At 69.7% G+C, this 40,592-nt stretch carries 43 protein-coding genes, 1 tRNA gene, 1 rRNA gene and 1 pseudogene; 21 read left to right on the top strand and 25 right to left on the bottom strand.

Annotation, left to right across the window (positions count from 1 at the left end; translation table 11 throughout):
- The 18 genes from rrf to der all read left to right on the top strand — a co-directional run.
- Positions 1 to 102: ribosomal RNA gene (gene rrf, locus WFI52_RS13805) — 5S ribosomal RNA — on the top strand; the annotation flags it as partial.
- Positions 103 to 174: 72 nt separating this feature from the next.
- The gene (locus WFI52_RS13800; RefSeq protein WP_336627535.1) at positions 175 to 1,314 is read left to right on the top strand and encodes a hypothetical protein; all 1,140 of its coding nucleotides are present in this window, start codon (positions 175 to 177) and stop codon (positions 1,312 to 1,314) included.
- A complete protein-coding gene (locus WFI52_RS13795) occupies positions 1,314 to 2,354 on the top strand; it encodes an HAD-IIA family hydrolase (RefSeq protein WP_336627534.1) in 1,041 nt (346 codons plus the stop codon). Before WFI52_RS13800 ends, WFI52_RS13795 begins: the two co-directional genes overlap by 1 nt.
- A gap of 16 nt (positions 2,355 to 2,370) precedes the next feature.
- Positions 2,371 to 2,544: a hypothetical protein gene (locus WFI52_RS13790; protein ID WP_336627533.1), complete on the top strand. Its 174-nt coding sequence runs from the start codon at positions 2,371 to 2,373 to the stop codon at positions 2,542 to 2,544.
- Entirely contained in the window at positions 2,541 to 3,380 is an 840-nt protein-coding gene (locus tag WFI52_RS13785) for a TlyA family RNA methyltransferase (RefSeq protein ID WP_336627532.1), read from the top strand. The genes WFI52_RS13790 and WFI52_RS13785 overlap by 4 nt, the downstream gene beginning before the upstream one ends.
- On the top strand, positions 3,377 to 4,339 hold the full coding sequence (locus WFI52_RS13780) for an NAD kinase (protein ID WP_336627531.1): 963 nt from the start codon (positions 3,377 to 3,379) through the stop codon (positions 4,337 to 4,339). The genes WFI52_RS13785 and WFI52_RS13780 overlap by 4 nt, the downstream gene beginning before the upstream one ends.
- Entirely contained in the window at positions 4,336 to 6,039 is a 1,704-nt protein-coding gene (gene recN, locus WFI52_RS13775) for a DNA repair protein RecN (protein ID WP_336627530.1), read from the top strand. Before WFI52_RS13780 ends, recN begins: the two co-directional genes overlap by 4 nt.
- A 6-nt stretch (positions 6,040 to 6,045) precedes the next feature.
- Entirely contained in the window at positions 6,046 to 7,752 is a 1,707-nt protein-coding gene (locus tag WFI52_RS13770) for a CTP synthase (protein WP_336627529.1), read from the top strand.
- A complete protein-coding gene (locus WFI52_RS13765; RefSeq protein ID WP_336627528.1) occupies positions 7,745 to 8,329 on the top strand; it encodes an NUDIX hydrolase in 585 nt (194 codons plus the stop codon). The genes WFI52_RS13770 and WFI52_RS13765 overlap by 8 nt, the downstream gene beginning before the upstream one ends.
- Positions 8,330 to 8,339: 10 nt before the next feature.
- Positions 8,340 to 9,302, top strand: coding sequence for a site-specific tyrosine recombinase XerD (locus tag WFI52_RS13760; RefSeq protein WP_336627527.1), 963 nt, complete (start codon positions 8,340 to 8,342; stop codon positions 9,300 to 9,302).
- 63 nt (positions 9,303 to 9,365) lie between these two features.
- Positions 9,366 to 9,986: a vitamin K epoxide reductase family protein gene (locus WFI52_RS13755; protein ID WP_336627526.1), complete on the top strand. Its 621-nt coding sequence runs from the start codon at positions 9,366 to 9,368 to the stop codon at positions 9,984 to 9,986.
- A gap of 175 nt (positions 9,987 to 10,161) precedes the next feature.
- Positions 10,162 to 10,995 (top strand): ParA family protein, encoded by an 834-nt coding sequence (locus WFI52_RS13750; protein WP_336627538.1) that lies wholly within the window; start codon positions 10,162 to 10,164, stop codon positions 10,993 to 10,995.
- The gene (locus WFI52_RS13745) at positions 10,979 to 11,800 is read left to right on the top strand and encodes a segregation and condensation protein A (RefSeq protein WP_336627525.1); all 822 of its coding nucleotides are present in this window, start codon (positions 10,979 to 10,981) and stop codon (positions 11,798 to 11,800) included. The genes WFI52_RS13750 and WFI52_RS13745 overlap by 17 nt, the downstream gene beginning before the upstream one ends.
- On the top strand, positions 11,790 to 12,431 hold the full coding sequence (gene scpB / locus WFI52_RS13740; protein ID WP_336627524.1) for an SMC-Scp complex subunit ScpB: 642 nt from the start codon (positions 11,790 to 11,792) through the stop codon (positions 12,429 to 12,431). Before WFI52_RS13745 ends, scpB begins: the two co-directional genes overlap by 11 nt.
- Positions 12,428 to 13,222, top strand: a complete 795-nt coding sequence (locus tag WFI52_RS13735) for a pseudouridine synthase (protein WP_336627523.1) — start codon at positions 12,428 to 12,430, stop codon at positions 13,220 to 13,222. The genes scpB and WFI52_RS13735 overlap by 4 nt, the downstream gene beginning before the upstream one ends.
- 9 nt (positions 13,223 to 13,231) lie before the next feature.
- Positions 13,232 to 14,362 carry a prephenate dehydrogenase gene (locus tag WFI52_RS13730; protein ID WP_336627522.1) on the top strand — a complete coding sequence of 377 codons (1,131 nt, stop codon included), beginning with the start codon at positions 13,232 to 13,234 and terminating at the stop codon, positions 14,360 to 14,362.
- The gene (gene cmk / locus WFI52_RS13725; protein ID WP_336627521.1) at positions 14,359 to 15,069 is read left to right on the top strand and encodes a (d)CMP kinase; all 711 of its coding nucleotides are present in this window, start codon (positions 14,359 to 14,361) and stop codon (positions 15,067 to 15,069) included. The genes WFI52_RS13730 and cmk overlap by 4 nt, the downstream gene beginning before the upstream one ends.
- Positions 15,059 to 16,582 carry a ribosome biogenesis GTPase Der gene (gene der / locus WFI52_RS13720; protein WP_336627520.1) on the top strand — a complete coding sequence of 508 codons (1,524 nt, stop codon included), beginning with the start codon at positions 15,059 to 15,061 and terminating at the stop codon, positions 16,580 to 16,582. Before cmk ends, der begins: the two co-directional genes overlap by 11 nt.
- Before the next feature lie 6 nt (positions 16,583 to 16,588).
- Here the strand turns inward: der and WFI52_RS13715 are convergent, their stop codons facing one another.
- Positions 16,589 to 17,323, bottom strand: coding sequence for an anaerobic ribonucleoside-triphosphate reductase activating protein (locus tag WFI52_RS13715; RefSeq protein ID WP_336627519.1), 735 nt, complete (start codon positions 17,321 to 17,323; stop codon positions 16,589 to 16,591).
- Positions 17,293 to 19,131: a ribonucleoside triphosphate reductase gene (locus WFI52_RS13710; protein WP_336627518.1), complete on the bottom strand. Its 1,839-nt coding sequence runs from the start codon at positions 19,129 to 19,131 to the stop codon at positions 17,293 to 17,295. Before WFI52_RS13710 ends, WFI52_RS13715 begins: the two co-directional genes overlap by 31 nt.
- 148 nt (positions 19,132 to 19,279) lie before the next feature.
- On the opposite strand from WFI52_RS13710, the gene WFI52_RS13705 reads away from it, so the two are divergent.
- Positions 19,280 to 20,176 carry an NUDIX hydrolase gene (locus WFI52_RS13705; RefSeq protein WP_336627517.1) on the top strand — a complete coding sequence of 299 codons (897 nt, stop codon included), beginning with the start codon at positions 19,280 to 19,282 and terminating at the stop codon, positions 20,174 to 20,176.
- Positions 20,177 to 20,189: 13 nt separating this feature from the next.
- On the opposite strand, the gene WFI52_RS13700 is transcribed toward WFI52_RS13705, so the two are convergent.
- From WFI52_RS13700 to WFI52_RS13690, 3 genes are all read right to left on the bottom strand, one after another.
- Positions 20,190 to 20,558, bottom strand: coding sequence for an RNA-binding S4 domain-containing protein (locus WFI52_RS13700; RefSeq protein ID WP_336627516.1), 369 nt, complete (start codon positions 20,556 to 20,558; stop codon positions 20,190 to 20,192).
- Positions 20,555 to 21,265 (bottom strand): lysoplasmalogenase family protein, encoded by a 711-nt coding sequence (locus WFI52_RS13695; RefSeq protein ID WP_336627515.1) that lies wholly within the window; start codon positions 21,263 to 21,265, stop codon positions 20,555 to 20,557. Before WFI52_RS13695 ends, WFI52_RS13700 begins: the two co-directional genes overlap by 4 nt.
- 68 nt (positions 21,266 to 21,333) lie before the next feature.
- A complete protein-coding gene (locus WFI52_RS13690; protein WP_336627514.1) occupies positions 21,334 to 21,912 on the bottom strand; it encodes a GNAT family N-acetyltransferase in 579 nt (192 codons plus the stop codon).
- Between the two features lie 287 nt (positions 21,913 to 22,199).
- Here WFI52_RS13690 and WFI52_RS13685 point away from each other — a divergent pair.
- Positions 22,200 to 22,273 (top strand) — tRNA-Pro (locus tag WFI52_RS13685).
- 208 nt (positions 22,274 to 22,481) lie between these two features.
- Here WFI52_RS13685 and WFI52_RS13680 read toward each other — a convergent pair.
- From WFI52_RS13680 to WFI52_RS13645, 8 genes are all read right to left on the bottom strand, one after another.
- Positions 22,482 to 23,711, bottom strand: coding sequence for a tyrosine-type recombinase/integrase (locus WFI52_RS13680; RefSeq protein ID WP_336627513.1), 1,230 nt, complete (start codon positions 23,709 to 23,711; stop codon positions 22,482 to 22,484).
- Positions 23,695 to 23,910, bottom strand: a complete 216-nt coding sequence (locus WFI52_RS13675; protein WP_336627512.1) for a helix-turn-helix transcriptional regulator — start codon at positions 23,908 to 23,910, stop codon at positions 23,695 to 23,697. The genes WFI52_RS13680 and WFI52_RS13675 overlap by 17 nt, the downstream gene beginning before the upstream one ends.
- Complete coding sequence (locus WFI52_RS13670) at positions 23,907 to 24,473, bottom strand: hypothetical protein (protein WP_442927775.1); 567 nt, start codon at positions 24,471 to 24,473, stop codon at positions 23,907 to 23,909. The genes WFI52_RS13675 and WFI52_RS13670 overlap by 4 nt, the downstream gene beginning before the upstream one ends.
- A gap of 8 nt (positions 24,474 to 24,481) precedes the next feature.
- Positions 24,482 to 24,940: a single-stranded DNA-binding protein gene (locus tag WFI52_RS13665; protein ID WP_336627511.1), complete on the bottom strand. Its 459-nt coding sequence runs from the start codon at positions 24,938 to 24,940 to the stop codon at positions 24,482 to 24,484.
- A 72-nt stretch (positions 24,941 to 25,012) separates the two neighbouring features.
- Positions 25,013 to 26,734, bottom strand: a complete 1,722-nt coding sequence (locus WFI52_RS13660) for a TraM recognition domain-containing protein (protein WP_336627536.1) — start codon at positions 26,732 to 26,734, stop codon at positions 25,013 to 25,015.
- 53 nt (positions 26,735 to 26,787) lie between these two features.
- Positions 26,788 to 27,309: a hypothetical protein gene (locus WFI52_RS13655; RefSeq protein ID WP_336627510.1), complete on the bottom strand. Its 522-nt coding sequence runs from the start codon at positions 27,307 to 27,309 to the stop codon at positions 26,788 to 26,790.
- Positions 27,310 to 27,340: 31 nt separating this feature from the next.
- Positions 27,341 to 28,813 carry a VirB4 family type IV secretion system protein gene (locus WFI52_RS13650; protein WP_336627509.1) on the bottom strand — a complete coding sequence of 491 codons (1,473 nt, stop codon included), beginning with the start codon at positions 28,811 to 28,813 and terminating at the stop codon, positions 27,341 to 27,343.
- Positions 28,810 to 29,688 carry a hypothetical protein gene (locus WFI52_RS13645; protein WP_336627508.1) on the bottom strand — a complete coding sequence of 293 codons (879 nt, stop codon included), beginning with the start codon at positions 29,686 to 29,688 and terminating at the stop codon, positions 28,810 to 28,812. The genes WFI52_RS13650 and WFI52_RS13645 overlap by 4 nt, the downstream gene beginning before the upstream one ends.
- Before the next feature lie 19 nt (positions 29,689 to 29,707).
- On the opposite strand from WFI52_RS13645, the gene WFI52_RS13640 reads away from it, so the two are divergent.
- Positions 29,708 to 30,568, top strand: a complete 861-nt coding sequence (locus WFI52_RS13640; RefSeq protein WP_336627507.1) for a DUF4062 domain-containing protein — start codon at positions 29,708 to 29,710, stop codon at positions 30,566 to 30,568.
- Positions 30,569 to 30,578: 10 nt separating this feature from the next.
- Here WFI52_RS13640 and WFI52_RS13635 read toward each other — a convergent pair whose 3' ends face one another.
- The 12 genes and pseudogenes from WFI52_RS13635 to WFI52_RS13580 form a co-directional block, all read right to left on the bottom strand.
- The gene (locus WFI52_RS13635) at positions 30,579 to 32,045 is read right to left on the bottom strand and encodes an SCO6880 family protein (RefSeq protein WP_336627506.1); all 1,467 of its coding nucleotides are present in this window, start codon (positions 32,043 to 32,045) and stop codon (positions 30,579 to 30,581) included.
- 3 nt (positions 32,046 to 32,048) lie between these two features.
- Complete coding sequence (locus WFI52_RS13630) at positions 32,049 to 33,398, bottom strand: conjugal transfer protein TrbL (protein ID WP_336627505.1); 1,350 nt, start codon at positions 33,396 to 33,398, stop codon at positions 32,049 to 32,051.
- Positions 33,399 to 33,428: 30 nt separating this feature from the next.
- A complete protein-coding gene (locus tag WFI52_RS13625; RefSeq protein ID WP_336627504.1) occupies positions 33,429 to 33,698 on the bottom strand; it encodes a DUF6112 family protein in 270 nt (89 codons plus the stop codon).
- 117 nt (positions 33,699 to 33,815) lie between these two features.
- Entirely contained in the window at positions 33,816 to 34,082 is a 267-nt protein-coding gene (locus WFI52_RS13620; protein ID WP_336627503.1) for a DUF6112 family protein, read from the bottom strand.
- A gap of 41 nt (positions 34,083 to 34,123) precedes the next feature.
- Positions 34,124 to 35,329, bottom strand: a pseudogene (locus tag WFI52_RS13615) (M23 family metallopeptidase); the annotation flags it as partial.
- 13 nt (positions 35,330 to 35,342) lie between these two features.
- The gene (locus WFI52_RS13610; protein WP_336627502.1) at positions 35,343 to 36,023 is read right to left on the bottom strand and encodes a hypothetical protein; all 681 of its coding nucleotides are present in this window, start codon (positions 36,021 to 36,023) and stop codon (positions 35,343 to 35,345) included.
- Between the two features lie 38 nt (positions 36,024 to 36,061).
- Entirely contained in the window at positions 36,062 to 37,060 is a 999-nt protein-coding gene (locus WFI52_RS13605; RefSeq protein WP_336627501.1) for a ParB N-terminal domain-containing protein, read from the bottom strand.
- A complete protein-coding gene (locus tag WFI52_RS13600; RefSeq protein ID WP_336627500.1) occupies positions 37,060 to 37,920 on the bottom strand; it encodes a hypothetical protein in 861 nt (286 codons plus the stop codon). Before WFI52_RS13600 ends, WFI52_RS13605 begins: the two co-directional genes overlap by 1 nt.
- A gap of 94 nt (positions 37,921 to 38,014) precedes the next feature.
- The gene (locus WFI52_RS13595; protein WP_336627499.1) at positions 38,015 to 38,410 is read right to left on the bottom strand and encodes a hypothetical protein; all 396 of its coding nucleotides are present in this window, start codon (positions 38,408 to 38,410) and stop codon (positions 38,015 to 38,017) included.
- Positions 38,407 to 39,105, bottom strand: a complete 699-nt coding sequence (locus tag WFI52_RS13590; RefSeq protein ID WP_336627498.1) for a helix-turn-helix domain-containing protein — start codon at positions 39,103 to 39,105, stop codon at positions 38,407 to 38,409. Before WFI52_RS13590 ends, WFI52_RS13595 begins: the two co-directional genes overlap by 4 nt.
- A complete protein-coding gene (locus tag WFI52_RS13585; protein WP_336633518.1) occupies positions 39,102 to 39,953 on the bottom strand; it encodes a bifunctional DNA primase/polymerase in 852 nt (283 codons plus the stop codon). Before WFI52_RS13585 ends, WFI52_RS13590 begins: the two co-directional genes overlap by 4 nt.
- A gap of 68 nt (positions 39,954 to 40,021) precedes the next feature.
- Positions 40,022 to 40,592, bottom strand: a 571-nt coding sequence (locus WFI52_RS13580; protein ID WP_336627496.1) for an ImmA/IrrE family metallo-endopeptidase, incomplete at its 5' end; no start/stop codon positions are given.

Below are 40,592 nucleotides of genomic sequence, written 5' to 3'. Positions count from 1 at the left end.
GTGAGGGAAACGCCCGGTCACATTCCGAACCCGGAAGCTAAGCCTCACAGCGCCGATGGTACTGCAGGGGGGACCCTGTGGGAGAGTAGGACACCGCCGGACTCCTTTTCACGGAAAGGCCACCCATACCCTGGGTGGCCTTTCCGCATTTACAGGACATGAGAGGATGCAGCCATGGCTGACGAGCGACGACCGCATGATGAGAGCGAGCGCCAATCAGCCGAGGGTCGCATTCCCGCTCGACGCGGCGAGAAGAAGCCGTACGGTGCGCGCGACGCTGAGCGCAAGCCGTATGTGAAGCGTGACGGTGACAAGAAGCCGTATGTGAAGCGTGACGGTGACAAGAAGCCGTATGTGAAGCGTGACGGTGACAAGAAGCCGTATGTGAAGCGTGACGGTGACAAGAAGCCATATGCGAGGCGCGACGGTGACAAGCCGTACGCGAAGCGTGACGGTGACAAGAAGCCGTATGTGAAGCGCGACGGTGAGCGCACGCCGTACGCGAAGCGGGAAGGTGATCGACGCACCTCGCGGCCCCCGCAGGGATCGGAGCGCCGCACGTCGGCGCCGGCCGGCCCGGCACTTCCCGACGACATCACGCCCCGAGACCTCAACGGAGCGGCACGCAATGAGCTGAAGACGCTCAGCAAGGAGAATGCCGAGCAGGTTGCGCGTCATCTGGCGATGGCGGCGCGGCTGATCGACGTGGACCCGGAGCTCGCACACGCTCACGCTCTCGCGGCCTCGCGCAGCGCCGGCCGCATCGCGATCGTTCGCGAAACAGTCGCGATCACGGCCTACGCGACCGGAGACTTCGCTTTGGCGGTGCGTGAGGTGCGCACTTTCCGGCGCATCTCCGGTCGTGACGACCAGATCGCGCTCCTCGTCGACAGCGAGCGCGGGCTCGGCCGGCCCGACCGCGCCCTCGAAGCGGGACGCGCCGTCGACCGCGCGTCGCTGCCTGTCGAGGTGCGCGTCGAGTTGGCGATCGCAATGTCCGGCGCCCGCTTGGATCTCGGTGAGAACGAGCGCGCGCTGCAGGAGCTCGACATCCCCGAGCTCGACCCGGATCGCGCATTCAGCTGGAGTCCCGGACTGTTCGCCGCTCGCGCCGCCGTTCTCGAGGAGCTCGGTCGCTCCGACGAGGCCGCCGAGTGGCAGCGCCGTGCGGTCATCGCGGAAGATGTGCTGGATGCCGCAGATGCCGACCTCGAGACGGTGGAGATCGACGAGATCGAAGAGCTCGACATCGAGCTGGACGACGACGGTTCTGCACCGGTGGAGCCGGACGCGAGGGCGGGAGCCGACGACTGATGGCGCTGTTCTCGCGGCGCCGCGTCGCCTCGACGCCGCTTGACGGGGTGGATGTCGTGCTCGCCGACCTCGATGGTGTCGTGTATGCCGGTCCGAAGGCGCGCCCTCACGCCGTCGAGAGCTTGAACCGCGCGGGCGAGACGCGTCGGCTCGGCTACATCACCAACAACGCCTCACGCCGCGACGCGTCGGTCGCCGCACACTTGCGCGAACTCGGGCTCGCCGCGACGCGCTCCGAGGACGTCGTCACGAGCCCGCAAGCGGCGATGCGCCTGCTGCGCGAACGAGTTCCTGCGGGTGCGACCGTCCTCGTCGTCGGGGGAGACGGCCTCGTCTTCGAGCTGGAGAAGGCGGGCTACATCGTCACGCGCAGCGCCGACGAGGGTCCGGCTGCCGTCGTGCAGGGGTTCGCGCCCGAGGTCGGCTGGGGTCAACTCGCCGAGGCCGCCTACGCACTTGCGCTGCCGGAGGACGAGGGCGGGATCCCGTGGATCGCGACCAACACCGACTGGACGATCCCGCAGGCGAGGGGCATCGCGCCGGGCAACGGCACACTCGTCTCCGCTGTGCACACCGCCGTAGGCAGGCTCGCGGTCGTCGCCGGCAAACCAGAGCGTCCGATCTTCGACGAGGCCGTCGACAGGTTCGGTGCGCGCCACCCGCTCTTCATCGGTGACCGCCTCGACACCGACATCGCCGGTGCCCAAGCGGCCGGGATCGACTCCGTGCTGGTCCTGACCGGGGTGGATCGCCCGAAGCACGTGCTCGCCGCGCCCATGACATCGCGGCCCACCTTCATCGTGGGCGATCTGCGCGAACTCCATGAGCCGTACCCGGAGACGATCGTCGACGGCGACGTCACCACTGTCGGCGACGCGTCGGTGCGCATCGACGGTCCCGATGTGCGCATCCTCAGCACGGGCGAGCGCCCCGTCGATCTCGTCCGCGCCGGCGCCGCCGCGATCTGGGCGACCGGGCGCGCCATCTACGGCTTCCGAGTGCCTGAACGGCTGTACGCGGACCCGTTCCACCGGCCCTGACGCGTATCGTGGACACATGTCCTTCGATACCGCCGACGCCGCCGGCGCGGATGCCCTCCGCGAGGATCTCCTCTCCACGCTCGAGGTGATCGAGCAGCAGCCGCTCGCTGAGCGCGCCTCCGCCTACGCGGCGTTGCACGACGAACTCGCCCGGCGGCTCGAGTCCGGTCCGCGGGACGGATCCGCGTGACGAAGCGCCTCGACGCCGTCGTCGCCGAACGCGGGCTCGCACGCTCCCGCACCCACGCCGCCCAACTGATCGATGCCGGTCTCGTCTCGGTCGACGGCCGTCCCGTCGTCAAGGCCGCGACGCGTGTCGGAGACGAGCAGGACGTGGTCGTCGCGGCATCCGACCATTACGTCAGCCGCGCGGCGCACAAGCTGATCGCCGCGCTCGACGCCTTCCGGATCGATGTCTCCGGTCGGCTGTGCCTCGACATGGGCGCATCGACAGGAGGATTCACCCAGGTGCTGCGAGAGCGCGGCGCGGCGCGGGTGCTGGCGGTCGATGTGGGGCACGGCCAGCTGGCGCCGCAGATCGCCGCTGACTCGGGGGTCTCCGTCGTGGAGGGCTTCAATGTGCGGTACATGACGCCCGAATCCCTGGCGAAGGCGATCGGCGGCGGCGTCGACGCGCCGAGCGTCGACGCGCCGAGCGTCGTCACCGGTGACCTCTCCTTCATCTCCCTGACGCAGGTGCTGCCCGCCGTCGCCGCGGTCGCCCGGGCAGACGCGGACGTCGTGCTCCTCGTGAAGCCGCAGTTCGAAGTAGGGCGTGCCGGCGTCCGCGAAGGACTCGTCACGGATGCCGCAGCGCGCGCCGATGCCGTCACAGGCGTGCTGTGGGCGGCGTGGGATGCCGGCTTCGGCACCCATGGAGCGATCGCATCGCCGATCGCGGGCACGCACGGAAACCGGGAGTTCCTCGTATATCTGCGCCGCACCGCTGCCTCCGGCGTGCCGGGCGCCGACGGAAATCCGACAGAATACCTGGAAGTCGTGAACGAACTGGCGGGAGCGAAATGACCACCGAAGGGGCAACCTCTGCGCCGCAGCCGGAGCAGCGCGAGATCCTCGTCGTGGCGCACGCCCGCCGAGACGACACCGTCGCTGCGGCGCGTCGAGTGATCTCCGCCGTCGCGGCGGCAGGCGCTCGGCCCGTGCTGCCCGACGGTGACGACGAGCTGCGAGCGGCGCTCGGCGATGTGGGGTCGATCGCGACGCTCGGCGTCGACGTGACGGTGGCGGCGATCGACCTCGCCATCGTCCTCGGCGGCGACGGCACGATCCTGCGTGCGGCGGAGCTCGTCCGCGAGGGGACCGCGCCGATCCTCGGGATCAACATGGGTCACGTCGGCTTCCTCGCCGAGATCGAGGCCGACGTCATCGACGACGCGATGCGGCGCGTCATCGCGCGCGCCTACGAGGTCGAGGAGCGCATGACGCTCGCGGTCGAGGTCATCGACGCCGCGGGCGCCGTGATCTACGACACCTGGGCGCTGAACGAGGCCACCGTCGAGAAAGCCTCGCGCGAGCGCATGATGGAGGTCGTGATCGAGATCGACGGGCGACCGCTGTCGAGCTTCGGCTGCGACGGCGTCGTCATCTCGACGCCCACCGGATCGACGGCGTACAACTTCTCCGCGGGGGGGCCGGTCATCTGGCCCACCGTGGAAGCGATCGCCGTCGTGCCGTTGTCGGCGCATGCGCTGTTCGCCCGGCCGCTCGTCGTGGGACCGGAGGCAGCGGTCGCGATCGAAGTGCTCGCACGGACCGACGGAATCGGCATCCTGTGGTGCGACGGCCGTCGTTCGCACGACCTCCCACCCGGCGCGCGCGTCGTCGCGCGTCGCTCGACGACGCCTGTGCGGCTCGCGCGACTCCACCCGGCGCCGTTCACCGACCGGCTGGTGCGCAAGTTCCAGCTTCCGGTCGCCGGCTGGCGGGGGCCGGACACGCACGGTCTCGGCGAAGGCGCCGCATGATCGAGCAGATCACGCTGCGCGATCTCGGGGTCATCGCGCGCGCGACACTGCCGATGGGGCCGGGATTCACGGCGATCACCGGCGAGACCGGCGCCGGCAAGACGATGGTCGTCACGGGGCTCGGTCTGCTCATGGGCGCGCGGTCCGATGCGGGTGCCGTTCGCGCCGGCGCCGATCAGGCGGCCGTCGAGGGCGTCTGGATCGTGCCGGAGCCCGGCGCCGTCGCGGAGCGGGTCGCGGATGCCGGGGGCGAGGTCGAGCCGATCGGCGGCGGCCGCGGCGAGCTGTACCTCGGGCGGACGGTGACCAGCGAAGGGCGCAGCCGCGCGAGCGTCGGCGGCCGCACCGCGCCGGCCGGCGTGCTGGCGGATCTCGCGGAGCAGCTCGTCGTCGTCCACGGTCAGTCGGATCAGCTGCGGCTGCGTTCGTCCGCCGCGCAGCGCGACGCTCTCGACCGCTTCGGGGGCGACGAGATCGCGGCGCCGCTCGCCGCGTACCGCGCGGCGTACGAGCACGAGCGGGCGGTGTCCGCGGAACTCTCCGACCTCACGGCGCGCCGCGAAGAGCGCGCCCGCGAGGCCGCGCAGCTGCGGTCGGATCTCGACGAACTCGAACAGCTCGACCCGCAGCCGGGTGAGGACGTCGACCTCGCCGCGCGCGCGGAGCGTCTCGCCCATGCGGAAGACCTGAGGCTCGCCGCGACGCAGGCGCACGCTGCTCTGTCGCAGGACGATGACACGCCGGATGTGGTGGGCCTCCTGGCCGACGCGCGGCGCGCCCTCGAACGGGCGGCGGCCAACGATCCGACCTTGCAGGCGCACGCCGCGACCCTCGAAGACCTCGGTTACCGTGCCGCGGACCTCGCGACCGAGCTCAGCGGCTACCTCGCGGATCTCGACGAGTCGGGGCCGCACGAGCTCGCCGCCGTCGAGGAGCGCCGCGCGGCTCTCGGTGCGCTCGTGCGCGCGCACGGCACGCTCGACGCGGCGCTCGCCCTCCGCACCGAGGGTGCGCTGCGCCTCGCCGACCTCGACGACGACGGCGATCGGGTGGAGCGCCTGCGCGCGGAGAGCGACGACGCGCAGAAGCGGCTGGATGCCGCGGCATCCGCCCTCTCCGACGTGCGCCGCCGTGCGGCAGACCGACTCTCGGCCGCAGTGACCGAGGAGCTCCGAGCCCTCGCGCTGCCGGACGCACGTGTCGTCGTCGCCGTCGAGCCCGCGGCGCCGAGCGCCGCAGGCCGGGACGACGTCACGATCCTGCTGGCGCCGCATCCCGGCGCCGAGCCTCGCCCCGTCGCCAAGACCGCCTCGGGTGGCGAACTCAGTCGCGTCATGCTCGCGATCGAGGTCGTCATCGCCGGGGCTGACGCCGTCCCCACGTTCGTCTTCGACGAGATCGACGCGGGGATCGGCGGCGCGGCGGCCATCGAGGTCGGTCGCCGGCTGGCCGCGCTCGCGCAGTCGAGCCAGGTGATCGTCGTCACTCATCTCGCCCAGGTCGCCGCCTTCGCGAACAACCACTTGAGCGTCGTCAAGTCGAGCGACGGGTCGGTCACGGCATCCAGCGTCCGCGCCCTCGACGGAGAAGAGCGCGAGGCGGAGATGGCGCGACTGCTCTCCGGGCTCGCCGATTCTCCCGCTGCCCTCGAACACGCTCGGGAGCTCCTGACCCTCGGCCGTTCCAGCCTGATAGGATGAAAGCCCGTGACGGACACTTTTTCAGACGCGGGCAAGACTTCAGACGACACCACCAAGCACATCTTCGTGACGGGCGGTGTCGTCTCGTCGTTGGGGAAGGGCTTGACGGCCGCGTCGCTCGGTAATCTCCTCACCGCGCGGGGTCTGCGGGTCGTCATGCAGAAACTCGACCCGTACCTGAACGTCGACCCGGGCACGATGAATCCGTTCCAGCACGGTGAGGTCTTCGTCACGGACGACGGTGCCGAGACCGATCTCGACATCGGCCACTACGAGCGCTTCCTCGACATCGAGCTGAGCCAGGCCGCCAACGTCACGACCGGGCAGATCTACTCGCAGGTGATCGCGAAGGAGCGTCGTGGCGAGTATCTCGGTGACACCGTGCAGGTCATTCCGCACATCACCGACGAGATCAAGCGCCGCATGCGGCTCCAGGCCGACGAGAGCCCGAAGCCCGACGTCATCATCACCGAGATCGGCGGCACGGTCGGAGACATCGAGTCGCAGCCGTTCATCGAGTCGGCACGGCAGATCCGCCACGAGCTCGGACGGAAGAACGTCTTCTTCGTGCACGTCTCGCTCGTGCCGTTCATGGGTGCCTCGGGCGAGCAGAAGACCAAGCCGACTCAGCACTCCGTCGCGGCCCTGCGCTCCATCGGCATCCAGCCCGATGCGCTGGTGCTGCGCAGCGACCGCCCCGTCACCGAGTCGAACAAGCGCAAGATCGCGCTGATGTGCGACGTCGACGAGGATGCCGTCGTCAACGCGGTCGACGTGCCATCGATCTACGACATCCCCTCGATGCTCAACGAGCAGGGTCTGGACGCGTACATCGTCGACGCCCTGGGCCTCGGCCGTAAGGCGGACGAGGTCGACTGGACGCGCTGGAGCACGGTGCTCGGCGCCGTGCACAACCCGAAGCACGAGGTCACCATCGGCCTCGTGGGCAAGTACATCGACCTGCCCGACGCCTACCTCTCGGTCACCGAGGCGCTGAAGGCCGGCGGTTTCGCGCAGGAGACGAAGGTCAAGATCACCTGGATTCCCTCGGACCTCTGCGAGACGCCCGAGGGCGCGGAGAAGGCGCTCGGCGCCGTCGACGGGATCGTCGTGCCCGGCGGCTTCGGCATCCGCGGCATCGAAGGCAAGCTCGGGGCGCTGCGGTTCGCGCGCGAGCAGGGCATCCCGACGCTCGGTATCTGCCTCGGACTGCAGTGCATGGTGATCGAATACGCGCGCAACGTCGCCGGCATCGCGGATGCCTCGTCGAGCGAGTTCGACCCCGACACCGCGCACCCGGTCATCGCGACGATGGCCGAGCAGGTCGACATCATCGACCACGGCGACATGGGCGGCACGATGCGTCTCGGTCTGTACGAGGCGGAGCTCGCCGAGGGCTCGCTCGCGGCCGAGGTGTACGGCGCGACCCGGGCGAGCGAGCGCCACCGTCATCGCTACGAAGTCAACAACCGCTACCGCGATCAGATCGCGGAGGCGGGTCTCTGGTTCTCGGGGCTGTCGCCCGACCACGGCCTCGTCGAGTACGTCGAGCTGCCGCGCGACGTGCACCCGTATTACATCGCCACGCAGGCCCACCCCGAACTCCGCTCCCGGCCGACGCAGGCGAACCCGCTGTTCCGCGGGCTCATCGCTGCGGCGCTCGAGCGTCACCGCGCGAGCGAACTCTTCAAGGACGAGGTCGAGCGTGTCTGAGGCCAAGGGCCTCCGCGACGAGCCGTTCGAGGCCGACGTCACCGCGAGCGAACTCGTCTACGCGGGGCGCGTGTGGGACGTGCGCAGCGACACCGTCCGCTATGGCGACGGCGAGATCGTGCGGCAGTACGTCGACCACCCTGGAGCGGCCGCAGTCGTCGCGGTCGACGACGAGGAGCGCGTCCTGCTGATCCAGCAGTACCGCCACCCGATCCGCCACCGCGACTGGGAGATCCCCGCAGGCCTCCTCGACGTCGCAGGGGAACCTCCCATCGAGACGGCACGGCGCGAGCTGGCCGAGGAGGCCGATCTCGTCGCGGCATCCATCGAACCGCTCGTCTCCGTCTTCACGACGCCCGGAGGGAACGACGAGGTCGTACACGTCTTTCTCGCGCGAGAGCTCACCTCGGCGTCGGCGACGTTCGCGCGCACGGACGAAGAGGCGGACATCCGCCTCGAATGGGTCGCGCTCGCCGATGTCGTCGACGCGATCCTCGCGGGTCGCATGCGCAATGGCATCCTCGTGGCGGGCGTGCTGGCTGCCGCCGAGAAGCTGTCGCGCCTGCGTCGAGGCTGACGGGCGAGCGGTGGAACTCGGTCGCGCGATCGACGTCTACCTGCGGCACATCGCTCTGGAGCGGGGGCTGTCGGAGCACACCGTCGCCGCCTACCGCCGCGATCTGGGCGGCTATCGAGAATGGCTCGTCGCGCACGATGTCAGCGATACGGACGGGGTGACAGCGGCCCTCGTCGAGTCCTTCGCCGCGGAGCGTGCGTCGTCGCAACCGCCGCCGGCGGCGACGTCTCTTGCGCGATTGCAATCGTCGGTGCGCGGCCTGCACCGCTTCCTCGTGCGAGAAGGCACCTCGACGGTCGATCCGACCGAACGGCTGCGTCCACCCAAGGCTCCGCAACGGCTGCCCAAGGCGCTGCCGATCGCGCAGATCGAGGCGCTGCTGGATGCCGCGGGACCGGCTCCGGTCGTCGACGACGGCTCCGCCGGGGTCGGCGCGCCGGCGCCGATGTCGGGCGAGGAAGCCATTATTCCGCTCCGTGATCGCGCGCTGCTCGAGCTGCTCTACGCCACCGGCGCCCGCGTCTCCGAGGTCATGCAGCTCGACGTCGACGACCTTGCCCACGGCGAGGTGGTGCGCGTGCGCGGTAAGGGCGCGAAGGAACGGATCGTGCCCGTCGGCTCCTACGCGCGCGCCGCGGTGGACGCGTACCTCGCCCGCGCCCGACCCGAGCTCTCCCGCCGCGGCCGATCGAGTCCGCGCTTGTTCCTCGGGGCTCGCGGTGCGCCGCTGTCGCGTCAGGGGGCGTGGCTCGTCATCCAGACCGCCGCCGACCGTGCGGGTCTCACGGCGCACGTCTCGCCGCACACCTTCCGACACTCCTTCGCGACGCACCTGCTCCAGGGCGGCGCCGACGTTCGTGTCGTGCAGGAGCTCCTCGGTCACGCGTCTGTCGCGACGACGCAGATCTACACGCACGTCACCGCAGACGCTCTCCGCGACGTGTACCTGACGTCGCATCCGCGCGCCCGCTGACTCGCCGGGTTTTGCACGGCTCGCCGCCGCACCGACGCGTCGCGGCGGCGGAAGGATGACCGCATGACGGTCGATCCGAACCCTCCTTCCGCTGCGGCGCTCCGCCCGCCCCGCGCGATGGCGGTGTGGTGGATCTGCGCGGGGACGGCGGGCTGGATCGTCTCGTTCCTGCTCTACCACGAGTACATCGGACAGCTCACGGGAGGCGACCCGCTCATCTCGTGCAGCATCAGCCCCGTCGTCACGTGCGGTCCGAATCTGCTCTCGCCGGGGGGAAACCTGCTGGGCTTCAGCAACTCGATCATCGGGATGGTCCTCTTCCTCGGCCCGATCTTCGCCGGGGTCACGGCGCTCGCCGCGCGCGAAGGCGTGCGCGGGTGGTACTGGCGCGTGTTCGCGCTGTGCGTGACCGGGGCATTCCTCCTCGTGCACTTCTTCGCGTATCGCAGTGTCTTCGAGTACTCGTCTCTGTGTCCGTGGTGCATGATCATCTGGCTCGTGACGATTCCGCTCTTCGGCACCGTCATCGGCTGGACACTTCGCGCGGGCGTGTGGGGGACGGGCGCGGTGGTCGTGCGTGTCGGCGGCGTGATCCTGTCCTGGCTGCCGCTTCTCGTCCTCGCGGACTATCTCGTGATCGCGATCGCGGCGCAGGTACGTCTCGACGTGCTCGGCAGCCTCTGATCCGGCGGCCGCGGCAGGCGCCCGGCGTCGGCGCCGACCGGCGGTGCGACACGCCGCGAGGGTGCTCCTGTGCGAGAATCGCAGGGGCCAGTCCTGGGAAGGGCGGCAGAAAGCGGGAGTGTCGGTGACGGAGAAGACGCGGGGGACGAAGAAGGCCTCGGCCGAGGACATCCCCATGGGTCCGACGGGGCGCCCGTACCACGGCTTTCCGACCCCGGCCCCCCTCGACGCGCACGGCCCCGCCCGGATCATCTCGCTGTGCAACCAGAAGGGCGGCGTCGGCAAGACGACGACGACCATCAACCTCGCGGCGTCCCTGGCCGAGTACGGACGCCGTGTGCTCGCGGTCGACTTCGACCCGCAGGGCGCGCTGTCAGCGGGTCTCGGAATTGCCACGCACGACGTGCCGACGATCTACGACCTGCTGCTGGACACCAAGCGCGACCCGCACGAGGCCATCGTGCATACCTCGACGCCGGGGCTCGACATCATCCCGGCGAACATCGATCTCTCCGCCGCCGAGGTGCACCTCGTCAACGAGGTCGCGCGCGAGACGATCCTCTCGCGCGTGCTGCGGAAGGTCGCCGGCGAGTACGACGTGATCCTCGTCGACTGCCAACCCTCGCTCGGCCTCCTCACCGTGAACGCTCTCACGGCGAGCCACGGTGTGCTGATTCCGCTCGAATGCGAGTTCTTCGCACTGCGCGGTGTCGCGCTGCTCATCGAGACGATCGACAAGGTCCGCGACCGCCTCAATCCCGCGATCGAGCTCGACGGAGTGCTCGCGACGATGTACGACCCGCGCACACTGCATTCGCGCGAGGTACTGGAGCGGGTCGTCGAGGCCTTCGGCGACGACGTGCTCGAGACCGTCATCGGACGGACCGTGAAGTTCCCGGATGCCTCGGTGTCGGGCGTGCCCATCACCCAGTTCGCCCCCGAGCACGCGGCGGCCCAGGCCTACCTGCGCCTCGCGCGGGAGCTGGTCGCCCGTGGCGCCGTCGCCTGAGCCCGCACCGGCCCCCGAACCCGTCGCAGGGTTCCGCGTCTCGCTGTCCGGCTTCGACGGGCCGTTCGATCTTCTGCTGTCCCTCCTCGGCAAACACGAGCTGGACATCACCGAGATCTCGCTGTCGAAGGTCACGGACGAGTTCATCTCGTACCTGAAAGGGCTCGACGACGCGGAGGAGCTGGAGCAGGCATCCGAATTCCTCGTCGTCGCGGCGACGCTGCTCGACATGAAGGTCGCGGGGCTCCTGCCGCAGGGGGAGCTGGTGGATGCCGAGTCGGTCGCCCTGCTCGAGGCGCGCGATCTGCTGTTCGCGCGTCTGCTCCAGTACCGCGCGTTCAAAGAGGTGTCGGCCTGGTTCGAGCGGTCGCTGCGCCGCGAAGACCGACGGCACGTGCGCGCCGTCCGCCTCGACGAGAAGTACCGTCGCGCCGTACCGGAGCTCGTCTGGACGTTGACGACGGCCGACTTCGCCGCCCTCGCCATGCTCGCGTTCGCGCCGAAGGAGATTCCGCACGTCGGACTCGATCACCTGCACGCGCCGCTCGTGTCGATTCGCGAGCAGGCGGCGATCGTCGTGACCCTCCTCCGCGACGCCGGCACGCTGAACTTCCGCGAGCTCGTGGCGGGCACGGACCAGCCGGGCGTCGTCGTGGCGCGATTCCTCGCGGTGCTCGAGCTGTACCGTCACGCCGCTCTCTCATTCGAACAGCTTGAGCCGCTCGGGGAGCTGACTCTGCGTTGGACGGCCGAGCGGTGGTCCGAAGAAAACCTCGCCACTCTGGGAGCCGATTATGACCGATGACCGCACTCCGCACTCCGCCGCCCTGGACTCCGCCGCCCTGGACTCCGCCGACCCACCCGCACGCTCGCAGGAGCCCGCCGACGTCGCCCGCCGACTCGAAGCGATCCTCCTGGTCGTCGATGAGCCGCAGAGCCTCGTCGCACTCGCCGCCGCGGTCGCGGCTCCCGTGCCGGCCGTGCGTCAGGCGATCGAGGGTCTCGTCGCCGACTACGACGGCGAGGCCGGCGGCCCTCGTCGCGGGTTCGAATTGCGCGAGGTCGGCGGCGGGTGGCGGCTGTACGTGCGGGAGGAGCTCGACGACCTCGTCAGCGAGTTCGTCAGCGGCCAGGCGCCGAGCAGGCTCTCGCAGGCGGCGCTGGAGACGCTCGCCGTCATCGCCTACAAGCAGCCGGTGACGCGCAGCCAGGTCGCCGCCATCCGCGCCGTCAACGTCGACTCGGTCGTCCGCACGCTCGTCGCGCGCGGACTCATCACCGAGCTCTTCCACGACCCCGAGACGGGCGCCATCAACTACGGGACGACGGACGCGCTGCTCGTGAACCTCGGGATCAACTCGCTCGACGAACTGCCGCATATCTCGCCACTTCTCGACGACGGCGCCGCGGGCTTCGACAGCGAGGTCGTGCGATGACCGCCGCGGCCGGATCCGAGGGGGAGGGCGTCCGCCTGCAGAAGGTGCTCGCGAACGCCGGCGTGGCCTCGCGACGCGTGTCCGAGCAGTACATCGTCGAAGGGCGCGTCCGGGTCAACGGACAGGTCGTGACGGAACTGGGTTCGCGCATCGACCCGGCATCCGACCTCGTGGACGTCGACGGCACGGCGATCCAGCTCGACCCGACCAAGCGCTACGTCATGCTCAACAAGCCGACCGGCGTCGTCTCATCGATGAAGGACGAGAACGGACGGCCGGACCTCCGGCGTTTCACGAAGGAATGGGACGAGCGGCTCTACAACGTGGGGCGGCTGGATGCGGAGACGAGCGGGCTGCTCGTCCTCACGAACGACGGCGACCTCGCTCACGTGCTCGCACACCCCTCGTTCGGCGTCACGAAGGTCTACATCGCGAAGGTGGAGGGGCGCGTCGCCCCGCAGACGATCGCGCGACTGTCGAAGGGCATCGAGCTGGAGGACGGACCGATCGTCGTCGACAAGGCGCGGCTGCTGGATGCCTCCGCGGGAAGCTCGCTCGTCGAGCTCACCCTGCACTCCGGTCGCAATCGGATCGTCCGGCGCATGATGGCCGCGGTCGGGCACCCCGTCACGGAGCTCGTCCGGCGCCAGTTCGGCCCGCTCCACCTGGGCACCCTCCCAGCGGGGCGGGCACGGGAGTTGACTACAGTGGAACGCGGCGCGCTTCTCACCGTGGCGCGCCAGGCGGATGCCCCCTCGCGGCCGTCCGCCGATGACGAGGCTGACTCCTAGGCGGAAACCGTGACCGACTCCACCGTCGTTGCCGCGCGTGCGCGCGCCGTGCGCTCGCCGCGCACCTCGGGCTGCGTGCGCATCGTCGGCGCGGGTCTCCTCGGCTCGAGCGTCGGGCATGCGCTGCGCGGTCTCGGCGTCGACGTCGTCCTCGCCGACGCCTCGCCCGCGCAATTGCGCCTCGCGATCGACTACGGAGCCGGCCGTGCCGAGGCGACCGGAGACGACCCGGATCTCATCGTCGTGGCGACGCCGCCCGACGTCGTCGCCGACGTCATCGAGCGCGAGCTGCGCGCATACCCGCGCGCCGTGGTCACCGACGTCGCGAGCGTCAAGCTCGAGCCGCTGCAGCAGCTGCAGGCGCGCGGAGTCGACCTCACGCACTACATCGGCTCGCACCCGCTCGCAGGACGAGAGCGCGGCGGAGCGATAGCCGCCCGCGCCGACATCTTCGTGGGGCGGCCGTGGGTCGTGTGCCGCGACGGCGAGACCCCGGCATCCGATCTGGCGCTCGTCGAGGGTCTCGCACTCGACCTCGGCGCGACCCCGATCGAGATGACGCCGGAGGAGCACGACCGGTCGGTCGCGCTCGTCTCGCACGTGCCGCAGCTCGTGGCATCCCTCCTCGCGGGCCGCTTCATCGATGCGCCCGACGATGCACTCGGCCTCGCCGGACAGGGGGTGCGGGACACGACCCGCATCGCCGCCTCGGCGCCCGAGCTGTGGGTGCAGATCCTCGGGGCGAACGCGGCGCCCGTCGTCGACGTCCTCGACGCCCTCGCCGCAGACCTCCGCGCCGTCGCGGACGCGTTGCGCGCGCCCGAGCGCCCCGGCGCGCGTCGCGCCGTCGCCGACACGATCCGACGCGGAAACGACGGCGTCGCGCGGCTGCCCGGCAAGCACGGCCAACGTCGTCAGTTCGAAAGCCTCGTCGTCATGGTCGATGACACGCCCGGTCAGCTGGGTCGCCTCTTCGGCGAACTCGGCGAGCTCGACGTGAACGTCGAGGACCTGCGGCTCGAACATTCGCCCGGCGCCCAGTTCGGGCTCGCGGAGATCAGCGTCGTGCCCACCGTGCTGCACCGCGCCGTGCAGGGCCTCGAAGAGCGCGGCTGGAAGATTGCGAGCCTGCCCTCATGACCGATTCGTCGCCCACTCCCGTCACGATCGCGATCGACGGACCGGCCGGATCCGGCAAGTCGAGCGTCTCGAAGGAGGCCGCGCGCCGCCTCGGATATGGCTACCTCGACACGGGCGCCGCGTACCGTGCGCTCGCGTGGCACGTGCTCGAGCGCGGTGGCGACACCGCCGACGAGCGGGCCGTGCAGGAGGCCGCGGCCGCCTTCCCGTATGCCATCTCCCTCGACGCCGACGCGTACTGGGTGCGCGTCGGCGACGCCGACGTCACCGACGCGATCCGCGAGCCTCGCGTCTCCGCCGCCGTGAGCGGCGTGGCCCGCGTCGGTGCCGTGCGAAAGAGCGTGAACGCGCTCTTCCGCGCCTTGGTGCGCGATTCGGGCCGCCCCGGCGTCGTCGTGGAGGGCCGCGACATCACGACGGTGGTCGCGCCCGACGCGCCGGTGCGCATCCTTCTCACCGCGGCCCCCGAGGTGCGCGCCGCTCGCCGCAGCGCTGAGCTCGACGGCGAGGACGCCGCCGCCGTCGCGAGCGCGCTGCACCGTCGCGATGCCGCCGACAGCCAGGTCGTCGACTTCCTGAGCGCCGCGGACGGCGTCACGGTGGTCGACTCGACCGATCTCGATTTCGCACAGACCGTGGCCGCCGTCCTGGACGTCGTCGCCGCGGAGATGAACACGCCGACACAGGAGACGAACGATGGCCGCTGAGGACGAGTACGAGGGCGGTCCCGACCAGCTCGAAGAGAAGATGGCGGCGCTCGATGAGGGTCTCGCCGACCAGCGCGCAGCGACGCTGCGCGCATCGCTGAGCGACTACGACCTCGACGAGGACGACACCGAGCTCCTCGCCGGCTTCACCGCCGGAGGCGAGGTCGTCGAGGCCCTCCCCGCCCTTCCCGTCGTCGCGATCGTCGGGCGGCCGAACGTCGGCAAGTCCGCGCTCGTCAACCGGATCCTCGGGCGGCGCGAAGCCGTCGTCGAGGACACGCCCGGCGTGACGCGCGACCGCGTCACCTACAAGGCCGAGTGGATGGACCGTCGCTTCTCGCTCGTCGACACCGGCGGCTGGGAGCCCGATGCGCGCGGCATCGACCGCTCGGTCGCCGCCCAGGCCGAGGTCGCGATCGACCTTTCGGACGTCGTGCTCTTCGTCGTGGATGCCATGGTCGGCGCGACCGCGACCGATGAGGCGGTCGTGCGGCTCCTGCGCAAGACGTCGAAGCCCGTCTTCCTCGTCGCGAACAAGATCGACGATGCCCGGCAGGAGCCGGAGGCCGCGGCTCTGTGGAACCTGGGCCTCGGCGAGCCGCACCCCGTCTCGGCGATCCACGGGCGCGGCGTCGCCGACCTGCTCGACGAGGTCATGAAGGTGCTGCCGGACGTCTCCGCCGTCGCCAAGGCCGAGCTGGGAGGTCCGCGCCGCGTCGCGATCCTCGGGCGACCGAACGTCGGCAAGTCCTCGCTGCTCAACAAGGCGGCGGGCGAGGAGCGCGTCGTCGTCAACGAGCTCGCGGGCACGACGCGCGACCCCGTCGACGAGATCGTCGAGCTCGGCGGCAAGCTCTGGCGCTTCGTCGACACCGCCGGCATCCGTCGCCGCGTGCACCTGCAGCAGGGCGCCGACTTCTACGCGTCGCTGCGCACGTCAGCGGCGCTCGAGAAAGCCGAGGTCGCCGTCGTCGTGCTCGATGTGTCGCAGTCGATCAGCGTGCAGGACCTCAACATCATCGACCTCGTCCTCGAATCGGGGCGCGCCCTCGTGCTGGCGTTCAACAAGTGGGACCGCCTCAACGACGACGACATGGAGAACGCCGATCGCCGCCGGTACCTCGAGCGCGAGATCGAGCAGGACCTCGCGCACGTCGCATGGGCACCGCGCGTCAACATCTCGGCGCGCACGGGACGCCACCTCGACAAGCTCGTACCCGCTCTCGAGACGGCTCTCGCCTCGTGGGACCAGCGCATCTCGACGGGCAAGTTCAACGCGTTCCTCACCGAACTCGTCGCCGAGCATCCGCACCCGCTGCGCGGGGGCAAGCAGCCGCGCATCCTGTTCGGCACGCAGGCTGCGACCCGTCCGCCGACATTCGTGCTCTTCACGACCGGGTTCCTCGACCCGGGCTACCGCCGGTTCATCCAGCGGCGCCTGCGCGAGATCTTCGGCTTCGAAGGCACCCCGATCGTCACGAACATGCGCGTCCGCGAGCGCCGCCAGCGCTGAGTCCCCTCAGCGCACGACGAGGCTCGCGAACCGCTCGCTCGGAAGGTCGCGGAGAGTGAGGGATGCCGCGGCATCCCCCTCCACCCGCGGCAGCGGGCTGCGCGTGCCCGCCGTGCGGAAACGCTGCACGGCCCAGTGGTCGACGCCGGCTTCGGCCAGGCGGCAGCCGAGGGCGTGCAGGCGCGCGTCGTCGAACGCGGCGGGATGCACCGTCGTCCGCACCTCCACGTCCAGCGGACGGTCAGTGCTGGCGCGCAGCTCGCGGTTGCCGAGGACGAGCTCGAGCGAGCGCCAGGCCATCGACGCGCTGTTCGGCCTCCCCGTGACGAGGTCGTAGTCGTCGGGACACGCCTTGATGTCGAGCCCCACCCAATCGACCTCCGGCAGTGCCTGCGCGAGGAGGCCCGGGTAGGCGCCGCCGGTGTGGAGACCGACGGCGAACCCGAGCGTGCGCGCGGTCCGCATGGCGGGCACGAGCGCTCGCTGGAGTGTGGGCTCCCCGCCGGAGAACACCACGGCATCCAGGAGCCCGATGCGCTCGCACAGCAGGTCGAGGACGTCGCTCCATGAGAACCCGCCCTCGGCCCGCGGGTCGATCAGCGCAGGATTGTGGCAGTAGAAGCAGTTCCAGGGGCACCCCTGGAGAAAGACCGTCGCGACGAGGTGATCGGGCCAGTCGACCGTCGAGAATGCCGTGACACCGGCGATGTTCAGTTCACAGGCTGCAGGGGTGCGGACCATGGCCTCTCCTCCGAGGGGAGCGCGGGTGCGACGAAGTACGTCCTCTCCGAAGCTTCGCCCTTCTTGCCGATGTTGAACCCCGAGATGGGCCGGAAATACCCCATGACGCGCGTCCACACCTCGCATTCCGCGTCACAGGTCGGGCAGACCTCGTGGTGGCCGGAGACGTAGCCGTGGCGGGGGCAGATGGAGAAGGTGGGCGTGATCGTCAGGTACGGCAGTCGGAAGCGTTCGAGCGATCGGCGGACGAGGTCGCGGCACGCGCGCGCGGACTCCATCGCCTCGCCGAGGTAGAGATGCAGCACCGTGCCTCCGGTGTACTTCTGCTGCAGCGGCTCCTGCAGCGCCATCGCCAGGAACGGGTCGGCGGTGAACCCGACGGGGAGCTGGGACGAGTTCGTGTAGTAGGGGTTGTCCCGGGTGCCGGCGTGTCGGATGTCCGCGTCGCCGAAGCGGGCGACATCCTCCTTCGCGAACCGATACGTCGTGCCCTCGGCGGGCGTGGCCTCGAGGTTGTACATGCGACCGGTCTCCTCCTGGAATCGCGTGATGCGCGCGCGCACGCGGTCGAGGAGGCGGAGCGCGGCTGCCGAACCCTCCTCGTCGGTGATGTCATGGTCATCGCGGGTGAGGTTCCGCACGTACTCGTTGATGCCGTTGACGCCCACCGTCGAGAAGTGGTTGTCGAAGGTGCCGAGGTAGTGCTTCGTGAAGGGGAACAGTCCGTTCTCGAGGTGTCGCGTTATGACGGCGCGCTTGGCTTCGAGGCTGTCGCGCGCGATGTCGAGCAGGTCGTCCAGGCGCCGGAGCGCACCGTCCTCATCGCCGGAGTGGAGGAAGCCCAGGCGCGCGCAGTTGATCGTGACGACGCCGATCGAGCCGGTCTGCTCGGCCGAGCCGAACAGGCCGTTGCCACGCTTGAGGAGCTCGGTGAGGTCGAGCTGCAGTCGGCAGCACATCGAGCGGATCATGCCGGGATCGAGGTCGGAGTTCACGAAGTTCTGGAAGTACGGCAGTCCGTACTTCGCGGTCATGTCGAAGAGGCTGTCGACGTTCTCGCCCTCCCAGTCGAAGTCCTTCGTGATGTTGTACGTCGGGATCGGGAACGTGAAGGCGCGCCCCTGGGCATCGCCCTCGGTCATCACCTCGATGAAGGCGCGGTTGATGAGCGCCATCTCGGCGGCGAGGTCGCCGTAAGCGAAGTCCTGCACCCCTCCGGCGATCATCGGGCGCTGCGCGCGCAGATCGTCGGGGCAGACCCAGTCGAAGGTGAGGTTCGTGAACGGGGTCTGCGTGCCCCAGCGGCTCGGCACATTGAGGTTAAAGACGAACTCCTGCATCGCCTGGCGTACCTGCGGGTACGTCAGTGCGTCGCGGCGGACGTACGGGGCGAGGTAGGTGTCGAAGGAGGAGAAGGCCTGTGCCCCCGCCCACTCGTTCTGGAGGGTGCCGAGGAAGTTCACGAGCTGGCCGAGTGCGCTCGAGAAGTGCCGCGGAGGTGCGCTCGACACGCGGCCCGGCACGCCGCCCATGCCCTGTTCGAGGACCATTCGCAGCGACCAGCCGGCGCAATAGCCGGCCAGGACGTCGAGGTCGTGGAGGTGGAGGTCGCCCGCGCGGTGGGCGTCGGCCGCGGCGGGGGAGTAGACCTCGTCGAGCCAGTAGTTGGCGATGAGCTTGCCCGACGCGTTGAGGATGAGCCCGCCCAGGGAATAGCCCTGGTTCGCGTTTGCGTTGACGCGCCAGTCGGCGCGGGCGAGATACTCCTCGATCGTGTCCTTCACGGTGATCGTGCGGATGGATGCCATGGGGGTCTTCTTCCGGAGGTGAAGTGAGGACTGTGGTCTGACCACCATATGTTGTGGTCAGACCTCGTGATGGACGCAGATGTGGCGTGTCGCTCCGGATTGTGACGCGCACGCCTCGGGTGGAGTCTTCGTGTGACAGGCTGGACGCGTGACGATCGTGCCCCCCGCTCCCGGTGAGCCGCGTCGCCCGGACGGGCCCCGCGATCCCGGTGACGCCTGGGTCGTCGCCGAGGACGGCACTCGGTACTGGGGAAGGTTCGGCGCGGCCGGGCTCCTCGCGTTCGACCCGGATCGCGGCATCCTGCTGCAGCATCGCGTCTCGTGGAGTCACCATGGCGACACGTGGGCGCTGCCCGGTGGAGCGCGGCACGAGCACGAGTCCGCCTGCGAGGCGGCGCTGCGCGAATCGGCGGAGGAAGCGGGTGTTCCGGCGTCCGCCGTACGCCCGCGCCTCATCAGCGTCTACGACGCCGAGATCTGGACCTACTCGACACTCGTCGCCGACGTCGAGACGCCGTTCGAGCCCGTCATCAGCGACCCGGAGAGCAGGGAGCTCGCCTGGGTTCCTCTCGACGGTGTCGAATCGCGCCCGCTCCACCCCGGATTCGCCGCCGCCTGGCCGTTGCTGCGCGCTCTGCTGACCGTGAAGCCCGCGATCGTGGTGGATGCCGCGAACGTCATCGGCTCGGTCCCCGACGGCTGGTGGCGCGACCGTGCGGGGGCGGCGGCGCGTCTGCTCGACCGCCTCGAGCCTCTCAGCGCCGACGGCATGGACGCCGCGCGACTGGGCCTGCCGGGCAGCCTGTGGTTCCCCGAGGTCGTCGCGGTCGTCGAGGGTGAGGCGCGCGACGTCGCGGATGCCGCGGCGGATGGCGTGCGCATTGTGCGCGCTCCCGATGCAGGCGACGACGCGATCGTTGCCGAGGCCGGCGCACCGATCGATGCCGGGAAGTCGGTCACGGTGGTCACGAGTGACCGCGCATTGCGTGGCCGGGTCGAGGAGCTCGGGGCGACCGTCCACGGCCCGCGGTGGCTGGAAGTCTGATCCGCGGCCCCGACTACTCGCCGTCGTCGCGGCCGCGCAGCCGGTCGATCTCTCGGCGTTCCCGTTTGGTGGGGCGCCCGGCGCCGCGATCGCGTACGGCGACGAGGGCCACGGGCTCCCGCGCCGGGGTTCGGTCTTCCGCCGCGAGGGCGGCCACGGGCGCACTGACGCGCTTGGTCAGCAGCTGCCGAACGACGAGGATGCGATCGAACCCGGCGATCCGTATACGCAGCTCGTCGCCGACGCGCACGGGCTGCGCCGCCTTGGCCTTCTCGCCGCCGACGCGTACATGCCCTGCGCGGCATGCGGTGGTGGCGGCCGATCGGGTCTTGTAGACGCGCACGGCCCACAGCCAGGCATCCACGCGCACCGACCCCGTCATCGGTTCCTCTCCTGTGCGGGCGCGAGCAGGCGAACCGCGCCGAGGACGAGCAGACCCTGACCGATCGTGTACGTCAGCATGACCCACGGGCCGGTCAGCGCGGCGGACATGCCCGGGAGGAAGAGCAGCAGCGCGAGGAGGGTATCGGACGCCAGGAAGAAGGCGCCGCCCGTCGCGGTGATACGGGAGCCGCGCGCGGCCGACGCCGCCGTCCCGCCGAGGACGAGGCCGTACGCTGCGACGGCGATCGCGAGAGCGCCGAGATGCGGCCACAGCAGCACGATCATTCCCACCCACCACACGGAGTACGCGAGTGTCCACCGCGGTATCGGCCGACGCGCGAGGTCGCGCTGGAAGAGGACGATGTAGGCGAGGTGCGCGAGACCGAAGCACAGGAGCATCGCGGGCAGCTCGTCGGCGAGGAACGGGAAGAAGAATCCTGCGCCGTCGCCGAGCCACGAGAGAGCGGTCGCGAGAAGGAGCAGCGCGCCTGCGCGCGAGTTCGCGGCCGTGCCGAGCGCGACGAGTGCGGCGAGCGCGAGCGCCGGCATGAGAAGCAGCTTCGTCGGGTAGACGAACGAGTCGGCGCGTGCGATCAGAGCGAGGACGTGGGCCGCAGATACAGCGGCGTAGACGCCGAATCCCCACCATCTGGTGCGCGCGGGTGCGCGGTCGACGCTGGCCGGGGTCGAGGACGGTGCGGCCACAGGGCTCCTTCGCGCGGGCGGGCTCAGGGCACGTCGCGGGCCCCGGTCCATCGTAAGCGCCCCTGGCGTCAGTCGACGGTGAGGGTCACGATCGGCCGCGCGGGCTTCGGTCGCGCGACCTCCGAGAAGCCGGCGTCGAGGAACGTGGACAGCGCGCCGTGGAAAAGCTCGTTCGACGACGTCTTCGTGGCCCCGGCATCCACCGGATAGCACTCGACGACACGGGCGCCGTGACGGCGCGCGTGATCGACCGCCGCAGCGAGAAGGCGCGAGCTGAGCCCCGCGCCGCGGTGCTCGCGCCGCACGACGAAGCACGTGACCGCCCACACCGAGCCGTCCTCGAACGGCTCGGGCGACTCTTGGAACGCGCGCGTGCGCGCGAGGCGCGGTTGGTCGGGGCGAGGGGAGACCTTGACCCATCCAGCCGCCTCGCCGTCGACGTAGGCGATCAGGGCGGACGCCCGCTCGTGCGTGAGATCCGAGCGCAGGAGCTCGCGCTTCTCTTCGCGGGTTGCGGCGCTGAACTCCTTGTTCGTCAGCATCCACCACTGGCACCAGCAGGACGCCCCGTCGCCGCCGCCCGTGAGTGCGTGCTCGGCGTCGGCGAAGCGGTCGGCGGACGCCGGGCGGATCTCGATCTCGCTCATGCCGACACCGTACGCGCGCGCTCCGACATCGCGCAGGATCACGCGCCGCGCCCGGCGCCCCATTCGGTTCGCGACGCCCGCGCGGACCCGTTAGGATAGGGGAGTTGTCCGCGTGCGGATGACGGACCGGGATGTGGCGCAGCTTGGTAGCGCACTTGACTGGGGGTTAAGTGGTTTCAACCTCCAGTAGCCCGAAAAAGTGAACAACGGGATGTGGCGCAGCTTGGTAGCGCACCTGACTGGGGGTTAAGTGGTTTCAACCTCCAGTAGCCCGAAAAAGTGAACAACGGGATGTGGCGCAGCTTGGTAGCGCACCTGACTGGGGGTCAGGGGGTCGCAGGTTCAAATCCTGTCATCCCGACAGAAAAGCCCAGGTGAGAGTAGGTTTCTCACCTGGGCTTCGTCATGTTCGGAGCGGTTTTCGTTTGGTCCCCCTCTGGTCCCCCTGGCCGGTCGAGGCGGCGCGCCGACTGCCTTCGCGATGGTTGTTCGGCCGCGGCCTGTGGATAAGGGGACCAAAAGGGGACCAGAACGGTTTCGGCGACTATCGCCCCGGCGTAGGGACCGCATCACAGGCCCCTGGACGGGGTGCTGCCGCGCCGGGCGTGCTTGCGCTGTCCGGCGGCCGAGAGGAAGGCGTTGGCCTGCTCGGCGGCGGACGCCAGGTGGCGATCGTCGGGGTGGAGGTAGCCCCGCGTGGTCTCCATCGAGGCGTGCCCGAGGATGTCTTGGAGGACGTGCAGCGGGATACCGGCATCCGCCATCCAGGTCGCCCCGGTGTGCCGGAGCCCGTGCCGGGTGAGGTTGGGCAGTCCGAGCTTGGCGACGATGCTGTCCCAGTTGGTGGCGTCGCGCACGGTCGCAGTCGTGAGGATGCCGCCCTTCGGCCCCACGAGGAGCTGGTCTTCGGGTTGCTTGTCCTTGACTAGTCGTTCCAAGACGGGGCGGAGCGGTTCGAGGATCGGCACCCGCCGTTCCTTGCGGCTCTTGGTCGGCTTGGTGACCAGGCCGCCTTTCCCGGGGAAGATCTGCCGGCGGATCACGACGAGGTTCTTCCCGAAGTCCACGTCCCCGACCTGGAGCCCGGACACCTCGGAGGAGCGTGCGGCGAGCAGGGCGGCGAGCATCACGAAGTCGCTGTAGGACTGGTGCACCGTCCCGCAGGCCCGGGCGAGCCTGTTGAGGGTCTTCATGTCCGGGATCGCGTGGGCGCGCGGTGAGGACTGCGTGGCCGACTGCCCACGGAAGGCGTTGCGGTTCAGACTCCGCTTTGCCCGGTTCTTCGCGGGGTTGATCTGGATCAGCCCGTCCCGGACCGCTTCATCGAGCACCCGCACGAGCGGCGCGATGGAGTTCTTGATAGTCGACGCCCCGTAGTGCTGTTCCCAGCCGTCGATGGTGCGGTCGATGATCCCGGCGGTGATCTGCGAGACGGGCAGATGCCCGAGGGCGGGCAGCACACGCAGCTTCAACCCGTACCAGTAGGTCTCTCCCGTGGATGTCGGGTCCAGACCTCGCGCCCACCTGTCCCCGATGGAGGTGACGTACTCCAATATGGTCATGGACACGTCCATGCCTTTCACGGAGGAGTTGCGGAGCTGGTCGAAGAAGGCGTGCGCCGCAGCCTCGTCCCGCACGATCTCGGTGCGGATCACGCGGCGCTTGGTGGTCGGGTCCGTCCAGCGGGCGCGGGCGCGGATGCCGTAGGAACGGCGCTCCATGTCGGTGGACAGCTTCACCCCGATCGGCGGTACCGGCTTGGGCTCGGCGGTCGGTAGCGGCTCAGCCCTCCGGGGCATGGTCGTGCTCCAAGCCGTCCAGCCAGCGGTCGACGGCGTCGAGCCGATACCGGGCGATCCCGCCCAGCCGCAAGAACGGCGGCCCGCTTCCTGCGGACCGCCACCGCGACAGCGTGGACTCCGACACCTTCAAGTACGCGGCTACCTCGCGGCTGTACATCAGCGGCGACACGAGCAGGCTCCCCGCGCTCTCGCTCACGGGAGTTCTCCGGTGTCCGGGTCGAGGCCGGCGTAGAACGCGTCCTCGGCGTCGCGGCGGCGCTGCACGTCGGCCAAGACGAACTCCACGAACTCAGCGTCGCGATCGACGATCGGTGTGTCCTCGATGGGATCGCCGGGCTTCTCGCCGGGCCAGACGGTCCGCCGTGTGGGGCGGTCGCGGTCGAGTCGGGTGCCGCACGCGGCGACCCAGTCGCGGAGCCGCATGCGGGCGTCGGCGAAGTCGCGATGCCAGCCCAAAGGCGCGGACCCATTCTGGTCGGGGTCGTAGGCGCAGAGCCAGTGCATATGCAGCGCTGACAGTTCCCAGACGAGTTCGGGGTGGAGATGCCAGGCCGGTGGGATCACCGAGGCCGGGAGTCCATAGGAGTGTCGGAGCCAGTCGACCCAACGGTTGAGCTCCAGCCATTCGACTTCGGCCTCCTCGGCTGTGAGCAGGTTCCAGTTGATCGGATGTGGCGGCTCCGGGATCATGGGATCGTTGAGGTCATCGTCCGGTGCATCCATCTCCGGTACCGGCGCCGACTCGCGCTCGTCGTCCATGACCGGCCTTACAGTCCCATCGCCGGGGCGGCGCTGCGCTGTGAGCTGCGGGCGGACGTGAAAGCCGAGACTTCCCGTTTCGGTGCCTCGCGTTCCGCACTGGCGCGTCGCGGCGTGCGGTCGACGTCGTAGCGGGTACGGGCGAGGTCGTGACCGATCTTCTTGGCGACGAACTCCTCGTCGTCGACGGTCTGGCCGTCTCGTTCGTAGTTGACGGGGCGGGTGTAGCCCTCGGCGACGAAGTTGTCGCCCTTCGCGAAGCGGGCGTCAGCGTGCTCGGCGGAGCGGTCGAACATGACGAGGTTGTGGAAGGTGGTCTCCAGTTGGGTGAAGGTGCCGTCTTCTTCGCGGCGGTAGTGCTCCTGTCCGAACCGGAGATACAGCCGCGGGTCGCCCTTTGCGGTCTGGGTGAGTTGCGGGTCGGACGCGACGAACCCGGAGACGGATTCCTGCGTGTGAATAGTCATGATCGTGCTTCCCTTCTGCCGCGCCGCCAGGTGCAGCCGGTGTGGCGGGAAGGTGCGCGATCGCCTCCCTGGTCAGTTCTCGGCGTGGTGCAGCTGCGCTTCGATTTCGGCGCGGTCGCTCTTGAGCCGAGCGGCGTCGGGACGGCCGGGCCAGGGGTGCAGGTCGGTGACGATGGGTGGTGCGGAACGCAGCAGGACGACGCCGGTTCCGAAAGGCAGTCGGCGGATGCGGTCGGGCGGGAAGGTCGGGACGCGGCGCACGGATCGTTGGTTGGAGCGGGTGCCGTGGTCGCCGAGTGTCACGCTGTCGGTGTATTCGTCGCGCTCGCCGATAAGTGCGGAAAGGTCTTGCAGGTCGCGGCTGTTGGATGCGCCGCCGAGGATGACCTTTACGATCGAGGCATCCCAGATCGCGTTGGCCTGGTGCTCGTTCCACTTGTCCCGTGCTTGCGCGAGCGACTGGAGAACGGGCATGGTCGTGATCCCCGATCCGCCGCCTTCCGCCATCAGGGTGGGCAGGCTGGGCAGTGGTGAGAGGTTCGCGATCTCGTCCAGTGCCAGCAGCAGGGGCGGGTCGAGACGTGCTCCGGGTGAGCGTGCGGCGAGGCGGCGGGCGGTCTCGATGAGGTCTTCCACCAGCGCAGCGACCAGTGCGGCACTGGCTCCGGCCCCGGCGCCGGTGGCCAGCAGAAACAGGGTTCCCTTGTCGCGGATGAATGCCTCTGGGGCGAAGCCTTCGCCTTCGGCGGGAGATACCGTGTCGAGGACGCGGGGGTCGGCGAGGGAGCCGAGGGCGAGGGAGACACCTTGCCAGATGGAGTCGCGGGTACGGGGATCGGAGTCGATCATCGCTTCCAGGGATTCGGCCCAGCCGGTCGCGGCCCGGGTGGAGCCGGTGAGGATCGCGACCGCATCGGCTGCGGCGGTGGGGTCGAGGGTCCATCTGAACAGTTCGGCGGGTGGCCGGTTGTCGATAGCCGCGGCGTGCAGCAACGCTTGGAGTGCGGTACGGGTCTTGCCTTCCCAGAACCCGCCGGAATCGACCCCGCCTGCGGACAGTCCGGTGCAGGCGGCGAGGCCGGCGGCGCGGATCATGGCTGTCTGCGGTGATTCGCAGCCGCGGATCGGTGACCAGCGCATCCCGGCGGGCAGTCCTTCGGCGAGGTGTTGCGGATCGAAGATCGCCACCGGTCCGACCCGCCTGCGAGCGCGCATGGTTGCGGTCAGATTGTCGGGCCGGGTGGAGGTCGCGATGACCGCGCCGGGCGCGTCGAGGATCGCGGGGATGACCAGGTGCAGGCCCTTGCCGGAGCGGGGCGGGCCGATGACCATGATGGAGTCCTCGACCGACGCCCACACGCCCACGCCCTTCGAGGCCCCGAGCCGGTAGCCGACATCTTGCGGCTTCGGATTCGCGAGACCCGGGCGGAGATTGGCGGCTCGACGGAGCAGGGCCTTCTGGGAGGCTGCGGTCGCGACGTCTTGGCGAGTCGCGATCCCGGCTATCCGCCGCGGATCGGCCTCGACCCGATGCGTGTACCTGCGGACTCTGACCCACACGAACCCCACCAGCGTGACGAGGAGGGCGAGGATGAGGCCGGTGACGATCCAGTAGACGACGACGTTCAGATGCTCGGCGTCGAGAGCTGTACCGGGGTCGCCGGGATGTGCCAGGACACCGATTCCGGATGCCGGCCCGCCGTGGGGTTGGCTGGTCCCGGTGAGCCAGGCGGTGATGGTGCCGGCGCCGCGGAGGACGAGGGCGATGCCGAAGAGCGCGACCAGCCCGATCATGGCGGCGTTGGTCAGCTCGTCTCCGAACGATCCGGTCTGCCGGCCCTCACCGTTCACGACAGTCGCCGGATCACCGTCGTGCCGGAGATGCGACCGAGCAGCAGGACCTCCACGGGGCCGTCGACGTGATCCGGGAGCGGGCCCGCGGGGTCGATAAGCGCGCGGGCAACGCCGGTGGGGGCGGCGTCGGTGTGTCCAGTGATGATCGCGACTGCGACATCCTCGCCGGGGATGAACCCCTCGCCGTCGATCTGGTCGAAGGCCGGCGTCGTGGGCGCGGGAGCGGCGTCGACGGTGGGCTCGGGCTCGGAGAGGGCCCGGCGGCGCCGGGCGGTGATGAGGTCGGTGAACACGGAGCCGTCTGCTTCGCGGACCTCGACGCGGATGGTGCGGGTGCGATCGTGGCTGGCCTGGTCGATGATCTGCGGGAACGACTCACGCCGCCAGGGCGGCGCCCATTCAGGCGGCGTGATCGGGGCCCCATCGATCGTGGCAGTCAGCGTACCGGCCTTGTGCACCGTGAGGATCAGGGTCGGGATCGCGACGGGCGGCTGGTCGAGTTCGCTTCGCTTCATGCCCGGCAGGTACGCCGCCGAGCCCAGCTTTCTAGATCATGCGGGTGGTGGTGTCGAACAGGGCGAGCTCGTCGGGATGCATCTGGTGCTGCACGACGAAAGAACGCTCCTTGATGCGCCACAGGCCCTGTCCGGTGCCGAGCCCGGGCAGGAGGCGTTGTTCGGTGCCGGTCAGACCGAGAGCGTTCGCGGTAGTGGAGAGCTGGTCAGATTCCTGCCGGTAGATCACCCGCGTTTCCGCGTTGGCGAGCAGACTGTTCGCCAGCGACCGCATGGCCGAGCCCTGATCGCCGACGTTATCCAGGTCGGAGAGCTTGTGGAAGATGAGCATGTTCGCGAGCCCGTAGTGCCTCGCGAGTCGCCACTGCGCGTCCATCCGGCGTAGGAGGGCGGGGTGGGCCATGAGTCGCCAGGCCTCGTCGTAAATCATCCAGCGCTTTCCGCCGGCGGGGTCCATGAGTGCGGCTTCCATCCACGCAGACGCGCAGGTCATCAGCACCGATAGGAGGGCGGCGTTCTCCGCGACACGGCTGAGGTCGAGACTCACCATCGGTAGCGACGGGTCGAACCGCACCGTTGAGGGTCCGTCGAACAGGCCGGTGAGGTCGCCGCCGACGAGTCTGCGCAGCGCGTGGGCGACGAGCCGGCCATCTTCGGCGAGGCGGTCGTCGGCGTCGGCGGACGGGGTGAGGAGGCGGTCCACGATCATCGGCAGGATCGGCACGTCCGCGTCCTGGACGGCGGCGGTGAGGGCGGTGTCGATCGCGGTGTGCTCCACGGGTGAGAGGTCGCGGCCGAGGACCGTTTCCGCGAGGGCACCGAGCAGTTCGCGGCGCCGCGAGGCCAGGGTGCTGGCCCATTCCTGGTTCGAGAGCCCGGAGGGGCGGTGGCCTTCATCGAGTGGGTTCAGTCGCGCGGCGAGTCCGTGCCCGAGGACGATCGCTTTCCCGCCGACTGCTTCCGCCACGGGGCTGTGCTCGCCTTTGGGGTCGCAGGGCACGTATACGCGACGCCCGAACGGCAGGGAGCGCGTGTAGAGCGACTTTGCGAGGCTCGATTTCCCGGAGCCGACGATGCCAGCCAGGATCATGTTCGGCGCGGTGATGACGCCCCGCCGATACAGTTCCCACGGGTCGTAGACGAAGCTGCCACCGGAGTACATGTCTTGTCCGACGAACACGCCCTGACTGCCCAGACCCCCTTCGGCGAGGAACGGGTACTGCGCCGCGAGCACGGCGCTGGTGTCCTGATGCCTCGGCAACCGCAGTCCCCCCGGTGAACGCAGGGCCGCCAGCCCCGCCTCGCCGGCCCTCGGAAGATACGTGACCGAGCGTCGTTCAACCCGTTCGGCCACAGCCTTGGCTTTCGCGACGTCCCGGTCGGTGCGGCGTTGCTCCGCGATCAGTCGGGCGGCGGCCTCGCGACGTTGCTTGCGGTACTTGCGGCGCTCTGAGGCTGGCTCCACCAGCACCGCGGTGTGCAGCTTCTCCCGCTCGGCGCTCATAGCGTCAGCCCTCGCGCCTGCTTGACGGCGGTGATCGCAGCTGGCTCGAACCATGACCCGTCCCGCTTCGCAGGCTGAACCGGTGCCCGCTTCGGTGCGCCCGGCGACGAGTACGACCCCAGCACCTCGGGGCCACCCATGGCCGGTGGCGCGAGCATCTCAACCTCTTCGGCCTCCGGGGCGGGCTCAGTCCGGCGGAGGAGTGAGACGTATCCCATGTGCGGATTGACAACCAGCGCGTAGTCGCCCGAGGTGATCACCTGGTCGTTGGCGCCTGCTCCGGGTTCGTCGTAGACGTACCCGTTCTCGAGCGCGGCCTGGGTGGTCTCGTCGCCATAGTCCCACTGGGCGAGGTAGTCCACCGCGTCAACGTGGCCCAGCTCGCCGAGGATGCGCAGCGGCCGTTCAGCATCCTCACCCTGCAGGAACACGACCGTGATCCACTGCTCGGCCGGGGCCGGGCGCGGGTGCCAGACAATCCGGCCCGACTCGGCGAACGCGGCGGAGAGTTGGTCGTCGGCCTGATCGATCAGCGCCGCCGCCTGCTGGAACCCGTCGGCAGCAGCGGTCGCGGCCTGCGCGCCGGATGCGCGGTCGCCGTCGTCGGCACTCACGTGGTCCCGGCGGGCGGTGTGGACGGCGGCGATCTGGCCGAGTATCTGATGCAGAGACCGGATGCCGACGGCCAGCTCGCCGATCACCTGGTAGGTGTCGGCGGGGTCGTCCCAGGTCCGGCTCGCGTGGGCCAGGCCGCGGAGAGCCTCGGAAGCTTCAGCGGCGTCGGCGAGGGGGTTCTCATAGCTGGGCATGACCGGCCTCCATGGCTCGTATCGGAAGTGCTGATCAGGTGCACGCGCCCGATTGGTGTCGGTCATGCTCCGTAGGCTTGGAGGTATGCCTTATGTCGCCACCGTGCTCCGCGTGATGATTGCCTCACCGTCCGATGTGCCTGAAGCGCGCGACGCGGTGGAGAAAGCGGTACATGGCTGGAACGACGCCAATGCAAGGACGAAGGGCGTGATCCTGCAGCCGTGGCGTTGGGAGACATCCGCGGTTCCTGTCATGGGCGCCCATCCGCAGAAGCTCATCAACGCCCAGGGCGTCGATGATTCAGACATCGTGTTCGCACTGTTCGGCGGCCGACTAGGTTCGCCAACCCCCGATGCAATCTCCGGGACCGTGGAAGAAGTGGACCGCGCCGTGGAACTGGGGCGGCCGGTGCATATGTACTTCTCGACCGCACCGCTTCCTCATGACGTTGACACCAGTCAGCTCGATGCAGTGCGCGCCTTCAAGAAGGGCATGCAGGATCGTGGCCTGCTCGGCGAGTTCAGCAACGTCGAACAGCTCAACCACGAGGTCTGGAAGGCGATTGAACACGACATCGCGGCAATGTCGCTTCAGAGCGTCACAGCGCCTCCGTCCGAGCCAGTCGGCGTCGACTTCTTTGTCCAGCCTCGGCAGGAGCGCGAGATGTCTGGTCTGAACTCCAAAGGGGCTCCTCGCTACAGCACCAAGCATTGGGCGGAGGTCACGAATACGGGAGACCGAGACGCCGAGAGCGTCACGTTCGAGAGTCCCGCGGAGAATGGCGGCATGTTCGTCGCCGGAGCCGACGAACCCACGATCATCCATCGCGGCCAGATGCGGCGGGTGCCACTGATGTTCACATGGGGCGGGTCCAGTGATCCCATCCTCCGGATTCACTGGATCGAGGATGGCGAGAGCCGGCACCGGGACTTCCACGTCGGCTAGTTTGTGCCCATCAAACCGAGCGGCACAGTGGGAGGGCGGCTGCGGTGAACGCGGCTGCCTGCTGGCCGACCAGCCGCCTGGTTTCGCAGGAACTCTGGATCGCAGCCTGGGTGATGGCTGCAACCGCGGCTTCCAGCTCGTCGACGGTAGGCGCGGACACGCTGATCAGGCCGGTCACGCGCAGGACTCCGTGGCCCGCGGTGAGGTCCGCTTCCTGTTGCAGCACGTCTTGGAACTCCGCGGTTTGGGCGGCGTCTTCGATCTGCCCGAGTCTGGAACGCTGGGCGGCGTCGCTGATGTACTCGACCTTCTTGCGGCGGATGTCGCGGGCGGCCTGGTCGGAGCGCATCGGGGTGTAGATCAGCGACACGGCTCGCTGGATGCCGGTGGACAGCAGGATCGGGGCGGTGAATCCGGGGTAGACGAGGCTTCGGGGCCATTCGGAGATCCAGAGCACGGCGTGGTGGGCGGAGTCGGTGCGCAGGTTGCCCCAGGTCTCGGTGACCGCGACCGGGCCGGCGGTGGCGAGGTCGCGGCCGATCTGCCCGTGCCGTTCCAACGCGGACGCGACGGCAGGGTCGTAGGCGGAGCGGAGGATGACGGCGATCTGTCCGGCGTCGAGCCACCCGGACGGGGCGAGGTCGGCCGACCGCAATGCGGACGCCAGGGTCGACATCTCCTGCCGCAGCACCCCGGCGGCCCCCTTGATGCCGCCGCCGGCGGTTCTGATCTGCCGGGCCGCGGCCTTCATGTCCAGGCTCAGGCTGATCGTGGTGGCGTGCCGTTCCCCAGCAGGCCCGGCACGTTCGATCAGCTCGGCGTAGGTGTCGGCGGCCCAGGAGCCGTCCGGGGTGCCGTGCGTGGTCCACCACTCCGCGAGCCCGGTGCCTGAGTCGGGCAGGGTGCGCTCGAGGACTTGCAGGGTCGCGATCCGTCCAGACCGGCATACCGTCGCCAATGCGCGGCCCCAGGTGGTGACGCGGCGTTCCTGCTCGCCAGGATCGAGGAGCACGAACGCGGGATGTGTCACGTCACAGACGACCGTCAACGTCGCGGCGTGGGGGTCGCGGATCATGCAGGCCCCGGTCTCCGGATCGATGTATTCGCGGAGCCGGGCCACGTCGCCGGGCAGGGCGAGGGTGCAGGCGGGGCGGGGCTTCACGATCCGGCGACGGTAGAGCAGTTGCCCGCCCGTGACCCGCCACAGCCACCAGAACGCGACCGGCAGCCACTCCACCACCGGGCGCCCGCCGACAGGGATCCACGTCAGTGCGGCGCTGAGAACCCAGATCGGGGCGGTGTAGGCGAGCAGCATCCCGCCGCCCGCGTAGAACGCGGCGATAAGGGTGAGGCCGCCGATGCCGAGGGTGACGAGCTGCGCGACCGACAACCCCAACAGCACGCCCCGGCGCGTGAGGCGGGAGAACTTCACCGGCACGAGCTCGCCCGGCGCGGGCTCTTTCGCATGACTGACCATCGGTCACTCCTTCGTCGCCTTGGGCGGGGTTTGGGGTGCCCGGCGCACGCTTGGCGCTGCGGTCGGCGCGGGTGCCGAAGGCGGCGGAGGGGCGCTGGATTGTCCGGCGCCGCTGGCGACCGTCTCGCCCTGACCGGCCAATGCCGCACCGGCCTTCGGTCCCGCGGTGGCCGCGGCTTTCACGACCTGCGCGCCCACGACCACGGCCACCGCTGGGCCTGCCGCCGCTGCACCGGCACCCGCCGCGCCTGCTCCGGCACTCGCCCCTGCCCCGGCGCCCGCCCCTGCACTCGCACTGGTCGCCCCTGCTGAGCCGCCGGTCGGGGAGGCCATCGGCGCCGCCGCACCACCGCCTCCAGAGCCGCCGCCGGGCCTGCTCGCTTGACCGTCGAGTACCTTCTTCGGCCCGTCACCGGACGGCTTCGACGGGATCGGGATGGGTCGGTTCAGGGCGCGTTTCGCGTCGTCCTCGGCGGCGGCCTGCCCGTAGTAGTCGGTGCCGACGAACGCGAGGAACCGGTACGTCAGGTACGGCGCGAACCCCGCCAACGCCATCAGCACGATCCCTGCGAGCGGGTCGGACACGGAGGCCAGGTCGAGGTCGATGGGGGCCGCGACCTGGGTGATCGCGACGAGGAAGATCACGACGAGCACGAGCTTGGACAGGATCAGGGCGATCACGAACATGGCCCACTTGCTCACCCAGCCGCGGGCCGCGTCCCACGACGATCCGGAAAAGGCGAGCGGGGCGAGGGCGACCGCGACGAGTAGCAGCGATTTGCGGATCAGCAGCGACAGCCAGACGATCGCCGCTGCTGCGATCGCGAGACCGGCGAGGAAGATCATGATGATCGCCCCGACCCCGGGCGCGGGGATGGACAGCGCGGAGAGCCCAACGACGAGGGCGGCGATCTTGTCGCCCATGGTCTTGGTGGTCTCGCCGGCGGCTTGGATGATCCCGACGCAGAGCTGGTCGGTGATCTCCAACAGCAACGCGACCAGGGTGACGACCACGAAGGAGCCGATCACGGCCTTCCCGAGGCCGAGCGCCGCGCGGGTCAGCGCGGTGGGGTCACGCCGGATCATCCCGGTGATCAGTTGCAGGCAGAAGAACAGCAGCATCACGAACACGGCGATGCCGAACACGAGGTTGAACACCGACAGGAACCCGGGCCGTTGCACGTTCACCAACGTGGTGGTGTCGAACACGGCCCAGACGGCGGTGAACAGCCAGCTTGCCGCGCCGCCCATCGCCTGGGCGAGCCAGTCGAACGGCGCCGCTACCAGCGATGCCGCCGCCTCACCTGCGGTGTTGCAGACGGTGGAGATGACGGGGACATCGCATATGCCCATCACAAGACCTGCTTTCTACCGGACCGGGTTCTAGACGGTCTGGCCGACGCCCCAGAAGAAGTTCACGAGCGCGACGCTCGCGCCGCAGACGATCGCGGCACCGCAGGACACGAGGACGCCGACCTTGCCCCGACCGGCCAGATGCGGGTTGCTGGAGTTCGCGCCGTAGGCCCAGACGACGGCTGAGACGATCAGTGCCAGGACGGCGAGGATCAGGCCGACCGTCATCACCGCACCGACGATGGTGCGCAGGGCCGCGATCCCGGGAAGACCGGAACTGTTGGGGGGAATGTCGATCACGATGGTGTCTCCTTCAGGCGAGAGGTGGCTTCTGCCCACAGGTGCACCGTGCTGACCGCCGCGTCCTCGCTCGCCCGCATCACCGGGCACGTCTCAGGGGGCGGGTCCGGGTGTGCGTCAGAGTCGTTGACCGAGAGCGATGAGCCAGTTCATCCACGCCACCCCGCCGCCCGCGAGCACGGCGGCGCCGAGCGCGACGAGCACCCCGACCCGGCCTTTCGTGGCGGCGGAGTAATTGCCGTGCGCGGCGGCGATCGCCCAGCAGATCGCCGAGACGATCAGCATGAGCACGGCGATGACGACCACGAACATGAACAGCGCGCCGACGACCTGCTTCAGATCACCGATCCCGGCCAGCCCGCCGAAGTTCGGAAACACGCCCATCACGCACCACCGCGGGGGAGTGCAGCCGTGATCGGGCCCGCCGGTTCCGGCCAAGGCGCAGCTGTGGTCCCGTGGGCCTCACATCCGGTCGTGGGGCCGGTGGTCGCGGTGGGGAGGTTCGCGGCGCCGTGCTGGGTGAGCCACGCGGCGGCGTCGATCGCCGTGCCGTTGGTGCCGCCGGGGCGGACCTCGAAATGCAGGTGCGGGCCGGTGGACATGCCGGCGGAGCCGACGTCGCCGATGTGCTGACCGGCGGTCACCCGGTCTCCGACGTGGACGAGGACGCCGGTGTCCCACATGTGCCCGTACGCGGTCGCGACCGTCTGACCGTCGATGTGATGCTCGATGACGATCAGGTTCCCGTATCCGCCGACCGGCCCTGCAACGGTCACGACACCGTCCGCGGCGGCGAGGATCGGCGTCCCCTCAGGGGCGGCGAAATCGGTGCCGGTATGGAACGACGCTTCCCCGGTGATCGGGTGGATACGCAGGCCGAACGGCGACGCCAACACCCACGTCCCTGCAGGCAGCGGGAACACCACACGCGACGAGCCGTCCGCAACGGTCGTTCCGCCGGTGGCGGAGCCCGCCCGCGAGACACCGGCGTGGGTGAGGGCGTTGAGGATGACGTCCGCGACGGGTGCGTTGTTGCGGTAGCGGTAGGGGAACGCGGACACCTCGACGGACTGTGCGGCTTCCCCGGGGTCCATGGTCTGCCAGCCGGGAATGTCGAGGAGACCTCGGGGGGAGCCATTGTTCGGGCCGGTCGGGCCGCCGAAGAATGCGCGGGCTTGGTACGTCGGGTCCATGAGTTCGGCGACGGTGCCCCACCCGGATTGCGGGCGCATCTGGAACAAGCCGAGGGAATCGTGGTCGCGGCCGTTGCCGTCGTTGGGGTAGTTCGCGGACTCGGGGTAAGTGCCGGTGTTCGCGAGCATCCGCAGCGTGGACTCGCTGAGCGCCGCCATCAGCGCGATCTTCACCCCGGGCCGGCCGACCCCGTCGATCCGGCCGCCGACCGTGATGATCGTCGCCGCATGCGTGAGCTGTGTCTTGTTCAGCGTGAACGTGGAGCCGTCCGCCGTGGTGACCCGGAGGCTGTCGGGCACGGCTCCGACCGAGAGCGACCCGGTGGTCGAGCATGCGGCATCGGCGGCCGGGTTCATCAGCACCCCAACCGACAGCAGCAGAGTCGCCGGCGCGAAGAAGAGTGCGGCGAGCGTGAGAACGGCGAGCTTACGGAACACGAGACGCCTGCTCTCACCGCAGCGGGTTGTCGAGCTGAGACAGCCGCAGCAGATGGCAGGTCGGGTAGGTCGGTGCACAGACGATGAACACGGTGAACGACACCGCATGCTCGCTGGACACCGGTTCGCCGTTCCACACGCCGTCGCGGTACCGGGTGCCCTCGATCGTGTACGCCCCGGTGCCCGGTGCGATCTGACCCGGCTGAGCCTGTGCTACGGCGTCGGCCCACGCCGCGGGCACGAACACTCGATCGATCACGAGGTGTTGCCGGGTTTCGTGCTTGCGCAGCTCGATCCACGCGTCCCGCGTCGGCAGATACGCCGAGACATCGGACGCCAGGCCGGCCTGTTCGGTGCCGGTCGGGTCACCGGTGTCGAGGACGATGGACGTGTAGTCCAGAGGCATCAGCCCGCTCGTGGTGTCCCACCCGAAGATCGCCTTCGCGACATTGCGGGCGAACGTCTCCGGGGCAGCGGATCGCACCACCACCGGCATCCGCTGTGACGCCGGTCCCGGCATCGACGGTGCGGACGGCGGGGACGGTGAAAGCTCCGGGTGCGGGGCGCTCGCGCCGCGCGGGCCGGCGATGAGGCCGTGGATGCCGACCCCGGCGAGGAGCAGCAGCACGACCCCCGCGGCAATCAGCGCGATCAGGCGGCCACGCGAAGGCGACGGAGAACGAGAGGTCTTCATGCCCCTTAGGTGCACCCCGACCGCTACAGGCCACGGCCTCACACGGCGCGCAGGTGCGGCATTGCAGCCCGCTCACGCGCGGCGCGGAGGTCGCTGGCGAACCGTCGGGTGCCCTCCGCGGTCGTGTAGAACGCCTCGGCTTGCTCGTCGGTGAGCTGCGCGGTGAGTTCGTCGAGGTCGTAGTGCATCCACCACGAGTCGAGCTCGGCCCAGGTCAGCACGAACGCCCGCACCGCGTACCGAGCCTCCGGTACCGCCGGCGTCGGCGCCTTGGGCTTCTTCGTCTTCTTCGAGCCGTTCTTCGCCTCGGCCCCCACCCGCGCAAGGGCCTGTTCGGCAAGATCGTGCAGATGCGCATCGCGGGCGGCCTCGCCGCTCCGTTCGAGTTCGCGGACACGCTGATACGCCGGATCGACCGGACTACCGGTCTCGATGGCCGCCAGCCCGGCTCGTGCTTCTGCACGCAACGCATCGCGCGTCTCAGGGTCCGCGACAAGGCGTTCGAGGTAGCCGATCTGTTCCAGCCGCGTGTACGACGCCGCACCGGTGACCATCTGCGCGGCCTGCCTGCGGGCATCACCGGGAGGGGTGGTCAACGGGTCCGCCGATTCGGCGGACCCGTTCTTCCACCGCGGTTGGTAGTCGCTCGTGAACTGCCCGGCCGCCTCCCGGCGTGCCGCGTCCTCGGCCATCAGCGTCTTGATCTCGCGATACAGGCCCGCGGCTTCCAGTGGGGTGAGGGTCTTGTGAAGCTGGTTGTCGTCCTGCTCGGCCAGCAGGTGCCCCAACCGGTCCGAGATGGCGGAACGCACCCAGACGTTGACGGTGCGCCAGCCGAGCGTCTTGATCGCTGCGAGTCGCCGCACCCCGCACACGAGCACACCGTCCGGGGTGATCGTGATGGGTTGCAGCAGCCCGTCGCGGTCGATGGACGCGGCGAGGGCGTCGAGGTCGCCGAGGTCGTGCCGGTGCCGGTGGCCGACCTGGATCGACTCGACCGTTCGGTCCAGCTCGATGCGCCCCGTCGCCGTGGTCATCACGCACTCCGCCGCCCGGTCCCCGTATGGGGCGCGGCCTGGCTGATGGTCGCCACGAGCCCGTCGTCGGCCAGCAGGCTCGGCAGGCTTTCGCCGATCAGGAGGCGCAGCAGGATGCCACGGCCTTCGCCTGTCGCGCTGTAACCGGGAGTGGTGCGACCCAGCAGCACCCGCAACAACACGGTCCACGACACCGCAGGGACATCAAGGAGAGCGCGGGCGTGCCGGTCGCGGCGCAGCACCTCGTAGGTGGAGGTGCGTGATCCGATCCGGGCGAGGGCTTCGCAGACGTGCTCGATCGCGGGTCGGGCGGTGCCGTCGGGCCAGCCCAGCAGCAGGAACAACAGAATCGCGTCCTCCACCGCGCCGGTCACCGACGCAGGCTCACCCGAATCCACCTCGTCGTCGTGGTGGTAGGGGTCGGTGACGTGGAATGCCGGGTGGTAGTCCGACAGGGTGTTCTCGCGTTCGGAGAGGCGTTCGGGGTCGTGGAAGCAGGAGACGTGCGGGCGGCGGGCTTGATGCACCGAGCACAGCAGCCCTTGGCCGCGTTCTTCGGCGATGCAGGTGATCCGCACCGCGTGGGTGACGACGGCCCAGGGGTCGTCGGCTTCGCGGGCGGCGCGGGTGCGCATCACGTCGAACGCCGCTGACGCGGCCTCCCACGGGTCCAGGCCGTGTTTACGCGCCAGCGGCGTGTACTTTTCCGCGGCGTAGGTCATCAGTTCGGCGGCTACCGGGTCGTGCTCCCATGCGCCGGGGCCGGCGTCGTGGAGCCGGCGCAGCAGGGCGCGCAGGCCCTCCCCATTGGTGTAGTCCTCACCGGCAGGATCGGTCGCCGTCGTTGTCGTGGTGGTCATGGTCAGGGCACCTCCTGGCAGGCAGGTGCGCCGGTCGCTCCTAGCTACCGTCACCCCGCCGTCCTGGGTGTCCATGACCCATCACCACCCCGGGCTACCTCATCCCGACCCCGGGCCGTGCCGGACTCTCGGCGTGTTGACCGCGACGACCGAACGCGGACACGGGCGGCAACCGCTTTGCCCGCTCCGACACCGACCGTGCCCCGGTCGCGAGGGTCGAACGGAAACGGCGGCCCTGCACGGCTTGGAACTCGATCCCGCGCCCTGCGAGAGCTCCGCTGGAACGGACGAGCAGATCGGTCGGGCGCACCCAGTCCACGCCCCTGCCGCGTACCCGATTCAGCCGCTCCTGCAGCGCATCGCGGCGGTCGGACTCCTGCTTGATCGCATCAGGCGTGCCCGCCTCCAAGGCCTCGGCTTCGGGCTTGGACTGGTCGTGCTCAGGGATGCCCTTCGGCGATGGTTCGCGCATCAGGTGGTTGGGGCTCATGCTGTCGCTCCCTCCGGCAACGGCCCAGAGTCCGGTTGCGCTGGTTCATCGGATTGGTGCGCGTCGGCGAACCAACGCCCAACGGTCGAGGGATGCACGTCCAGGGCGCGCGCGATCTTCTTGTTCGACAGCCCCGACTCGCGCAGTTCCGCCGCCCTCTCGCGTCGGCCCGCCGCTCGCTCGGGCATTGACGGGGTGATCGCGACCATCCCGGCCTGCATGGCGGTCAACGGCGCCTCAGCGACCGATACGGCCCCCGCGGTCTTTGCCGTCTGGTCGGCTGACTCGCTGGGACGGGCGCGGGTGAGGATGACGGTGAGGTGCGTGATCGCGAGCAGCACGACCGGTGGCACCGCCGCGACGGACGCAGCCAGCCCTGCGGGGACGTCCGCGTCGGCCGAGACAACTGCGTGCAGCGAGTTCGCCGTCACCGACACCGCCGCCGAGCCAGCGAGCAGCGTCCACGGATACCAGGCGACCCGTTCCCCGCCGAGCGCGACGACCGCGACCGTGGACACCACGATCACGCCGTCCACGATCAGCGGCCACGCCCAGGCTTGTCCGTCGCCGATCCCGGACCGACGCGCCAAATCCGCGAGCGAGGTGAACGACAGCCAGAACGCGCCCGCGGCGATGAACACCGTGCCGGCCGCCGACGTGATGACCGCCCACTGGCGGCCTGGCCACGCCCTCACAAGAGCCCCCGGGCCGGCACCCGCTGCCGAGCGACACTAGGCGCAGCAGGAGCTGCGCGGTCGTCTCGGATCGCGATCGCGTGAACGCGGCGATAGGCGCTGTCGACAGTCCGGACGATCTCACGCTCCTCGAAGCCAGGCTGCACCGCAGCCGTCACCAGCACCTCCCGTGCGTCCGCGAGGGGGACATCATCCTCCGCCAAGCGGCACGCCGCCCAGAACAATGAACGATTCCGTTCACCCTCGCGCTGCCGGCTGACCCACAACGCCAACCGCTCCGCCTCGACGGCCGTGTCGCGCATGACCGCGGCTGACGGTCTCGGCGGGGTGGCGCGTGGTGGGGTGAGGAAGTCACGCAGCCGCAGCGCGTCCACTGGAGCACCTCCGCTGCCTCCGGCGACGATGCGGTAGCGGGTCGGGGTTCCGTCGATCGTACGGATCGAGGGCGCGGCGACGATGTAGCCGCCGTCGCCGCGGAAATCGATGCCCGCTCTGGCAGACTGCCACGACCTCTGCTCGACCCCGGGTACCGCAGGGAAGTAGGCGTGCAGGCCGCCAGTCGGAGTGCCCACCAGCAGCCCCCATCCGTCGACCAGACCCGCGGCGTCGGCGCGGGCGAACGCGACGGTCCCGTCGACCGGACCGTGCACGTCGACATCCACGACGACCAGGCCGGACACGCCCCCGGTCGGGATGCCGATGTTCGCAGCCGGGGCCGCTCGCCACCAGGCCCGAATCTGAGCCGCATCGGTCGTCGCGTCGAGGAACCCTCGCCCGCCGCGGATCAGCGGCGTCTTGCCGCCTGGCGCACAGGGGAAGACCGGCACCCCTGCCAGCGCGAGAGCCAACGCCGTGCTGGGTAGCCCCCAACCACGTCCCGCCCGTGCGAGTACCGCGAGCCTGTCACCGTCAGGCATCACAGCCCCCGCCCTGCCCGCACCTGCACAGTCAGCGTTGGCTGGCGCTCCGGCATCGGCGCTGTCGCCCGAGACGGCTGCTCAGCCGTCGCCGCATCGTTCCCGAGACCCGGCGGGATGCCGTCACCGACGTGAACTGTGTCGAGCCGATCAACGATGCCGAGGGCGGTCTTCCGCACGCGTTCCCCGGTGGCCTGTACCACCTGAACCGGGTCCTTCCCGTCGACCCGCGCGGCCCAGGTCGAGACATACGGGATCGTGTAGCCGGTGGTGTCCATGCCGTGCGCGGCGCCGATCATCAAGGCTACGGACTCGGCCTCGACTTCGCCGATACCGCGATGCTGCCGGGCGTCCTCGTCGTCAGGGCCGTGCATCAGCACATGCGCCAGCTCGTGCGCGAGCGTCTTGACCTGCGCGGCCGGGTCCATGTTCTCCCGCACCGCGACCTGACGTGCACCCCAGGGTGAGTCCAATAGCGTGGTGTCAATTCCCGCGGGGTTCTCGTCGTCGTAGACGGTGAAGGGCCATCGTGGGATGACCAGTTGTTTCCGCCAAGAAGCAAGAAGAGTG

The sequence above is a fragment of the Microbacterium sp. MMO-20 genome (genome assembly GCF_037147735.1).
Classification (GTDB): domain Bacteria; phylum Actinomycetota; class Actinomycetes; order Actinomycetales; family Microbacteriaceae; genus Microbacterium.
The sequence above is the reverse complement of the archived record's forward strand: the minus strand, read 5'-3'. Positions and strand labels throughout refer to the sequence as shown.

Coding starts and splice junctions, on each gene's coding strand:
- WFI52_RS13800 (WP_336627535.1), top strand. CDS start 175: ATGGCTGACGAGCGACGACCGCATGATGAGAGCGAGCGCCAATCAGCC.
- WFI52_RS13795 (WP_336627534.1), top strand. CDS start 1,314: ATGGCGCTGTTCTCGCGGCGCCGCGTCGCCTCGACGCCGCTTGACGGG.
- WFI52_RS13790 (WP_336627533.1), top strand. CDS start 2,371: ATGTCCTTCGATACCGCCGACGCCGCCGGCGCGGATGCCCTCCGCGAG.
- WFI52_RS13780 (WP_336627531.1), top strand. CDS start 3,377: ATGACCACCGAAGGGGCAACCTCTGCGCCGCAGCCGGAGCAGCGCGAG.
- recN (WP_336627530.1), top strand. CDS start 4,336: ATGATCGAGCAGATCACGCTGCGCGATCTCGGGGTCATCGCGCGCGCG.
- WFI52_RS13755 (WP_336627526.1), top strand. CDS start 9,366: ATGACGGTCGATCCGAACCCTCCTTCCGCTGCGGCGCTCCGCCCGCCC.
- WFI52_RS13750 (WP_336627538.1), top strand. CDS start 10,162: ATGGGTCCGACGGGGCGCCCGTACCACGGCTTTCCGACCCCGGCCCCC.
- scpB (WP_336627524.1), top strand. CDS start 11,790: ATGACCGATGACCGCACTCCGCACTCCGCCGCCCTGGACTCCGCCGCC.
- WFI52_RS13735 (WP_336627523.1), top strand. CDS start 12,428: ATGACCGCCGCGGCCGGATCCGAGGGGGAGGGCGTCCGCCTGCAGAAG.
- cmk (WP_336627521.1), top strand. CDS start 14,359: ATGACCGATTCGTCGCCCACTCCCGTCACGATCGCGATCGACGGACCG.
- der (WP_336627520.1), top strand. CDS start 15,059: ATGGCCGCTGAGGACGAGTACGAGGGCGGTCCCGACCAGCTCGAAGAG.
- WFI52_RS13715 (WP_336627519.1), bottom strand. CDS start 17,323: ATGGTCCGCACCCCTGCAGCCTGTGAACTGAACATCGCCGGTGTCACG.
- WFI52_RS13710 (WP_336627518.1), bottom strand. CDS start 19,131: ATGGCATCCATCCGCACGATCACCGTGAAGGACACGATCGAGGAGTAT.
- WFI52_RS13700 (WP_336627516.1), bottom strand. CDS start 20,558: ATGACGGGGTCGGTGCGCGTGGATGCCTGGCTGTGGGCCGTGCGCGTC.
- WFI52_RS13690 (WP_336627514.1), bottom strand. CDS start 21,912: ATGAGCGAGATCGAGATCCGCCCGGCGTCCGCCGACCGCTTCGCCGAC.
- WFI52_RS13680 (WP_336627513.1), bottom strand. CDS start 23,711: ATGCCCCGGAGGGCTGAGCCGCTACCGACCGCCGAGCCCAAGCCGGTA.
- WFI52_RS13670 (WP_442927775.1), bottom strand. CDS start 24,473: ATGGACGACGAGCGCGAGTCGGCGCCGGTACCGGAGATGGATGCACCG.
- WFI52_RS13665 (WP_336627511.1), bottom strand. CDS start 24,940: ATGACTATTCACACGCAGGAATCCGTCTCCGGGTTCGTCGCGTCCGAC.
- WFI52_RS13660 (WP_336627536.1), bottom strand. CDS start 26,734: ATGATCGGGCTGGTCGCGCTCTTCGGCATCGCCCTCGTCCTCCGCGGC.
- WFI52_RS13655 (WP_336627510.1), bottom strand. CDS start 27,309: ATGAAGCGAAGCGAACTCGACCAGCCGCCCGTCGCGATCCCGACCCTG.
- WFI52_RS13650 (WP_336627509.1), bottom strand. CDS start 28,813: ATGAGCGCCGAGCGGGAGAAGCTGCACACCGCGGTGCTGGTGGAGCCA.
- WFI52_RS13645 (WP_336627508.1), bottom strand. CDS start 29,688: ATGACCGACACCAATCGGGCGCGTGCACCTGATCAGCACTTCCGATAC.
- WFI52_RS13640 (WP_336627507.1), top strand. CDS start 29,708: ATGCCTTATGTCGCCACCGTGCTCCGCGTGATGATTGCCTCACCGTCC.
- WFI52_RS13635 (WP_336627506.1), bottom strand. CDS start 32,045: ATGGTCAGTCATGCGAAAGAGCCCGCGCCGGGCGAGCTCGTGCCGGTG.
- WFI52_RS13630 (WP_336627505.1), bottom strand. CDS start 33,398: ATGGGCATATGCGATGTCCCCGTCATCTCCACCGTCTGCAACACCGCA.
- WFI52_RS13620 (WP_336627503.1), bottom strand. CDS start 34,082: ATGGGCGTGTTTCCGAACTTCGGCGGGCTGGCCGGGATCGGTGATCTG.
- WFI52_RS13610 (WP_336627502.1), bottom strand. CDS start 36,023: ATGAAGACCTCTCGTTCTCCGTCGCCTTCGCGTGGCCGCCTGATCGCG.
- WFI52_RS13605 (WP_336627501.1), bottom strand. CDS start 37,060: ATGACCACGGCGACGGGGCGCATCGAGCTGGACCGAACGGTCGAGTCG.
- WFI52_RS13600 (WP_336627500.1), bottom strand. CDS start 37,920: ATGACCACCACGACAACGACGGCGACCGATCCTGCCGGTGAGGACTAC.
- WFI52_RS13595 (WP_336627499.1), bottom strand. CDS start 38,410: ATGAGCCCCAACCACCTGATGCGCGAACCATCGCCGAAGGGCATCCCT.